This is a genomic window from Cysteiniphilum marinum (assembly GCF_014857925.1).
In the GTDB taxonomy this organism is placed as follows: Bacteria; Pseudomonadota; Gammaproteobacteria; order Francisellales; family Francisellaceae; genus Caedibacter; species Caedibacter marinus.
On the sequence record NZ_JACYVZ010000003.1, the window covers coordinates 115,343 to 173,013 of the forward strand.

The 57,671-nt window shown below is 38.6% G+C and carries 45 protein-coding genes and 1 riboswitch (1 of these 46 cut by a window edge); of the genes, 37 read left to right on the top strand and 8 right to left on the bottom strand.

What is annotated here, in order from left to right:
• From hypE to IE867_RS03100, 8 genes are all read left to right on the top strand, one after another.
• A protein-coding gene (gene hypE / locus IE867_RS03065; protein ID WP_192483309.1) for a hydrogenase expression/formation protein HypE crosses the window boundary here: on the top strand, positions 1–1,022 show its 3' portion. 4 nt of this gene lie to the left of the window's left edge; 1,022 of the gene's 1,026 nt are visible here — the last part of the coding sequence; the start codon falls outside the window, past its left edge; the stop codon is at positions 1,020–1,022.
• Between the two features lie 15 nt (positions 1,023–1,037).
• On the top strand, positions 1,038–2,171 hold the full coding sequence (locus IE867_RS03070) for a 4Fe-4S dicluster domain-containing protein (protein ID WP_192483310.1): 1,134 nt from the start codon (positions 1,038–1,040) through the stop codon (positions 2,169–2,171).
• On the top strand, positions 2,168–3,019 hold the full coding sequence (locus IE867_RS03075; protein WP_192483311.1) for an FAD/NAD(P)-binding protein: 852 nt from the start codon (positions 2,168–2,170) through the stop codon (positions 3,017–3,019). The genes IE867_RS03070 and IE867_RS03075 overlap by 4 nt, the downstream gene beginning before the upstream one ends.
• A 1-nt stretch (position 3,020) precedes the next feature.
• Positions 3,021–3,833: an NADH-quinone oxidoreductase subunit B family protein gene (locus tag IE867_RS03080; protein ID WP_192483312.1), complete on the top strand. Its 813-nt coding sequence runs from the start codon at positions 3,021–3,023 to the stop codon at positions 3,831–3,833.
• Positions 3,830–5,155, top strand: a complete 1,326-nt coding sequence (locus IE867_RS03085; RefSeq protein WP_225629941.1) for a Ni/Fe hydrogenase subunit alpha — start codon at positions 3,830–3,832, stop codon at positions 5,153–5,155. Before IE867_RS03080 ends, IE867_RS03085 begins: the two co-directional genes overlap by 4 nt.
• Before the next feature lie 7 nt (positions 5,156–5,162).
• Entirely contained in the window at positions 5,163–6,077 is a 915-nt protein-coding gene (locus tag IE867_RS03090; protein ID WP_192483313.1) for a HoxN/HupN/NixA family nickel/cobalt transporter, read from the top strand.
• A 281-nt stretch (positions 6,078–6,358) separates the two neighbouring features.
• A complete protein-coding gene (locus IE867_RS03095) occupies positions 6,359–8,359 on the top strand; it encodes an Lcl C-terminal domain-containing protein (protein ID WP_192483314.1) in 2,001 nt (666 codons plus the stop codon).
• Between the two features lie 759 nt (positions 8,360–9,118).
• Positions 9,119–11,413, top strand: a complete 2,295-nt coding sequence (locus IE867_RS03100; protein WP_192483315.1) for a bifunctional diguanylate cyclase/phosphodiesterase — start codon at positions 9,119–9,121, stop codon at positions 11,411–11,413.
• Between the two features lie 17 nt (positions 11,414–11,430).
• On the opposite strand, the gene IE867_RS03105 is transcribed toward IE867_RS03100, so the two are convergent.
• Both IE867_RS03105 and IE867_RS03110 read right to left on the bottom strand, forming a co-directional pair.
• On the bottom strand, positions 11,431–12,681 hold the full coding sequence (locus IE867_RS03105; RefSeq protein WP_192483316.1) for a sensor histidine kinase: 1,251 nt from the start codon (positions 12,679–12,681) through the stop codon (positions 11,431–11,433).
• 134 nt (positions 12,682–12,815) lie between these two features.
• Positions 12,816–13,553 (bottom strand): response regulator, encoded by a 738-nt coding sequence (locus tag IE867_RS03110; protein WP_192483317.1) that lies wholly within the window; start codon positions 13,551–13,553, stop codon positions 12,816–12,818.
• 196 nt (positions 13,554–13,749) lie between these two features.
• Between IE867_RS03110 and IE867_RS03115 the strand changes: the two genes are divergently transcribed.
• The 7 genes from IE867_RS03115 to IE867_RS03145 all read left to right on the top strand — a co-directional run bounded on the left by IE867_RS03115 (position 13,750) and on the right by IE867_RS03145 (position 20,561).
• Entirely contained in the window at positions 13,750–15,324 is a 1,575-nt protein-coding gene (locus IE867_RS03115) for an SMP-30/gluconolactonase/LRE family protein (protein ID WP_192483318.1), read from the top strand.
• A complete protein-coding gene (locus tag IE867_RS03120; protein WP_192483319.1) occupies positions 15,315–15,497 on the top strand; it encodes a hypothetical protein in 183 nt (60 codons plus the stop codon). Before IE867_RS03115 ends, IE867_RS03120 begins: the two co-directional genes overlap by 10 nt.
• Before the next feature lie 109 nt (positions 15,498–15,606).
• Positions 15,607–16,983, top strand: coding sequence for a leucyl aminopeptidase family protein (locus IE867_RS03125; RefSeq protein ID WP_192483320.1), 1,377 nt, complete (start codon positions 15,607–15,609; stop codon positions 16,981–16,983).
• A gap of 199 nt (positions 16,984–17,182) precedes the next feature.
• A complete protein-coding gene (locus IE867_RS03130) occupies positions 17,183–17,671 on the top strand; it encodes a hypothetical protein (RefSeq protein WP_192483321.1) in 489 nt (162 codons plus the stop codon).
• 63 nt (positions 17,672–17,734) lie between these two features.
• Positions 17,735–18,490 (top strand): sulfite exporter TauE/SafE family protein, encoded by a 756-nt coding sequence (locus IE867_RS03135; protein ID WP_192483322.1) that lies wholly within the window; start codon positions 17,735–17,737, stop codon positions 18,488–18,490.
• 224 nt (positions 18,491–18,714) lie between these two features.
• The gene (locus IE867_RS03140) at positions 18,715–19,359 is read left to right on the top strand and encodes a DotU family type IV/VI secretion system protein (protein ID WP_192483323.1); all 645 of its coding nucleotides are present in this window, start codon (positions 18,715–18,717) and stop codon (positions 19,357–19,359) included.
• A 23-nt stretch (positions 19,360–19,382) separates the two neighbouring features.
• Positions 19,383–20,561 (top strand): type VI secretion system protein IglI family protein, encoded by a 1,179-nt coding sequence (locus IE867_RS03145; RefSeq protein WP_192483324.1) that lies wholly within the window; start codon positions 19,383–19,385, stop codon positions 20,559–20,561.
• A 10-nt stretch (positions 20,562–20,571) separates the two neighbouring features.
• Here IE867_RS03145 and IE867_RS03150 read toward each other — a convergent pair whose 3' ends face one another.
• From IE867_RS03150 to IE867_RS03165, 4 genes are all read right to left on the bottom strand, one after another.
• Positions 20,572–21,657, bottom strand: a complete 1,086-nt coding sequence (locus tag IE867_RS03150) for a carbohydrate kinase family protein (RefSeq protein WP_192483325.1) — start codon at positions 21,655–21,657, stop codon at positions 20,572–20,574.
• A gap of 99 nt (positions 21,658–21,756) precedes the next feature.
• Positions 21,757–24,390 carry a phosphoenolpyruvate carboxylase gene (gene ppc, locus IE867_RS03155; protein WP_192483326.1) on the bottom strand — a complete coding sequence of 878 codons (2,634 nt, stop codon included), beginning with the start codon at positions 24,388–24,390 and terminating at the stop codon, positions 21,757–21,759.
• Between the two features lie 354 nt (positions 24,391–24,744).
• Positions 24,745–25,254: a helix-turn-helix domain-containing protein gene (locus IE867_RS03160; RefSeq protein WP_192483327.1), complete on the bottom strand. Its 510-nt coding sequence runs from the start codon at positions 25,252–25,254 to the stop codon at positions 24,745–24,747.
• 101 nt (positions 25,255–25,355) lie between these two features.
• Positions 25,356–29,342 (bottom strand): hypothetical protein, encoded by a 3,987-nt coding sequence (locus tag IE867_RS03165; RefSeq protein ID WP_192483328.1) that lies wholly within the window; start codon positions 29,340–29,342, stop codon positions 25,356–25,358.
• Between the two features lie 226 nt (positions 29,343–29,568).
• Between IE867_RS03165 and IE867_RS03170 the strand changes: the two genes are divergently transcribed.
• From IE867_RS03170 to odhB, 18 genes are all read left to right on the top strand, one after another.
• Positions 29,569–30,507: a hypothetical protein gene (locus IE867_RS03170; protein ID WP_192483329.1), complete on the top strand. Its 939-nt coding sequence runs from the start codon at positions 29,569–29,571 to the stop codon at positions 30,505–30,507.
• A gap of 11 nt (positions 30,508–30,518) precedes the next feature.
• The gene (locus IE867_RS03175; protein ID WP_192483330.1) at positions 30,519–34,154 is read left to right on the top strand and encodes a hypothetical protein; all 3,636 of its coding nucleotides are present in this window, start codon (positions 30,519–30,521) and stop codon (positions 34,152–34,154) included.
• A gap of 11 nt (positions 34,155–34,165) precedes the next feature.
• Positions 34,166–37,993 carry a hypothetical protein gene (locus IE867_RS03180; protein WP_192483331.1) on the top strand — a complete coding sequence of 1,276 codons (3,828 nt, stop codon included), beginning with the start codon at positions 34,166–34,168 and terminating at the stop codon, positions 37,991–37,993.
• Between the two features lie 83 nt (positions 37,994–38,076).
• Positions 38,077–39,357 (top strand): 3-phosphoshikimate 1-carboxyvinyltransferase, encoded by a 1,281-nt coding sequence (gene aroA, locus IE867_RS03185; RefSeq protein ID WP_192483332.1) that lies wholly within the window; start codon positions 38,077–38,079, stop codon positions 39,355–39,357.
• Positions 39,358–39,410: 53 nt separating this feature from the next.
• Positions 39,411–40,013: a class I SAM-dependent methyltransferase gene (locus IE867_RS03190; RefSeq protein WP_192483333.1), complete on the top strand. Its 603-nt coding sequence runs from the start codon at positions 39,411–39,413 to the stop codon at positions 40,011–40,013.
• Between the two features lie 209 nt (positions 40,014–40,222).
• Positions 40,223–40,690 carry a ribonuclease HI gene (rnhA, locus tag IE867_RS03195; RefSeq protein ID WP_203249627.1) on the top strand — a complete coding sequence of 156 codons (468 nt, stop codon included), beginning with the start codon at positions 40,223–40,225 and terminating at the stop codon, positions 40,688–40,690.
• Positions 40,691–40,745: 55 nt separating this feature from the next.
• On the top strand, positions 40,746–41,720 hold the full coding sequence (gene ansA / locus IE867_RS03200) for an asparaginase (protein ID WP_404826249.1): 975 nt from the start codon (positions 40,746–40,748) through the stop codon (positions 41,718–41,720).
• Complete coding sequence (gene can / locus IE867_RS03205; protein ID WP_192483334.1) at positions 41,717–42,421, top strand: carbonate dehydratase; 705 nt, start codon at positions 41,717–41,719, stop codon at positions 42,419–42,421. The genes ansA and can overlap by 4 nt, the downstream gene beginning before the upstream one ends.
• A complete protein-coding gene (locus tag IE867_RS03210; protein ID WP_192483335.1) occupies positions 42,421–43,131 on the top strand; it encodes an SIMPL domain-containing protein in 711 nt (236 codons plus the stop codon). Before can ends, IE867_RS03210 begins: the two co-directional genes overlap by 1 nt.
• A gap of 131 nt (positions 43,132–43,262) precedes the next feature.
• Positions 43,263–43,703 (top strand): DUF29 domain-containing protein, encoded by a 441-nt coding sequence (locus tag IE867_RS03215; protein ID WP_192483336.1) that lies wholly within the window; start codon positions 43,263–43,265, stop codon positions 43,701–43,703.
• A gap of 153 nt (positions 43,704–43,856) precedes the next feature.
• A complete protein-coding gene (locus tag IE867_RS03220; protein ID WP_192483337.1) occupies positions 43,857–44,288 on the top strand; it encodes a DNA polymerase III subunit chi in 432 nt (143 codons plus the stop codon).
• 92 nt (positions 44,289–44,380) lie between these two features.
• Positions 44,381–44,548 carry a hypothetical protein gene (locus tag IE867_RS03225; RefSeq protein WP_192483338.1) on the top strand — a complete coding sequence of 56 codons (168 nt, stop codon included), beginning with the start codon at positions 44,381–44,383 and terminating at the stop codon, positions 44,546–44,548.
• Positions 44,549–44,720: 172 nt separating this feature from the next.
• Positions 44,721–45,110, top strand: coding sequence for a succinate dehydrogenase, cytochrome b556 subunit (gene sdhC, locus IE867_RS03230; protein ID WP_192483339.1), 390 nt, complete (start codon positions 44,721–44,723; stop codon positions 45,108–45,110).
• A complete protein-coding gene (sdhD, locus tag IE867_RS03235; RefSeq protein WP_192483340.1) occupies positions 45,098–45,439 on the top strand; it encodes a succinate dehydrogenase, hydrophobic membrane anchor protein in 342 nt (113 codons plus the stop codon). The genes sdhC and sdhD overlap by 13 nt, the downstream gene beginning before the upstream one ends.
• 12 nt (positions 45,440–45,451) lie before the next feature.
• A complete protein-coding gene (sdhA, locus tag IE867_RS03240) occupies positions 45,452–47,239 on the top strand; it encodes a succinate dehydrogenase flavoprotein subunit (RefSeq protein ID WP_192483341.1) in 1,788 nt (595 codons plus the stop codon).
• Between the two features lie 10 nt (positions 47,240–47,249).
• Positions 47,250–47,954, top strand: coding sequence for a succinate dehydrogenase iron-sulfur subunit (locus tag IE867_RS03245; RefSeq protein ID WP_192483342.1), 705 nt, complete (start codon positions 47,250–47,252; stop codon positions 47,952–47,954).
• A gap of 90 nt (positions 47,955–48,044) precedes the next feature.
• Positions 48,045–50,900, top strand: a complete 2,856-nt coding sequence (locus IE867_RS03250; RefSeq protein ID WP_192483343.1) for a 2-oxoglutarate dehydrogenase E1 component — start codon at positions 48,045–48,047, stop codon at positions 50,898–50,900.
• Positions 50,901–50,972: 72 nt separating this feature from the next.
• A complete protein-coding gene (gene odhB / locus IE867_RS03255; protein ID WP_192483344.1) occupies positions 50,973–52,469 on the top strand; it encodes a 2-oxoglutarate dehydrogenase complex dihydrolipoyllysine-residue succinyltransferase in 1,497 nt (498 codons plus the stop codon).
• Here the strand turns inward: odhB and rsgA are convergent.
• Positions 52,466–53,446 (bottom strand): ribosome small subunit-dependent GTPase A, encoded by a 981-nt coding sequence (gene rsgA / locus IE867_RS03260; protein WP_192483345.1) that lies wholly within the window; start codon positions 53,444–53,446, stop codon positions 52,466–52,468. The two genes, odhB and rsgA, sit on opposite strands and share 4 nt — an antisense overlap.
• A gap of 161 nt (positions 53,447–53,607) precedes the next feature.
• Positions 53,608–53,759: riboswitch (FMN riboswitch) on the top strand.
• A gap of 159 nt (positions 53,760–53,918) precedes the next feature.
• Between rsgA and ribD the strand changes: the two genes are divergently transcribed.
• Genes ribD through ribH form a run of 4 tightly spaced genes read left to right on the top strand, consistent with a single transcriptional unit; the run spans position 53,919 to position 57,245 of the window.
• On the top strand, positions 53,919–55,004 hold the full coding sequence (gene ribD, locus IE867_RS03265) for a bifunctional diaminohydroxyphosphoribosylaminopyrimidine deaminase/5-amino-6-(5-phosphoribosylamino)uracil reductase RibD (RefSeq protein WP_318779307.1): 1,086 nt from the start codon (positions 53,919–53,921) through the stop codon (positions 55,002–55,004).
• 9 nt (positions 55,005–55,013) lie between these two features.
• Positions 55,014–55,622, top strand: a complete 609-nt coding sequence (locus tag IE867_RS03270; RefSeq protein WP_192483347.1) for a riboflavin synthase — start codon at positions 55,014–55,016, stop codon at positions 55,620–55,622.
• Complete coding sequence (gene ribB / locus IE867_RS03275) at positions 55,606–56,814, top strand: 3,4-dihydroxy-2-butanone-4-phosphate synthase (protein WP_192483348.1); 1,209 nt, start codon at positions 55,606–55,608, stop codon at positions 56,812–56,814. Before IE867_RS03270 ends, ribB begins: the two co-directional genes overlap by 17 nt.
• A 2-nt stretch (positions 56,815–56,816) precedes the next feature.
• Positions 56,817–57,245, top strand: a complete 429-nt coding sequence (ribH, locus tag IE867_RS03280; RefSeq protein WP_192483349.1) for a 6,7-dimethyl-8-ribityllumazine synthase — start codon at positions 56,817–56,819, stop codon at positions 57,243–57,245.
• Between the two features lie 4 nt (positions 57,246–57,249).
• On the opposite strand, the gene IE867_RS03285 is transcribed toward ribH, so the two are convergent.
• Positions 57,250–57,435, bottom strand: coding sequence for a hypothetical protein (locus IE867_RS03285; RefSeq protein WP_192483350.1), 186 nt, complete (start codon positions 57,433–57,435; stop codon positions 57,250–57,252).
• Positions 57,436–57,671: the final 236 nt, after the last annotated feature.

Consider the following 57,671-nt stretch of genomic DNA (forward strand, 5'->3'; position numbering starts at 1 on the left):
GTGTTAAATTAAACTTCAAATCAGGTGTGGTGGATCTCGCGATGGGTGCCGGTGGCAAAGCGATGAATCGCTTGATTGATCAGTTGATGAAGAAAGCTTTTGACAATGAGTATTTATCTCAAGGTGAGGATCAAGCAACGTTGCCAAATCTCAATGGTAAAATTGCGATGACAACCGATAGTTATGTAATTACGCCATATTTTTTCCCAGGTGGCAATATCGGCAGTTTAGCTGTTTATGGTACGGTGAATGATCTGGCAGTAGGAGGTGTGAAGCCGCGTTTTCTTTCGGTAGGCTTTATTCTAGAAGAAGGCTTGCCACTGAGTGATTTAAAAGTGATTGTTGAGTCAATGGCAGAAGCGGCAAAAGCCTCCCATGTTCAATTAGTAACAGGTGACACCAAAGTGGTTGAGAAAGGCAAAGGCGATGGTATTTTTATTAATACCACAGGGATAGGCGTTGTTATGAATGACTTTGTGACACATGAGCCATTAGTGAAAGGTGATTGCATCATTATCAATGGGGCGATTGCTGAGCATGGTGTTGCTGTGATGTCAAAGCGCGAGGGCTTAAGCTTTGATTGCGATGTCCAAAGTGATGCTATTAATCTAAATCATTTGCTTGAAAAGCTACATCAATCAGGTTGTCACATCAAGACGATGCGTGATCCAACACGAGGCGGTGTTGCTGCCACCTTAAATGAATGGGCGAGCCAATATGAAGTAGGTATTAGCATTGATGAGTCTGCACTTGTCGTTAGTGAAGAAGTGCGTTCTGCTTGTGAGTTATTGGGCTTGGATCCGCTTTTTATTGCAAATGAAGGCAAGGTTTTAATTGTTTGTAATCAAAGCGAAGTTCAGAAGGTATTAGCATGTTTACAGCAAGACGAGTTAGGTAAAAATGCCAGTGTGATTGCTAAGGTTGATAAAGTAGGCAATGCATCGGTCAATATGCAAACAAGCTTTGGCGGGCTTAGACGCGTTGATTGGCTAAGCGGCGAACAACTACCAAGAATTTGCTAAGTATAAGGAGGAAGAATGAGTCAGTTTTATTTTTTAGCGCATCAGCGTTTAGATGATTTAATTATTACCTTAAAGACACAGGGATTTGAGGTAAAAGCACCGATCGTTGATGATCATGCGATTGTTTATGATGATATTGAAAAAGCAGCGGAGTTACCATGGGGCTACGTTGATGAGCAGAAACCAGCACACTATCACGTCAAAAAAACCGATCAAAACAAAGCTTTTGCGTGGAGTCTGCCAGTGCAATCGGTAAAGCCGATGTTGTTTAAAGAGAAAGAAGCATTATGGCAAGTCAAGCATGATGACACTGGCAAGTTGACATTTGAGCAGGCGCTCAATAAACAAAAATATGCTGTTTTAGGTGTTAGACCTTGTGATTTGCGCGCGATTGAAATTCAAGATCGTGTGTTTATCGAAAATGCCTATCAAGATGTGCGTTATAAGGCGCGACGTGAAGCGATGTTTATCATTGCGGCTAATTGTACCAGTTGTCATAGTAATTGCTTTTGCATTAGCTTAGGTGATAGCCCATATGCTGATAAAGGCTTTGAATGGGCAATGACGGAAATCAATGGTGGTTTTGTCATTGAATCAGGTAGTAACAAGGGCAGAGCGCTTATTGAGCAGCTGCAATTAAACCCAGCTACTGGTGCGCAAACCTATGAAGCAGAACAAAGAGTCAAAGCGGTATATGCAATGCAAGAGAAAAGCATCCCACCCTTAGCAACGGTTGAAAAGGCGCTATTTGCTAACTTAGATCATCCGCAATGGGATGATGTTGCTAAACGGTGTTTATCGTGTGGTAGTTGCACACAATCTTGTCCGACGTGCTTTTGCCATACCGAGAAAGAAGTACCTGATTTGGAAGGACAAGTAAGTACGCATTTGCGCGAATGGGATTCATGCTTTGGTTTAGATCATAGTTACACGCATGGTGAGTTATATCGTGAGGAGCCTAAACATCGATATCGTCAGTGGCTAACACATAAATTCTCCACTTGGCGCGAGCAGTTTAGAACAAAGGGCTGTGTTGGTTGCGGGCGCTGTATTACGTGGTGTCCGGTGAGCATTGATGTTACGGATGAAATAAACATTCTCTGTCAGGAGACGCAGAATAAGCAGAAAAAGCAGGAGAAAAAAGCATGATTTACCCACAAGATGCTTATTTGCCACATGAGGCTGAGATTATTGACTTTATTGAAGATGCAGCAGATATTTTTACCCTGCGTTTACGTTTGTGTGATGCGGATTTACGCCAGAAATACAGCTTCAAACCTGGTCAATTTAATATGATTTATCTTTATGGTGTGGGTGAAGTGGCCATCTCGATTGTTAATGATCGTGAGTTTAACCATGATGTTTTTGAACATACCATTCAAGTCGTTGGACGCATAACACAAGGCATGCATCAATTAAAGAAAGGTCAAAAGGTCGGTATTCGTGGACCTTTTGGCAGCAGTTGGCCAGTGGATGAAGCACAAGGCAAAGATGTTGTAATTATGACCGGTGGGTTGGGTAACGCGCCATTGGTAGCGGCAACTGAAATGATGCTAAAAAACCGCGAAGCATATGGGCGGATTTATGTGGTGCAAGGTGTGCGTCACAGTGAAGGACTTATTTATCAGGATAAATATACGCGTTGGAATGCCATCCCAAATACACAGGTGATTGTAACGGCAACTGAGGGCGAGTCATTTGGTCCATGGCAATGGTATAAAGGCTTTGTCACCGAAGCGGTTAAAGATCTTAAGCTAGATTATCAAAATACTTATGTGATGAGTGTTGGCCCTGAGATTATGATGAAAAATGTTGCGCGTAGTTTTATTGATATTGGGGTGCCAGAGCATCAAGTATTTGTCTCATTAGAGCGCAGTATGAAATGTGCGATTGGGCATTGTGGGCATTGCCAGATGGGCAAAGAGTTTATCTGCAAAGATGGTGCCGTTTATGCCTATCCGCAAGTTGAAAAACTGTTGTCAATCAAGGGGGTGTAAGATGTCGCATGAGAGTAAATTAAGAAATCTAAACAACAAACCAACACTGGCTGTACATAAGTTTAGCTCATGTGATGGTTGTCAATTGGCATTTATTAATGATGGGTTGCGCCTGTTGAAATTATCACAATTGGTTGAGATCAAACACTTTGCTGAAGCAGGTCCTGTTGACGAAGATGCCAAAGTGGATATTGCGATTATTGAGGGCAGTATTAATACCAAGCATGATGTACATCGCATTCAAAAGATTCGTGAAAATAGCAAATATCTTATTACGATGGGCGCATGTGCAACAACAGGTGGTATTCAAGCTTTAAGAAATAATGTTACCCGTCAACAGTTTGAAGGTTGGATGAAAGATATCTACCCGCAACACACTGATGTGATTGATAAAATGGAATTAGATACCGCAAAACCGATTGAGGATTATGTTGCCGTTGATTTTGAAATCAGAGGATGTCCGGTAAGTTCCGAGCAGATGTATCACGCGGTGCGTCAACTATTATTTAAAGTTGAGCCAGAAAAGGTGGTAGAACCTGTCTGCACATCGTGTAAACATCGTGGAATCACCTGTGTGATGGTTGCACGTAATGAACCGTGCTTGGGACCTGTGACGGCTAATGGTTGTGATGCACTTTGTCCACATATTAATCGCGGATGTTATGGCTGTTATGGTGCTTCCAAATATGCCAATTTTGATGCAATGACGGCAAAGCTAAAATCAATGGGGCTAACTGATGAAGAGATTGCGCATAAATATCATTTTATCAATAATCAGCAACAAGGTTTCAAGCAGGCTGGAGATAACGCATGAGTAATCAAATGAATACGGCAAATAATGCCAAAACAACGAAAATAGAAGTGCCTATTCTAGCGCGCGTCGAAGGTGAAGGTGCGCTTGATTTAGAGATTAACAATAATGAAATTACCAAATGTCATGTGCGTATTTATGAGCCACCACGCTATTTTGAGAAGTTTTTAGAAGGACGTGAACCGAATGAGATCATTGATGCGGTAGCACGCATTTGTGGTATTTGCCCGATGGCGTACCAAATGAGTGTCGTGACATTGATGGAAAAAGCTTTTGAGGTAGAAGTGACCCCTTGGGTGCATGCAATGCGACGAGTGATGTATCTCGGTGAATGGATTGAGTCACATTATTTGCATACACATATTTTAGCTGCTCCTGATTTTTTGAAATATCATTCAGCGATTGAAATGGCAAAAGACTTTCCTAATGAAGTCAAGCGTGGAGTTAGATTGCAGCATTTAGGTAATGATATTTTGTCATTATTTGGTGGCAGATCGGTGCACCCTGGGGCGATTAAAGTCGGTGGATTCTATCGAGCACCTAAGCCTAAAGAAATCAAAGCACTTATCCCACGACTACAAGAAGCGCTAAAAGATGCCAAAGATGTCGTGATGTGGTTTGCCCAATTACCTTATCCTGATGTCTGCTTTGATGAAGTATTACAAGTAGCATTAACGGATGTCAGTGGACAGTATCCGGTGATTGCTGAACATGTCGTAACCAACAGAGGTGAGTGTTTTCCAATCGAAGAATGGGATGAGCATTTCTATGAGTTTCATGCGCCACAATCAACAGCACTTCACTCAACACGCGATGGACAACCCTATTTAACAACACCATTAACACGTCTGAATTTGAATTTTGATAAATTACCCAAAGAGGTTCAAGCGCTTGCTAATAGTACGGGTATTTCGTTTCCAAGTAATAATATCTTTCATAGTATTTTGGCGCGATCAATCGAATGCTATTACGCGATTGGTGAGATACTGCGACTATTTGAAGCGTATGAATATCCAGATAAACCTTATGTTGATGTGAGCTTTAAGGCAGGCAAGGCGTGGGGTGCGACAGAGGCACCTCGTGGAATTCAGATTGATTACTTTGAGTTTGATGACAAAGGGTGTGCGACAAAAATCCGTATTACACCGCCAACTGCGCAAAACTTAGCTTGTATGGAGGCCGATCTTAAGCAGTCATTAACCAAGTTTGGGTTGGATAAATCAGACGATGAATTAAGGCAGCATGCAGAAATGGTGATTCGTAATTACGACCCATGTATTTCGTGTTCGGCTCACTTTCTGACATTGAATATCAAACGCGCATGAGGTTGTTATGCATAGAAGATTTTTTCGTGGATTTATTCTTATCAGTTTATTACTGTGGGTAATGTTTGCTGTTGCCTTTTACCAACATTTAAGCTTGTTGAGCATGGTTTTTATTGCTTTTATGTTAGGACTTAGGCATGGCTTTGATGTTGATCATATCGTCGCCATTGATAATGTGACGCGTCAATTAGCACAAAAAGGCAAACCCAGTGTTACAACTGGCTTGTTCTTTGCGCTAGGGCATTCTAGTGTTGTGTTTTTGCTGACTTTGCTGGTTATTTTAGGGGGCAGTCTAAGCAAAGCAGAGAGCCTTGGTATCATTGGTATTGGCGCTGTGATTGGATCGATTGTATCAATTGCCTTTTTATGGCTTACAGGAGGGATGAATGTATTATCACTGTATAAGCTTATTAAACATCAACAAAACACACATACACATTCGCCCTTAACACGTTGGTTAAAGCCTTTGTTTAAAATGATTGATAAGCCTTATAAAATGTATCCAGTTGGCTTTTTATTTGGGCTTGGTTTTGACACAGCCACTGAAATTGCTCTTTTAGGATTAGCAGCAACGGCATCATTAAGTGGTGAATCAATCTGGCTTATTTTGGCATTGCCAGTTGCCTTTGCACTTGGTATGACATGGGTTGATTCATTAGATGCATTATTAATGACCAAGCTTATCAATACTCAAAAACTAAATGATCAGATCTTTCGTCGCTACAATATTGCGATACTATTGATCGTGATCAGTGCGTCATTTATTGTCGGGTTTATTCAGTTATTTGGATTATTTGACCTTGATGTCTATGGCGCTATTGCTTTTGTCAGTGATCACTCGCCGTGGTTTGGTGGCGGTTTAGTGTTGTTGCTATTTGGTATATTTGTAGCATTGATATTTAAAAAGCAAGAAACGCTGTGAAATGATCCATGGGCTTGTTTTTAATAGAAGCTACTTGGCTATTGGTTAAAGTCATTGGCTGCAGTCCTTACATCTTTTTATTGCTTCATAAGCATAATTAAAAGCTTTTTAGATTGTTTTGCAAGAGAATTTAATGATCAATATTTATAAATAGCAAAATGCATATTTTCTACATATATAAACATATGTATGTGTTTTTGTTGAGCTATGCTGTCTAAACACGCTAAGGGGTGCGTAAGAAATTAGAATGTTATTTAAGTGTTAAACGGGGAATTTGAATTATGAAAAAGCTAAGCTTAATGATTGTGACTTTGCAGACTTCTTTGCTTCTTGGATGTGGTGGTTCTAGTCAAACTGGTGGTGAAACTAGCGGTTCATCAACAGCGTACAAGGCGACATATACTAGCGAGCTAAGTGTTTCTGAATCTGCGAGTGAGAAATTTGATATACTTGTTGAGACACTAAATGGTGAGAGTTCTTTAACTTCAGCTTCTAATGGTAATGGGGTAACTTATTCTATTGAGACTGTGCCTAATGCAAATATTATGGTTGAGAATGATTGCCAAAACATTGCTGTTGGGAAGCCCTGCACATTAATGACATCATTAAAAAAAGAAGCAGCAGACACTGAAGAATTTAATTTTGTGATCAAGTTATCTAATGGAGTGAGTAAGACTGAAAGTGCGACACTTAAAAAGCATCTATTAAGTGTTAACCTTAACTCGCAAGAGGTTTTGCCTACTGGCTATAACAATTATGTATCAGTGACTAACACGAGCAATGTAACAGCATATTTTGATAAGCCATATTTTGTTGACCAAGATAACATGCAGATTGGCGCAGTTTTAATTACAGATAACACGTGTACTAATAAGCTTGATCCTGAGCAGAGCTGCCATTTTCTAATAAAAGGAGAAAATGGTGTGGTGGGTCAATTGAAATTAGCTTTACAGAGAGAACCGCTTGCTGATGTGAGTTTTTCAAATGTTGTTATTACAGGCACTAAGACACAAGATATTCCAACAAATGCTGCCAAAGGGGGAAGTTATACATTTACTTATACCTTTACTAATACCAATAGGACATTGGCTGCGACGGGGGTAAGCTTTACAAATGATTTTGCAGCGCCAGATTTTACAATAGATACAGCGAAGAGTAGTTGTAATGGGGTCACATCAATTGCGGCAAATAGTAGCTGTACTTGGCAAGGAACATTCACACCAGGAAGCGAAGGTAATAAGAGTATGAGTTCGACATTGCATTACGCGAAGGGTAGTAATGTGACTTTAACCAGTTCCTCTTTAGTAGTGGGGTTATTAGCTACCACACCAATCAATACAGCTCCTAATGTTGCCGAAAAAGGCTGGGCTTGGCCTACCCAAAGATTTGAGCCTGCTAAGAAGGTAGACAACACGCCTTGTAATGATGCTGAATATGATAAATTAACGGGTTTAATGTGGGTTAAAGACGGTAATTTTGCTGGCCAGGAATACTGGAATCAAGCAACAAATTATGCCGATAATTTAACGTTATGTGGATATAACGACTGGCGCTTGCCAACAATTAATGAGTTGAAATCCCTTGTGAATTATTCAGATACAGTTTCACCAGCAAATTGGTTAAATGCAAATGGTTTTAGTAATATTCAAATGCATCCATATTGGAGTAGCACAGTTTATTCTATCTTAGGCGGCAGTGCGTGGCTCGTTAATATGGATAATGGTGCCGTGTTCAACTTCTATCAAGCGACTACCTTTTACTATGTGTTGCCTGTTCGCGGACCCAATAGTTTTGCTAGCGGAGAGGCTGTTATTCAAAATACAAATCCTACAGACAGGGGGCCTGGTCAATGGCCTACCCAAAGATTTGAGCCTGCTAAGAAGGCAGACAACACGCCTTGTAATGATACTGAATATGATAAATTAACGGGTTTAATGTGGGTTAAAGATGGTAATGCTACTGGCCAGAAAAACTGGAACCAAGCAACAAGTTATGCTAAAAATTTAACGTTATGTGGATATAACGACTGGCGCTTGCCAACAATTAATGAGTTGAAATCCCTTGTGAATTATTCAGATACAGTTTCACCAGCAAATTGGTTAAATGCAAATGGTTTTAGTAATATTCAAACAAATGGATATTGGAACAATGGATATTGGAGTAGCACAGTTTATTCTACCTCAGGCGGTCTCGCGTGGTTCGTTAATATGAATAATGGTAGCGTTTACAACTACTATCAGACGTCCAATAACTATGTGTTGCCTGTTCGCGGACCCAATTGATTATTAGGTGATTTGATTATTTAGAGGATGAAAGAAATAGATGGCATATTATGAAGCATTTTCCTCACTGTAAAACATTGATGAGGCAGAGAGTCTATTGTCATGGAATATTAATAACTAAGGTTACATTATGTCCTTGTGAGATATTCGCCATGATAAAACAGTGATTTCTTAAGTAAACTCTAGAGATTTCCTCTATCTTACAGGCTAAGCATTTGAGAGAATAACTTTCGTGGCAGGACGCTACGACTCAATAACACTCCCTCCCCTTTGTTGCTAAGAGTTGATCACAAGGATGTAAACCCCTTTTGCTGTCTCCAAGTCATGGTGAGTCTAAGTTCAAGGGTATGATCATTTTCAAAAATAATTGTACCACCGGCTCCCACGCAATTTTATGATGCAGTTCTGCGTGAATATTTTCATTGATCTGGCGATATGCACTTATAAAAAGGTAGCTAATGCAAATAAAGCTTAAGCAAAAAAAAAGCAATAATGCACAGTAGATTGAAATGTTTTTTCATGTTGACCCATACGTGATATTAATAACTATAAAATGTCGTTGATTCAAATCCGCCTGGAGTTGTTATGCAGAGAAGGTTTTTTCGTCGATTTATTTTTGTTAGCTTGCTGATATGGCTGGTTTCCACTTCGATTTGACATAAATACACCTTATGGCTACGCTAATCTAAAGTATAGTAAGGCAGTTGTTTTTTGATTGCTATAAGCTAGATTTATAAATAAAGCGGGTTGGAAATATTTATGAAAAGGAAGTTATTGTATTTTTTAACACATTTAGCTGTCATATTACCCCTGACAATACTGAGTCTTTCACTATGGCTTTATGTCAATAACAAAGCAAATTCTACTCTATCTATTAAATATGAGCAACAGGCAAAAGAAACTGTAATGAGCATCCAAAATCGTCTACAAAGATACATTGACACATTAGAAGCTGGTAGAGCATATATTATTGCATCTGATTATGACATTCCATATAACGCTTGGCGAAAATTTGCCAATCAAGTTAAAGTCCATATAAAGTATCCTGGTATTAATGGTATTGGCGTGATCTTTCCTTTAGAGCGTTCATTAAAGGAAGACTTTGAATCCAAATATCGTCAGCAAGGATATAACGTTACTGTTTACCCTGAGCACTCACGTGAAAAACTATACCCTATTACTTACATAGAGCCAATAGAAAGGAATAGAAAAGCCGTTGGCTTAGACATGGCACATGAAGAAAATCGCTACTCTGCGCTTATTTCATCAATACATAGCAACAAACCCACTATTACAGCACCAATAGAACTAGTACAAGACAAGGTGAAAACACCAGGATTTTTGCTTTATATTCCTGTATATAAAAATGAAGACTTTTATGCAGCAGTCTATGCCCCATTTACGGTATATCAACTAGTTCAAGGTGCTATAGGCAATAAATTAGATTATTTTAATTTACAAATACGAGATGCAAATCAAGTTATATATCAAAGTAAAGAATATCTATCATCTAAATTTCTTAATACGTCATGGGATAAAACTTTTGACCTTAAAGTTTATGGAAGAATATGGAAAATTAATATTACGCCTAAAATGTTTTATTTCAAAGAGCTCCAAACAAATGACTCATTTTACATTCTTCTAATAAGCATCACGGTTAGCTTGTTTTTATACATAGGGTTTATATTCTTTCTTAAAAGCAGGCATAGAGCATTTATGCATGCCAATGAACTTCAATCACAAGCAAGGACAGATCATTTACTCAATCTTCCCAATCGACTCTACTTTCTGGAAACACTCTCTGATTTAATAAAGAAAGCAGAAAAAAGACAAAAGACCGTTGTTTTATTATATCTTGATTTAGATGATTTTAAGGCTGTAAATGATACATTAGGGCATGAAATTGGGGATGCCTTTTTGAAAGCTTTTACACAAACACTTAAAAAATGCATGAGAAATCAAGACTTCATTGCTCGTATGGGCGGGGATGAATTTGCTATTCTATTAATTGGAGATATTGATCGAGATATTATTCGCGCTTTAATCAAAAGAATTCGTGACTTTTTTCAAAAGCCATTAAAAGTGTTTGAACACAGATTAAAAGTCAATATGAGTATCGGCATATCAATTTTTCCACAAGATGCTACGAAAGCAGAAACACTTTTAAAAATTGCAGATTTATCAATGTACCAAGCAAAACGACTTGGAAAAAATCAGTATCAGTTTTTTTCTGCACAAATGAACGAAGCTTATCAACGTGAATTATTAATAAATAAATTATTATTGGATGCGGTTTCTAACTATGAATTTTCTTTAGTTTATCAGCCAATCATTCATGCGAGCACTCAAAAAGTATCAGGATTTGAAGTTTTACTTCGCTGGACAAATAAAGATTTAGGGGTTATTCCACCAAGTGAGTTTATACCTATCATAGAATCAACAGGGCTAATGTATGATGTTGGTCGATGGATACTAGAAAATAGTTTTATGCAGCTGCATCAGTGGAAAAAAGAATACCCAGAAATTTTTGATCAAAAAATTTTTATGTCAATTAACTTTTCTGCCGTACAAATCATGCAAGATAACATTAACATAATTGTTGAATCATTGCTTAAAAAATATCATTTAAAAAGCTGTGACATTATACTGGAAGTCACTGAAACAACACTCTTAAAGAGTATTAAAAAATCGATAGAAATACTTAATCGATTCAAAGAAATGGGTGTTCGACTGTCTATTGATGATTTTGGCACTGGATACTCATCGCTTAGCTATTTAAAAAGTCTGCCCGTTAGTGAGTTAAAAATTGATAAGAGCTTTATCGATGATATTCTTAAGGATTCAAATGATCTTGAAGTAGTTAAGGCAATTATTGAAATAGGTAAAGCACTTCGTCTTAATATTGTTGCCGAAGGCGTCGAGACTTTTGAACAATATAATTTACTTAAAAACCTTAAGGTTGATTATATCCAAGGATATTACTTCTCAAAACCACTGACAGCAAAAGATTTTATTCAGTTTCTGATTGGCGATTTACCCTATGTGTCAGGATAGTTTTTTCCATAATGGAATTAACCTCTCCAGGTCATTGTGACTCTAAGTCCAAGAGTATGGTCATTTTCAAAGATAATCGTGCCACCGGTGAGGCTCACTAGCTCATGAACAATGGCTAGACCCAGGCCATAGTGCTTTTTAGCATCTGTGTTATTCTCAGAGAATCCTAATTGCGTTATTTTGTTTAACTTGTCATGAGCAACCCCTTGTCCATGATCAATAATGATCAGTTCAATAAGCTCTTTGGTTTGTGTTAAGCTAATGTCAACTCTATCGGCAAAACGAAAGGCATTATCAAGGATATTGGTCAAAATGCGGTTATATACTTGTGCCGAACCATAAACAATAGTGTTAGGTGTTTCCGTATAATCAATGCGATGCCCCATGTCAGCGTAGTTGTCTTGCAGTGTCAGTAACATGAGGTTTAGGTCAATTTTCTTACGCTGTTGTAAATGAAGGTTAGACAGTGATAAGAAGCCTTGTACCACCTCATTGATGTGATCAATATCTGATATGCTTTTTATCGCATCCGTGTCACCTTTTAACTCTAGCTGCTCCAAGCGAAAGCGCATGCGTGTTAACGGTGTTTTGATATCATGCGAAATCGATGACATCAATTGTGCGCGTGTGCGTGTTAGGTTGTGAATACGCAACTTCATTTGCTCAAATAAGGCTTTGGGACCAGAGATAAGTCCAAGGTAAATGGAGCTGTTCTGCGGAAGTCCTAGTTCGATCAACATCTGCTGACTTAGTTCAGTTAAACGATATAATCTCAGCAATAACCAACAAGCAAATAGAAACAAGATAACAATCAGTAAGATGATCGCAAATTCAGCGGTAAATAAAGAAAAAAAGTAATGATAATTTTTAACAGCATGAATGTTAAGCCATAGGTTTTTATGAATAAAAACTGAGAATTTATGCGTGTTATCTTGATGCTGAAGTATTTTATTCTCAAGATCTTGCGCATTTTTGATGGTGTAATCTGGGTGAAACTGTGGATCAGTGGATAAAGCCATTTCAAGCTCGATACGCTGAATTTTTATATCTGAGAAATGCTGACTATCAAAGGTTTGAATGAAGCTCTTAAGATCGTCATCTTCACCATATTTGACTATTTTGGCAATTTCCCATGCAATTTTATGATGCAGTTCTGCGTGAATATCTTCATTGATCTGGCGATATGCACTTATAAAAAGGTAGCTAATGCAAATAAAGCTTAAGCAAAAAAAAGCAATAATGCACAGTAGATTGAAATGTTTTTTCATGTTGATCCATACGTGATATTAATAATTATAAAATGTCGTTGATTCGACTCTAAAAAGCAAGATGATTAATCAAAGATTCTTTCGCTAAAATGAAATTTTCGTGTTTGAGCAATTAATGTAATGCAGGGATAAATTTAGGTCGCTTTTTTAATAACATTTGAATTAAATACATAACCACGCCCATGATGCGTTTGGATAAGCCTAGGGTGTTTGGTGTCTTCTTCAATTTTCTTACGTAACAATCCAACGCGGACATCAATTGCACGATCATAAATATCACGTTTACTGGTGTTGGTCTGATTCAGTAGAAATTCACGTTCCAAAATGCGCCGTGGATGCTCAAGAAAAACCATCAGTAAATTAGCATCTGCCGTTGACAATTGAACTTCTTCGCTTGTAGTTGTTAGCAATGACGTGCGCGTATCAAACTGCCAACGATCAAACTGATAAATCTTATCTTTAAGCTCAGGTGAAGCCTGTGCCATGCGTCGATAGATGGCATTAATGCGCGCCATAAGCTCAAGTGTGCTAAAGGGTTTCACTAAGAAATCGTCAACACCGGCATCAAACGCTAAGATGCGCTCAGAAACCTCTTGTGACGCGGTGATCATCACAATTGGCGTATTGGTGATCGCACGAATTTGGCGACATACTTCAATGCCATCGATTTCAGGTAACATTAAATCAAGTAAAATAGCATCAAATTTTTTCTGAGTTAGTGTTGCGCTGACTTCTTTGGGGTGATGAATGGCAAGTGCATCAATATTAAAGCGACCTTTAAGTGTTTGCATCAAGCTTTTGGTGATCTCTTTATCATCATCAATGATAAGAATGTTTTTAATCGAATCTACTTGGCTATTGGTTAAAGTCATTGACTTGCAGTCCTTACATCTTTTTATTGCTTCTAAACATAATTAAAAGCTTTTTTGATTATTTTTCAAGGAAAACTAAGTCTCTCATATGTGTTGCAGTTAAAATATATATTTTTTACATATATAAACATATTTTAGTTATGTTTTTGTTTTAAGCTTGTTCCGAAATTTTATTTTATTAAATTCTGGGGTAACTATGCAATTTCTCACATCTAGATTTAAAGGTTTATCACTAATAATCGCCAGTATATTATTGGTAGTAGGCTGTGGCTCAGGAAATGGTAGCTCATCACAGAATGAAAATGAGAACTTTACTGTCGTACTTTCGGGGAATCCTAATACTCTTATTGCAGGGCATCATTATCAATTAGATGTTGCATTAAAATCGAAGCAAGATAAAGGTGTTGGTGTAACAGATTCCAAGACACATCAGGTGAAGTTAATTGATGAATCTAATTGCTCAACTCAACTTATAATAACTCCACAGGTACAGCAAGTTATGGTAGATGCAACGCCTCTAACCTTTACTATAGAGGTTGCTCAGGATGATGTGTGTGCGTCACATAGACTTGGAGTTGTAGTTGATCATGATAACGTTGTTGATAGTATAACCATCAAAACAAGCCAAGGAATAAGTTTTTCTAAGCTAGGGAATGACTTGGTTAATGCTAATGCTGCTCAGGATGTTGAAAGTGCCTTGATAAGTATTAACCAAGCAACACAACTACCAGAAATTTTGATCAATAGCTATGGCAGTCCATACAATCGTACTGATTGGTATGCTCTTAACTTAGACGATGCAAGTTGGCAACCTTTTATGAAATTACTTAAATTTGAACAAACGAACGCACCAAACTTTGATGCAGCAATTTCTGATAGCGAAGGTAATCGTTATTTCGCTATTTCAAATTTTGAAATGGGTGATGATGGCTATGCTAAAATTTTGCAGTATACGGTAAATGGAAATGGAAAGACCAAAGTTGTTGCAAATACGCAACATCTTACGTCATCTGGTGTGATTACTTTAAAAGCTAATCCAGATAAAGATCGAATATATGCAGCATTTAGCAATGCTCAGGCTTATGATGGTACTGTTTATGTTGATGTATATAACTCAAAGACAGGGACTAATGAACTAATCACCACACCATTTAAGGCGATTAATGGTACAAAAATTGGTTTAGCAGTAGATAGTGATGGTAATATCTATGTCGCATATGTTTATTCTGGAGTGCAGGTTCAGAAATATAATATCAATACAAAAACTTGGCAGTCATTAACTCATAATGCCATATTGCCGATGGCAAATATTGATGATATTCATTTAAGCTATGACAAAAATGAAGGCCTATATCTCGCATTTGGTGTGCTGCCAGCATCTGCAGGAAACTATGCAGCTTTTTATCATTATACTGGAGGTGCATTTAATCAAGTTTCTACCCTAAAATTATCAACCTTCTATGGTGATAATTCTGGTAATAATCATGATAATTCAATTCGATTTAAGGTAATAAAAGGAGGCTTATATTTTGCTTACATCGCGCCAGAGTCAGAAATGTCCCGAGAAAATAGTGTGTACTTTGATCGCTATGATTTAACAACACATATTTGGCATGATTATAGCGCTGAATTAGCTACATTATTAACACATTCTGTTTCGTATTTTGATATGCAAGTAGATGATTTAGCTAATCTGTATTTTGTCAGCCAAAGCATAATTAAGAACAATCATGGTGATGTGATTGTTGTTAAAGGTAAAAATTGGATTTAGATAGAGAACCACTTGCTGATATAGGTTTTTCAAATGTTACAGTAACAACTACCAAGACACAAAATACCCCAACAAATGCTGCCAAAGGTGTGACGTATCCATTTACCTATACCTTTACTAATACCTACATCATTGCCTGTTTGCGGCCCCAATTGATTAATCAAGCCACCTAGTTCAAGAGCATCAAAATGATTTACAATGGGTATATTTTGCAGGTGACACTTTCAAATCCTTGGTAATCCTTTAATATACTTCCATCAATTAAGTTGTTGTGAGGTTATTATGGCATTTTCATGTTTTTACAAAACAATCAAAAAAGAAGCAGTTGAGTTAATTGTTGTTCCTGTTGATCAATACCAAAGTTGGTTAGAGCAGCAAGAACAATCAAAGCAAAATATGCTTAAAGCACAAAGCTTTAAAGCCATCTCTGGTAAGAGCGCTTTACTTTTTAATGGTGATGGTGAGTTATCTGCGGCATTGGTTGTTGTCGATATTAAAGACATGTGGTCAATGGCGGGCTTATGTCAGTCATTGCCGCATGGTGATTATCAGATTACGGATCCTTTTGATGTCGTTGATTCTGAGCTTTTCTATTTGGCATTTGGCTTAGGTTGTTATCAATTTCTAACGTATAAGTCAGACAAAAAGACGAATAGCATTAAATTATATTTACCCAAGAAGTTTGCTGAGGTTGAGAAAACCTTACGTGCAATTTATTTAGTGCGCGATATGATCAATACACCCGCTCAAGATATGGGTCCTGAAGAGATTGCGCGACAAACTCAGAAGTTAGCGCAAACTTTTTCGGCTACTTTTTCAGAAATCGTGGGCGATGATCTATTAGCAAAAGGCTATCGTGGTATTCATGCGGTGGGGCGTGCCAGTGCCAGAGCACCAAGACGTATTCGCCTAGATTGGGGTAATGAAGCACATCCACATATTGTACTTGTGGGTAAGGGTGTTGTTTTTGATACCGGTGGTTTGGATATTAAACCTGCTAGTGGTATGCTCTTGATGCATAAGGATATGGGTGGATCAGCACAAGTCTTGGGATTAGCACGTTTGATTATGGATACACAATTGCCAGTGCGTTTAACCGTCCTTATTTCAGCGGTTGAAAATGCGATTTCAGGCAATGCCTATCGCCCAAGCGATGTGATTAAAATGTATAATGGCACAACCGTTGAAGTGACCAATACCGATGCTGAAGGGCGGATTGTATTAGCGGATATTTTAACTGAAGCAACGCGTGAGAAACCAAGTCTTGTAATGGATTTTGCGACATTAACGGGAGCAGCACGCATTGCTGTTGGTACTGAGATGTCAGCATTTTTTGCCAACGATGAGGACTGGGCACATAAGTTAAGCCTAGCAGCAGAAAAAGTACAAGACCCTGTGTGGCGTATGCCGTTATATGCTTCTTATCGCAAGCTCCTAGAGAGTCAGGTAGCAGATATTAAAAACTGTGCATCTGTACCATACGCTGGCAGTATTAGTGCTGCATTGTTTTTACAAAGCTTTATTGAGCATAATACACCATGGCTTCATTTTGATTTAATGGCATGGAATATCTCGAATATGCCAGGGCGAATGATTGGTGGTGAGGCCATGGGTATTCGCGCAGCATATGAGATGCTTAAAACACACTTAGATGTATGACGATCATTGAATACCCTTGATAAAATACCATCGTAATAATGAAGCAATACATTACGCTATTTCTTGCCTCTCCCTCTGCAATATTGCTCGCGCAGCGTAAGCTGCGTGTGTGAGGGGAAATTAAACTTATTCTTTATTTTTTATCTTAGCCTAAAAAGTCAACTATACTTGCTATAGGATGATGCAATGAGGAAAGCTTATGGTGGTAATTGCAAACACAATGATTGAATCATTTTATGATCTGATCGGTGAGGCACAAAAAGTCGTTGGCATTGAGCTTGATGTCGAGATTGAGGCGTTTGTGGTTTATGCTTTATTAAGAAATGTCAAATATGCTGAGCTTAAAGATATGATCTTTGCACAAAGTCTATTAACTGGTATCTCGCATAAAAATACCGATGAGCTTGAAAAAGTGCTTGATTGCTCTTTAATCTATGCTGGTTGGTACCCAAAGCGTGCGCAAAAGTTAGGTCTGTCACCATCTTATTTTAGTGATATTGGTAAAACAGCCAGTCTAGAGCTTGCTTATTATTATCGAATACTGAAATCCTCTTATCAGAAAACCTATGCTAAAATCTCTGAGGAATTTGACAAGCTTGTGATGTTATTACAATCATTTTTAAGCGCGCAAGAAGTTCAAAAAATTTATACACAAGGATTTTTCCCAGTTAACCACAAAAATAGTTAGTAACTCTTTCAAATAACCAGTACATTATAGTTTCTAACGGTTGGTTGGTATGAAGTGATTAGTATGGAGCACATCTCATTTTTATCTGGTGCTTTTGTTTTTGCAATGATTTTTTTTGCAGGTTTTGTTGATTGTATTGCCGGAGGTGGTGGGATGATTACCATCCCAACGTATTTAAGTGTTGGCGTGCCACCGCATTTAGTGTTGGGTACCAATAAGATGGTGATGTCGGTGGGCACACTTTCGGCCGTTATCCGTTTGTTGTGTTCGGTAAAGGTTTATTGGCGTACGATTATCCTAGGTATTATATTGGCATTTATCGGTTCTTTATTGGGTGCCAAACTGATTAGTTATCTGGTGAGTTATCAACTGATGACAACCTTGTTACTTATCATTATTCCGACGATTTTAATCATTGGTGCATTTAAAAACTACCGATCGGAAAGTAACTACACATTGACACCAAAATTTTATCTGTATTTGGGTTTGATATGTTTTATTGTTGGCGCCTATGATGGTTTTTTTGGTCCGGGTACTGGAACCTTTTTGTTCTTAGGCTTTATGTATATTTTGTCGATGTCCGCCAAAGAATCAGTGACTAATGCCAAAATTGTTAATTTATCGGCGAACTTTGGTGCTTTGATTTACTTTTTATGGACTGGAAATATTGACTGGTACATCGTGATGATCGCTTTGCCTGCGGCGATGATGGGCTATTTGTTGGGTGCGCAATTTGTGCTTAAGGCGAATATTAAGTGGCTTAAGAAGATTGTTATGCTGGTGCTTTTGGGACTGATGATTAAGTTGTTATTCTTTTAATCAATATAAATCTAAATCTAAATCTAAATGTTTTGCTTCTTAGTGGCTAGACATATTTGTTTGCTATGGTAGTATCTTGCTGTATAGATAGCGATAACTGATCGAATGATTTTATTACAAATCAGCGAAGGCTAAGCTGTGAAAAGGAATCAGTACGATAGGTCTTATCTGATTTAATCGATGAGGTAAACGTGCTAATAAAAAGGTAAAGGAAGGTTGAAACAATGCAAAGTGAACTTCAATTATTATCGCAGTTAAGCGATTTAGTCTATTCAGCAAGTAATTTTAAAAAAACGCTCATGTTTAATAATGCGGGTAAAACGAGTGATCAAGAGGTTCTTAAGTTTCGTGAGAAAACTCGGGCGCAATTATTAGCGATGCAAAATCAGCTTAACACCGACTATAGTAGTAAAATTGCTGAATTTATCCTTTTTCCAATTATTGCTAATGTCGATGAGAAATTTATGTTATTGATTACCGAGCGTGAGTTGCTCTGTCATTGGGATACCTTACAGGCTGAGTTTTATGGGCGCACAGATGGTGGTGAGTTTGTTTTTGATGTGCTAGATGAGGTGCTATCAAATAAAATATATCCTAAAATCAGCTATGAAGTCCTTCTTATGGTATTGCAAGATGACTTTTTAGGGAAGTATTATCACAACCCAAATCATGCTGAGCGCCACCAGTATATTTCACGTGTCAAATCGATATTAAAGGACTTTAATCAAAATACCAATATAAACGAAGAGGTTGTTGCCACAACAACGTCACGTCAACAGATGCCCAATAGTCGTAAAGCGCAAAATCTCGTCTGGGGTGTTGTTGCGATATGTATTTTGGTGCCGCTTGGTATTTACTTTTTTGCGTAATAAGCATAACAAGGAGGAGTGACATGCAGTTAGCATTCTTAAGCAGCGTTGAAGATATTGTGCAACTTAAACGCTTAAATCCAATGTTGATGAGTGGCATTGTGCATCAATATCAAGAAGGAAAGTACGAAGCGGTTATCGAGGCAATCAGCCAATATGTTGAAGAAACCAAAAGCATAGATGTCTATATTCTTTTTATGGGGTATGCTGCGGATTTGTTTTTGAGCGCAAAATCTTTGGCAGATATTAACACAAATATTAAGGCTTATGATGAGCAATTAAATATACTATCGGGACGTTTATCTCCCTTAGAGCGTTTTGATACCACTTTACTTAGTGGTATTGATATCTTTGTGCAAATGCTGGATATGAAAATAACCGCTGAAATCAAGCAGGTTGAGGTCTTTGATGTTGATGCGTTGGTTGAGTCTTATGAATTATTATTAGATACTGTGCAAAGCCTAACTTCAATACAATTGAAATTAGATTCACGTAAGTCGATATTAACAACCAATAAAACGATCAAAGAGCTTAAGCTTGCCATTAAGCGTCTACTTGATAAAGAGCAGCAAAATGAATCTTTAACGACTGGTGTTGATGAGGCAAGTGAAACTGTGATAAAACAAGCGTCACAAAAGGAAGCTAAAAAACGCTATATTGATGAGTTTGCTTCAGTCAAATGGTATAAATTCGTCAAAAAAGTATTGATTTTACAAAGCATGATCAAGGCTAAACGTTTTTTTGAGGCAGCAATCGTTTATGAAGATATGCAAAAAGAGCTGACACATTTTGATCCAAAAGATTATTTTCCAGGGCTCTTTTTTCCGCTATATAAAAATCTAGCACCCAATGCACGAACGATTTATAAGCATATTGAGCAGAACTCTAATTCATTGGAATGGCATATTGCCAAGAAACTCTATCAGAGTGATCCAATGCGTTTTTTACGTGATTTACCTAATATGGCAGAGAATAACTATCATGATGAGCAGTTTCACCAAGGCGACTATGTCGAGCCTATGCAAAATGAAGAGCGTAAGTTGATGGAAGATGTCAGTGTGTTATCAGAAAGTGAAGATATTCGCTTTAAAGAAGACATTGTCGATGATAAAGAAGAATCACTCATTGACGATAATGAAATTGATCATTTATTAGAGGAGATTGAAGGCGTTTGGGATCAGGTAGGTCTATCGAAAGAATAGACAAGAAAGCTTACCACTCAACAATGCTTAAGGTATCAGGGACATCGGCAATTTTAGTTGCAATGGTTTCTTTATCTAAAAGTCCTGTTTTGGCATCGTGGTATTGAATCACCGAAGCGCTATTAATCAGACCATAGCAAATGGCAGTACGCACATTCTCACCAGCATATATCGCACCACAAAAGCTTGAGCCAAAAGCGTCTCCTGCCCCTAGTGTATTAACAACATTATCAATCTTAAGTGCCGGATGAAAGTACATTTTCTTCTCGGTCGCGACATAAACCCCTTCGCTGCCATCGGTAACGACAACGATGCGTGGTCCTAGGTTCAAGGCTTTTTGAAAGAAGGCTTTTAATGAGAAAAAACTATCTTGATAAACAGGCTGTGCTTGCAATAGATTCTGATTATGATCCACTGCTGCTTCATCTGTTGGGTTATCTTCGCAGCTTAATAAAGAGCTCATGAGCTTTTGCGCTTCTTGATAATTCATGATCAAGATATCAATGCCGCTTAATGCTTCTAAAATAAAGCTACTACCGACTTCAAGTTGGCTATAACCAGGATTAATGGCAACTTTGGTATTGCACACTTTAGCCAATTTGACAATTTGTGGCAGCTGTGCGGCTGAAGCTTTACTAAGGGATGTGACATAAACAAAATCAGCTTCTTCAATTGACGCAACCGGTAAGTCTTCGGTTAATAAATCGCGATTAGCTCCGCGATAAGCAAAGATCGTACGATCACCTTTAAGCGATGGTACAACATAAGAAGTCGCCGTACCATAGTGATTAGAGTAGCGCACAATCGAGGTATCAACGCCTTGCGATTTCAGCTCTTCCAAGAGTGATTTACCAATATTATCTTTACCTACTTTACCAAAAAAACGCACGTTAAATCCAAGTTTTTGCAAGGAAACAGCGGCATTGGTCGCACCACCTCCACTAAAGCATTTCTGATCAGTGACCTCGATTTTGGCACCTTCCTCAAGTAACAAATAGGACTGCTTAGTGTGCGGCTTTTGGATTTCCATGGTTTCCATTTGTTCGTATTCGATAATTGTATCTAGTGTTGCACCACCGATGGTCAAAGCTTTCATATGTGGGCTTACTCCAGTAAAACATTAATGATGGATATTGTGCCTTAATTTTTAGCAGGTGTCATGAATGCAATGGCGTTGAAATAGGTATAATTCAGATTAGCCCGTGTTTTTCATGCCAGCAGCAATGCCGGAAATCGATAGCATCAGCACATCTTCATAGATAGTTTCTTCTTCAGTGCTTAGATTACCTTTTGCTAGTTTGTGTAAAGTCGATGCCTGTAATAAATTCAATGGATCAATATACGGTGTACGATAGTGAATGGCTGAGTATTTGGATGCGGCATGACCATCATCGGTTAGTGTATGTAGCATGCTATTAACCTTGATCATGCTCTTAAGTCGCAAACGCAGATCTTGACCATAATTCTGTAAATTTAAAGAGAGCTCATCATCATAAAACTGAGCAATTTCGGGTGAAGTTTTTAATAGTGTCATATCTAAAAGATCAATCAGGTTTTTGAAAAATGGCCAGTGCTTTAACATCTCTTTGATCAATGCTTTATCTGTAGCTAATGCTGATTGTAAGGCTGACTCCATCCCAAGCCAGCTAGGTAAAATCAATCGAGTTTGTGTCCAAGCAAAGATATAAGGAATTGCTCTTAAGCTTTCTAAACGTGCTGATGGTTTGCGCTTAGCAGGGCGGCTACCAATACATAGTTTACCAAGCGCGCTAGCAGGTGTTGCCTGTGTGAAATACGCCATAAATGCCTCATCATGCACGACGTGGCGATAGTCTGAGGCTGAGTGGTTGCTCATTTGATCCATTACTGTTTGCCAGTTGTCATTTGCTTCTATCGGAGGTGTCAACGTGGCAGCTAAAACAGAGTTGGTATATAGAATGAAGTTCTCTAAGGCATTTTCTTTGGAGCCAAATTTTTTATGAATGACCTCGCCTTGCTCTGTGACCTTGATCCAGCCATTGACCGTATGAGGTGGTAGTGATAATAGCGCAGATTGAATAGGTCCGCCACCGCGACCAACCGAGCCACCGCGGCCATGGAAAAAGCACATTTTGATATCATGCGCTTTACCCACTTCAAGCATTTGTTGTTGGGCCTTATAAAGCTGCCAGCTTGCGGCAAGTTTACCGGCGTCTTTGGCAGAATCTGAATAGCCAATCATCACTTTTTGATTGCCTTTGGTGTGTTCTTTGTACCAGTTAAGTTGAAATAACTGTGATAGGGTTTCAGTACTTCCCTTTAAGTCGTCTAATGTCTCAAATAATGGCACAACTGGTAAGTATCCTTTAATGTGGCAGGATTTTTGCAACAAAAGAACACTTAAAACATCAGAAGGTTGCGATGCCATTGAGATAACATAGGAACCAAATTGATCACGTGGCAATTTGGCAATGGTTTGGAAAGTGTCAATTAATTCTTGTTCATCGTCATTAAAGGGACAATCATCATCAAACAATGAGCGCTTACTTTGCAGCTCTTTGATTAACCATGTGATTTTTTGTGACTCATTTAATTGCCAATAATCTCCTAACTCAAGGTATTGATAAATGCGTGCGATCACCTCACTGTGACGTGAGGATTCCTGACGGATATCCAGTTTCACAAGATGTAAGCCAAAGGTGTGAATCTTGCGTATTAAATCTTGAAGGGTGTCTTGTGCAATTGCCGTGGCATTGTTTTGAATTAAGCTGTTATAGATAAGATAAAGTGGGTCTAGCACTTCTTCAACACTTTGAATACACACACTTTCTAAACGAAAGCGCTTTTTGATAATACGTTGTTGATACCAGTCAATAGTATAGCTAAGACGATCTCGTAATTGCCTTAATAGTACGCGATAGGGTTCATGTCCATTGTTTGTCAATGTGCTAATTTCATGATTACAGGCATTGATCGACAGCTCTTGAATCAGTTCGGTAACGTCATTTAAAATCAAGGTCATTGCTCGCCAGCGATAGAGCATAACAACCTGTTCGGTGATATTGGCAGTGACGTACGGATTGCCATCGCGATCACCACCCATCCAGCTGCCAAACTTAAGCGGTGTTTGATTAAGGGTAAGAGGTGTGAGACCACTATCCAAAAGTGCACAATTAATCCGGCGAAAATACTGAGGAACACTATGCCAAAAAGCCTCCTCCACCACCGCACAGCCCCATTTGGCTTCCTCAATCGGTGTTGGCCGCTTGCGACGAATCTCATCCGTAAGCCATAGATTGCTGATAATAACATGTAATTTACGATCAATATCGACTTTGTCATACGTCGTTTTGGCTTCTTTACGCCATTTGATCAACTCACTGATTTGGTTATATTTTTGCACATTAGTGCGGCGTTTGACCTCCGTTGGATGTGCTGTTAACACTAAAGTGATTGATAGCTGTTGGATAATGTCTTCAATTTTAGTGGAATTTACGCCAGCGTGGGTGGCGTTAGTGATGATTTCATTTAAGCTGTTTGTCGGTGTTTCAATATCGATGCTATGGACGTTTTCGACAATATTAACCAGATTAAGAAAGTGACCAAAGGCACGTGCAACAATAATGCTTTGTTTGGCATCAAGACTTTGAATATAGTGGTATAGATACTTAAAAGAGCTATCTTGACCAGTTTGAATATGAATCGCACTTTGGCGGATCTTCTCAACAATCGCCAAGCCAGCTTCGCCAGTTTGGCATTCGATGACTTTTCCTAAAATATTGCCTAATAGTTCAATATCATTTTTGACCGTTTTCGCATAGGGTGCTTCTTTTATGCTTGTTGTTGGCATATATCCTCCTTGTGTTGCACAACTTGTATTTACACTATCCGATATGCATAAATTTCAAAAAAATTGGCATCAAAATTCCGATAATAATCAGGCTACACGTCCATTTGATGCTCCGCTATGGTTTTGTTGTTTGGATTATAAGCTAAAAAGTGAATGACAACAATTTAAATGTCGAGTTATCTGAGGAGGATATGATTTTAAAAATAAAAAACTAATGATATAGTCTTTAGTCATGTCTTTAGATTATTATTTTGGTGTGGAGTTGACTGGGCACAGATTGGATCGAGCGTGTGAGGCGGGGTGTTGAAATAGCAAAAGTTCGTAACTCTTGGATAGGTAAGCCACTGTTTTACCTTATGGGGCTTTATATCTGCCTGATTTTAAAAAAACATGTAATTGGGAAGTTGAAATGCTGTCCACTATTTGCCGTTTAACTAGCTCTGAAGCCAAACTTGGTAAACTCCAATGACTTAAAGGAAGCCCTGATTTTTCTGGTGCTTCGCAAGCAACGCTTATAATTTTACAAATCTGCTCTGCGCTAAACTTTGCGGGTGTTCCTTCTCTAGGTAGATCATCAAGTATTTCGCATATAGCTCGTTCATACTCAATACCTTTTATTTCTTCTCGTTCAAGGCATGCAAGTCTTTCTGATGCATTATTCCAACGATCACGCCATTTGCATACCGTGCTAGCTACTATATTCAACTCAGCAAGTGTATCTTTTGTCCGTCTATGATCTGCGCTGTCAAGAATAATCTTGGCTCTTAGTTTATAGCGATATTGTCCCGTATTTGATGTATGCAGTTTTGACAGAATACGTCTTTGTTTTTCGGTCAGAAGAATTGCTTGTTTAGCCTTTGCCATTGTTGTTTTAATAGTCAGTTATTTATAAGAATATATTATACTACATTTTGTCTTTGTTTATTTAGTGTATGCAGCACTACTTAGATTGGTGCTGATAGATATTATTTAATGTCAGTGATAATTTCTTCGATACTCGTGAAACTTTGGAGAAGTTCATCAGCATCTGATAATGATTGTAATGAGCTTTTGCGTGATGATAGGACGCTATCGTTTTTGAGTTCATTGACAGCTTGTGCATAAATATCAGCCTTTTCATAGAAATCAGATTCAGATAGTGCGGTGAGTATGATGGTATTTTTGCGATCTGGAAGTTGTGTGAATTTTTCATTGTTATAGACCATGCTTTCCAAGCGAGAAAGCTCAGGTGGAATTTGTTTCTCACTAAAGTTTTGCTGTTGCAAAAGATTGAGATTGAATTTTGCTTTATTGATCTGCCGCAATAGCATTTCTTCGGCTTCTGTTATCAGTGGTTTGTTGATGATTTCTCCGGTGTTACCTTTTAATAGGTCATACTGCTTTTCAGCGGCAGTAATTTTTTGCTGTAGCATTTGCGCTTTAAAGTTAATGTAATCGTATTGTACTTTTGCAAAATCAACAGTTTTTGGCGCGTATACGACTCTTTTAGGGGCATTATCAAGTGTTAGCTGCATGTACTTGGTATGCTCGGAAAGGGTCCTAAAGAGCTGGTCTAGAAACTCATAATTATTTGGCATTTTAGTCGCAGTCATAATGCGATAGCTATTGTCTAGTGATTCAATAAATGTTTGAGATAACAACATTTCATCGAGTGTTGCTATACTGAAATCTTTAGGTGGAAAGTTTGCAGAGAGTGAGCTATCAAATTTAAATAATTGCTGCTGTATTTTTCTAAGTGCATTATCATATTCATTATTGATGATAGTTGCCCATACTTTTGCCTCTTTGACATTCATTTTGGTAGATTGTTGGAGCAATTGTTGCTTGCGTAGGGCAAGCACTTCAAACTCAGCACTTGCTGTATTTTGTGTCTGAATGTATTTGTTGATAAGAAACTTTTCATGGGCGCCGGCAATAGACTTGCTTTCCAATGTATTTAGCTCTTTGAGGATTTCATCATAATTCATATTGTTAATCACAAACATACTTGAATCAGTAATACTCTCTTGTGGATTAATGGCATAGGCTTTGTTTTGCAAGCTTAAATCGTTAATGATTTGATTATTAACAGATGCTAGGTCTTGGCTTGAGGCATTGCCTGATGCAGATTGATTGACGTTTGTCTGATAGGTTGTCAACTCGCCTAAAAGTTGAGCGCTACTGGCTTGCCAATTATTAACAAGTCGTGCTAAGGTTTCTTCGTCACTTGCTAGGTTGTTAGGCATTTGTGCATCATTTAAAATTTGTTGTAATTTGGCACGATAACCATCAATTTTTAGCGGGGCACTTTGGGCAATATTTGCTTGCGATAATTCAGCGATTTTATTTGTTAGGCGATTATTTACTTCTTGATAAATTTTCAGATTATCTAGGCTCTTATATTCATCTATTAAACGTAACTTTGCCTGCATTAATTGCTTTTGTTGTTTTTGAAGCTGGCTTATATTTTTACGAATGCTAGGGTTATTTATATCACCTAACTTGCTAGATTTTTCTAGCTGTGAGAGCTGATCATTTAAAGCAGCAGCTACCTGTTTTGTGGAGGCATTTTGAAGTTTTGCATCACTTAGTACGGTATTGCTTTCCTGTAAGAACAGCAGATAGTTGTTGATATATGCAGTTGAGGCATCTTGAAAATTGCTTTCGTTGGTGCTGCTAAGGAGTTTAAGTGTATCATTTTGGTATAGGTTGTTCGTTGTTGTGTTGACTTCGTCTAACAAGTTTGACTGCCATTTAGTTTCGTCTTCAAAGCTTTTTAGTAAGCGATATTTTTTGACTACACGTAAGCTTAAGCCAACAATGCCGCCAAGTTGACCGACTTGTTCGGCGACCTTTTCATCTTTTAATGTGGTGATGTCGGCAGCAGATACAGGGTTGCTGTTAATGGTGTTATTGGTAATGTTTGTTGCGAGTTGTTGTAGTTGGTTATCTACCTGACTGTTATAAAAAAATGTACTCATTTTGTTAGTTAATGACTGTGATAATGGCAGTGTGCTTAGGTTTGGATAATAGATTTGGGTTAGTAATATATTTTGATAAGTTTGGCTGGCATCACTAAATGGTAATACGAATTGATTGTTGTTTTTAGGGGTAATGCTAGGATCAATAGATGTCGTTTGTAAAGTTGTATTAACGATCGCATTAATCGGGTCTAATAATGAGTTGTTAACGGCTTCTTTAGCGGCGTAAATATATAGTTGGTTATTATAGTAGCGTGCAAATAATGGAATGCCGCGAGAGAAATACTGACTGTAAATATCCTTAGCGGTTAAGCTATTAATCTCTAGAGTTTTGGTGTTTTGTGTATTGTTAACTATCGCAGTCACTTTAGCTTGTGCGATATCAGTCTGGGTAATGGCAATAACGATTTTCTGACTTATCATATAATCAAGAAGGTTTTGTGATGTGAGATTAAAGTTTGGGGTTGTGGTGGTAGCTTGTTTAGTATAATCATATTGACCACCACAATTTATCGTATCGATATAAAGATCTAGGGTGCTACTGCCAAGATAGTTCTTGACACCATCATTGCTAAGCACAAGTTGGTCGTTGCCAATGCATAGTGAATCTTTGGCATCACTTGGCGTATCTAAGAATGCGGTGCTCCCTTTGTTATCAAATGGGTATGGATATAGACCAATTTGGCGAACACCTTGAGTTAGATAGTTGATGTAGGTGGCTGCTACATCTAGACCTTGTCCTGCGAGTATAAAAAGGACCATGATTGGCGCGTTATCAAAGTCAATCGCAGCGGTTAAAATAAGTGCTATTTTTAACCAACGTTCATTGGCGGATGCGTTAGTGCTCAAGTTAGGGTCAGCAACGGGGATATCAGCAATAAAAAGTGGTTTTTGTTGTGGTTTGTTCACAAAGCTTAAGTCACTGGAGAATGTACTGCGTTTACTTAAATCATAGCTTTTAAAATTACTTTGAGCATCACGAATACTTTTTTTGACTTCATTTGATAAATTCTCTAAATCCTGCATAGCATCATAACCGCATTGGGTCATTTGGCGTAGTGTATCACCGCCTTGACCACCTAGGACGCTTAAGGAACCACATAAAGTGACAATGCCAGCTGCGGCGAATTTTCCTTTGATTTTTGCCCAAGTGGATGAAACCGGTGCGCCAGTAAAGAGCGATAAAATAGCACCATTGGCATTTTGTTTAGGATTCAGTGGATTAAACCAGCTGATGGTAATCAGGTTGTTTTGAAAGGCACTATTATAGCCAGTTAAGGTATCCATTTGTGGGACAGATAAAGAGAAGCCTTGCAGTTGCATGTGGTTTGGTGTGATGGGGAAATAAGGCTGTGGATGTAATGAAGCAGTGACTGAATTACTGTTTGCAATGACATCAATAAGTTGTTGTGATTGATTGTGAAGTGTCAATGAAAAGGCATCTTGGGCGTAGGGTGCCGCAGCATTTTTGCTAAAAGCCGTCTCCTCAATTTTGGGTAGAATCATTGGAGCGTCTTGCATTTGATCAAGCGAGAAGTTCATGTTTCTATAGCGTCCGGCAACATAATATCCAACGCACTCAGCGGTTACCTGAGTAAGGTCTTCTGGATTCTGTATCACCAAATAAGTTGGGTAAATATAATTAACACCAGCTACACTTTCAACCGCGCCTGTAACATCACCAAAAAAAAGTTTTGGTGTGTCTTTTACTGCTTCCCAAGCAACATTTAGACTGGACTTAAGGGTGACTTTATCTGCTTGGTTTGGATTGTAGGTTTGTTGAAATCCTTTAATAATGTCAGGGTATGCTTTGAATTTTTTATAGTTTTTCTGCCATTCGCTTTCACAGTAGTCATATAGTGTATTGCTATAATCATCTTTTTCATCATAACTATAGGCATCTAGGGTTATTGCAAATGCAGCATGTGAAAGCACAAGGCTTAGTATTAGTACTTTAAATAATTGAGTTGTTTGCTTTATAATATGATGCATTTTGTTATTCCTTCAGATATCTAGCCATCATTACTTGGCGCATTCAAGTTACAAATTCAAAAATTACAAACCTTGATTTTTTGCATATAAAAAGAGTATAGCCCATAGCAATTTCTTTGCTAAAGATTGTTAAAAATGATTGATATGTGGACAATTTAAGATTGGTGAACTTTACTTGATGCATTGAATGTTTTTGTTTTGGTTAAAGCATTAAGGATGAACTGCTATGTATAAACATATAACCACCTACTTATTAATGTTTCCATTAATGACATTAGCGAGTATGACTCAAGAGCAAATTGAAGATAGTAATGCCGGTAAAGAAGTGCATACGTCAGGAAGCTCATTAATAGCAACAGATGCTGCAAATACGTCAAGTGTAACAGCAGCGACAAACACTCAACCAAAAGTTGATACGAGTGCTAATGTAACCGCACCATCCGGCGTTGATGTTGATAATGCCAATTTTATTAAAGAGCGTATTAGACAAGTGATTGCGAGTGCTAATAAACCCTACGTTGCTGATAGTTATGTGACGGATTATTCAAAAATATATGGCGTGAAAGGTAAGGCGGTAACCTATGGTACCAAGAAAGAAGCAGGAAACTCACCTTCAGCTTATGTACCATGGGCAACACGAAATACATCAACGGGAGCTTGGACAACCAAGCTTACACAGAATCCGCAGTTGATTCACGATAGCATTACTGTTGTCACTGCTTTGACGCTGCTAGATAGTGTATTAGCCAAGTTAAACAAAAAGTATCAAATCAGTGCTAAGAAGATTTTACCATCGACTATGGAGAGTGCGGCAAGACAATTATCAGGGTTGCTTAAATTAAGCTATTGGCAGCAAAATAGTGAACGCTTGCTACAGGCTTATGCAGATAGTTATAAATCGAATTTTCTGTCAGCCATTTTAAAGAATTGTCGAGTCGATTTATCAGTGGGACTTAACTCAAATGATGATGTGCAGGCGTATCAGAATTGTTTAACTAAACAAGTAAACCTTGTAGAAGCTGAGCTAAAAAAAAGCACACCTCAACAGATACAGCAATTTTTACAACAACAAAAAGTGCCTAGAGAATATTACCAAACCCAAACAAAGACACAAGGCTATCAACAGCCTAATAATCAGCGCTTTAGAGGTGGTATGGGAATGTAAAGGAGACTCAAATGAAATTACTAAGAGTAAGTTACTGTTTAGGCGCGTTGTTGTTTGTAATGCAGCAAGGACACGCTCTTGATATTGATGCCTATAGTTATGATAAAAATAATGACTACACCAATGCATTATATGCTTTTTGTGAACAGCAATGGCAGGATAAGTCTCCCCAATTTGAATCCCTTAAAAGCATCAAGCAGAGTTTTTTCAAGCAGTATTATACAACCGATCTAAGTGTGCTAGGAATTCTAGGAGATGTAGGGCAATCTTTGCAAGATCATATGACTTTGGGGCTATCAGCGGCGGTAGGTCTTGACTACATCTATCCAACATATTTGGTGTTGAACAGCAAAAAAGATATGCAGAAGATTACGCCTGAGTGTATTTATTACTATATTGCTGGCAGACGCACTACGTCAACGTATACATTAACCTCATTGAAAGAAGACCCTACTTTGCGTGATTATGAGAAAGTATTCCCTATCAATGAGGCAAAGTTTTATGAAAATGCGGCAGCTAAGTATTCACAAGATCAATTTTATGTGCGCCTGCACAATCAAAGTGAGCGTTTTATCAAAGTAGATATCAATAGTAATAATGCTTCTGCTGGGGTGAATAGACCGCAATTTTTTCCAGAGCAATCAACGGCTGTTCAAGCATCAAGTTTAGCCATTGGCACACCAACTTCAGATACAATGATTGGTTATAACAATAACTTTTCATCTAACTTGATTGCATTGAATTGGTATAACGTGCTAGATCCTAAAAGCTATAATCAAGGTGCATTATTGTCACTGTTTAATGTGAACCCAAGTAAAGATAGCTTGACGGATGTGAAGTATATATCTTCAATGATTGTTGCCATTCCTTTGTGTATAGCAACAAACTATGATGTAACTTCAGGCAAAACAGTGAAACCTAAGGACTGTGGTAAAAATCTTGGCAATGCACTCATGGGCAAGAGTAATATTGCCCAGCAGAATATCAAAGATCGTTTTGCCAAGATACGCTCATTGGATCTTAAAAACAAAGAAAAATACACGCAAGATTTAACGGGGATTAAAGTAGATGAGGCGGGTAATTATGTCTCTTTGATCAAAACACCCGTGGTTGACCCTAAGCTGTTTGAAAATGCAACGGCAAATACCATTTGGATTAATACTATTGCTATTGGTGCAGGCTTTACTGAGATGCCTGTGTTGGTTCTTGAAGTATTAAATGAGATTGCGAATGTCGCGCTAGATGTTGGCTCTAACTATATTAATATGCTTAATCGCGGAAACAGACAAGTTTCACTTTACCAAATGCCTTATGATAATGCAGGGAAAACTGATTTTTTAGATAACCCAGAAGCGGGGAAAGATAAACTTTGCGTCGCTAAGGATTATCTGGTTTTGGGCACACAAGCCAGTTATCAAAACAATGCATTAGCTAAGCAAATAGCAAAGCAAGTTAATGATTTATCAGCATCTGGTGGTAAATATATGGGCAGTAGTGTGATTGATCTATATATTGATGATCAGCGCTGTGGTGGGCAGTATGATTATAGTAAAGCACTAGATGAATTTGCCTTACCACAATATAAAACGATCTCAGCTGCGTTTTTAGACTATCTTATTGCTAACAAAATGGTGTCGCCGTTATTTCCTAACGGTGATATAAGTAACAGCATTAGTGTTAAAGTCAATGGCTCAAACAAGATCGTTAGGGTGACCTTACCAGAAAATATACTTAAAAATATCATTACTAATTATACCTTGAGAGGTATCCCATTATTTGCCAGATATTATAGTGGGGAGCTTATCATTTATGCGGCAACTGAGGCAGTGCAAGCAGCATTTCAAGATCCATTAAACAGTACATTGCCTTCGATTTTATCGACTACAGCGAGTAATATTAGTTATGACCCTAATAATATCAATGGCTTTGTTCAGCCAGTAGATAATAGTAGTAACAGTTTGCAAATGGCAAGTCATAACCTGATGTATTATCGCAATATTAATGCGCAATTACCGAATAAAGCATTAGATACTTTGATTGGTGGGTATTTTGATAAAGGTCAGACAAATGTAAATATGACATTATCGACGAACGCAACTGATTCGGATAGCGATTCAAACGCCACAAAAAATCTGGCATTAAAAATTATACTTGGCACAGGAGTAACTGCGCTTACTGGTACGGTAACTTATTTGGCGATTAAAGTGGTTAAATATCGAATGTTGCAGAGGGGATTTAGAGTTTATGACCAAATGTACTCAAAAGAGCTCAAACTTATGGAAGAGGGTCTTGATGGTCTGTATCCAAATGAAGCAGAACTACAAAAACTGGGTGATATTGTTAATAAGATGATTAACACAAACTCATTAGATGAAGCAGCGAATGCTGCTAGTGATGGCGAGAAAATAATAGAGAGGTACGCTGGCAAATCAAGTCCAGTAGATGTCAGCAAGACGTTGGATAAATACGAAAAAATATTAAATAAATATCAAGCTGATTTAGGACAGATAGGGCAAAAATATGGTGAATTGCCAGCTTATCAAGCATTGAGCGATAAACTTGGCAGTGCTCAGAAGAAAGTTGCGGATTTTTGGAATCAAAGAAAGGTGGCTTACACTGATCTTCAGCAAATAAGTGATCAATTTAACTCAGCAATTATTGCCCAGAAGCAACAAGATTTAGTTAAATTACAGGCAAGTCTAAAAGCAAATAAGGGACCTTTTAGCAAAGTTTATCAACAGTCTATAGAGAGCGCCTTGAATAACTTTAAAACCAACATGAAAACTAAAATTCGTGATATGGCAGGGTTTTCACTCACACAGCAAAAGCAATTAGTTAGTGATTTTTCTTCCTACTTGAGAAATCGAGATTATGGTTCGTTTGGTCAAGAGTTGCTAGCCAAACAACGAAAATTTAAAATAGCAAAAAATAAAATTGATCAATATTATAAAGAAATCCAAAAAAGTTCGATTTATAAAAATAATCGCACAGAGTTTGATGCTGCTTATGAAAATGCCGTAATGGATTTTAATAAAGCAGTCAACGATTTCAATATTAATATAGTGTTAAATTCCACACAAAAGACCCATTTAGATGAAGTGGCTCGTACCAGCTTGCTACAGGAGAGGAAAGTTGTGGAGTATGTTGGTGGTTATAGCAAAAAGTTTAATCTTGCTATGGCCAATACATTAACCTCTAACATTAGCCTGAGGAATACATTCTCTAATGTAAATGTAGACAACCCAATTAAAATACTGGCTGAAGAAGCTGGTTATAATGCACTCGATATCTCATCAATACAATCAAAATATGATATGGTGTTGTCTCAAAGTATGAATGATATTGTATTTGCTCTTGTTGAGCAATCATCGCCAACAGAGTTTAAAAAACTTCGTAAAGCCTCACAATCATCAGAAGAAATAGGAAAAATAGGAGAAATTATAGAAAAACCATCGATAGGATCAAAAGCGCCATTGAAGACACTGTTTGACAATAAGGCATCGATTCAAGATCTTGAAAAAATGCTGATAGAAATATCGTCGCAGAAGCAACAACCAATGGTAACTAAGGCAATGAACTTGGAAAAGGTTTCAGAATCATTAGAATCATTGGGCTCACTAAATGATCTGAAAAAGTTGAACTATTAAGAGAGTATAAAATGAAGCGTTTATTAATTGCTTTTTTTGGTTTGGGATACATGTCATTATGTATGGCGCTCAGTGTCAATAGTGGTGACTATGACAAGAACAACCGTTATACGAATGCGTTATATGAATACTGTGAAAATGAGTGGCAAGCGATCTATGCTAATTTGGATAGTTTGCCGGCAATAAAAGCCAGTTTCCAGCAAACTTATATACCACAAGCGACGGAATCAGTATCACTCTCAAGTATTTGGGGAATGGTTAAGGATTCACTATCTAATGTGATATCTCAGCAATTTGGCGGAGGACTTGATGGGATTACGCAAACTATCGTTGGGGTATATTACACCTATCCTACTGTATTGGTTACTCAAAGTAGAAATGATCTAAAGAAAATCACGCCTGAGTGCCTATTATATTATATGGCTGGTCGGACACTGAAAAAGAACGTATCACTAGAGCAGGCAAAGTCAACGCCACTTATTGTGCCAAAAATTGAAGAGACAACTTTTGTAGCACAAGCCGCAGCGAGCTATTCGCAAGATCAGACTTATGTTAATTTACATAATATGAGTAACAAAGACGTTAAACTCAATATCAGTAGTAACTCAGCCACGACATTTATTAATACGGTGCAGTTTTTTCCAGAGCAAAGTATGCATAGTTTAGCAAGTGCAATATCGTTATCTATCCCTGCAGTGAATACCTTAACTGGCTATAACAATAATTTTCAGAACAATGTGGTGAGTTTGTCATGGTATGATAACAAGGCGCCAGCAAAGACAGTAAATGGCGCGTTATTATCGCTTTATACTGAGAACTCAAGCAATGATACGTGGACGAATGTCAAATACTACTCAGAGCTGTTTGCAACGAGTGTGATTTGTTTTGCGATTCCTTATACCACAAGCACCCCGCAAAATGGTGTGGAAATTCCAGTGCCGTGTAGTGATGATGTGTATCAACAGTGGGTTAATAGTAATGCTGAAGTCCCAGCTGATATTTTGAAAAAACAAAGTGAACTACAAGCATTACCATTAGCAGATAAGAAAAGTTATAGCCAAAACTTAACGATGATTCGCTCTAGCGCAAAACCTATCAAATATACGCCATTAACTTCAGTGCCTGTATATGACAATAAGTTATTCCAAAATCAAAAAGCCAATATGGTTTGGATCAGTGGCTTGGCATTATTAGCCGGTGCGGTGGATTTTGAGAATAGTTACGTGCTTGTTCTTGGAATGTTATTAAGTTCAGGTCTTGATGTGTTTTCAAGTTATATTAATGTTTTCTCCCAAGGCACGCGTAGCCTTTATTTATATCCTTATCCTTATGAAAAAGGAGGAAGTAATGCTTTTTTAAATGCACCTGATAAAGGTAAAGATGAATTGTGTGTTGCCAAAGATAGATTGGCTTTAAGTAATCGAAACGATGCAAAATATATGGGTGAGAGTCAAATAGACTTGTATATCAGCGATAAGGTATGTGGTGGTCAATACGACTATGCAAAAAAGGCTAGTTCAAAAGGGGGGCTACAACCTCACTATGAAATTATTTCAGCGCAACTGTTGGATTATCTGATTGATAAAAAAGTCGTTAGCCCAATATTTAATACAACGGGAATAGCTGCAGAAATAATCGCGCAAAATGATGATAGTGGTGCTGCCCAAAAAATAAAAATTGCAGCAAGTGATCTAAAGAAAATCTATACAAACTATACCCTTCAAGGGATTCCTTTGTTTGCGCGCATTTATCAAGGGCGCTTGCTACTATATGCCAGTGACAAAGCGGTTCAAGCGGCACTGAATGATCCTATTAACATCATGCTAAATAACTATTTAGTAGGGCAAGCAAAAAAAGTAGGGTTAAGCATAACTAAAGAGCAAACATTTGTTCAACCTGTTGCCTCATCCTCACAACAGGTGCAAGGAGTGGTACTTGATAAATCATTGAAGCATATATCAAGTGCATTGCAGAGTAATCCTGCAGCAACTACTCAGTTAATGCAAAGCTTTAGGCTAAATGATGCAAGTAATACTTTGGTAAATACGGGTAAAAGCGATAGTAAACAAAATGTTGATATGAATAGGCTGCCAGGTAATATTGAAAACTTTGCCAAGATAGTTGGCTTCGTCGTTGCCACAGGTGGTGCCGTTGCTGTTGTAGGCGGTATTATAGTGGATCAAATTGAAGAAACACGATTGTTTAATCGAGAGGTTATACCAGCTGAGCTTGAAAGAATTAAATTAATGAAACGCAAGGTGGAGGAGTTGTGGACAAGCTTTGATGTGACTAACAAATTAACAAGCAGTGATGTAAACACTTTAATAGAGAATTATCAGCAAACCATGGGCGTATTAAATGAGGCGAGCAATCTTCCTGAGGCAACAGAAAAAAACTTAAAAAGCGCAATCAATGATTATGAGCAAAGCATAGAGCGTTCACAAGAAACGCTAGGCTTAGTGTTAAAAGCAGCAGAAAAATTTGATCAAAAATTAAAAAGTTTGCAAGAGGAACTATTACAACAGAGTTGGTATTTTGTACTAGAAAACAGAAACATGGTATTAACAAGAGGCTTTAAGGTGATTTCTGATCAACATGATGCGTTAGATGCCCGAGTAGCACAAATGGCAAGTGTCAGTGAGGAGATTATAGGGCTTGCCAACGGAGGTAAACGTGCAATGATTGCATTGTCACAATTACAAAGTGCGACTGATGCCTCTGTTCAAGAAAAAATGGTGCAATTGAGTAATATGTATCAAAATTTTGCGATGGAGAATGGGTGGGGATTGGCAGGCGTGTATACAGAAACTAATCAAGCAAATGTGCTCAATACCGCGCTTAATTATCCCGAGGGAATCAAGACAAAACTGTCGGAATTAGCAAAGCAGCCCAAAGGGAGCTTGGGGGCGAAAAATAGCATTACTGAAGTGACTGATTTTGCGGTTAACGATTTTGAGCAACGTATTATTCAGTTTGACGAGGTGTTAAATAATGCCATTGAGCTTGAGAGGGTGTATTTATTTACAATACCTTATATGGAGCTCAAAAAAACGGTTGCTATATATGAGCAGACGATTAATAAGCAATCTGAATTGTTAAAAGGAATGCTTAAATCAAGAGCAAATGCAGAAGAGCTCTACCCGCAAATTAATTCAGCTAAGCTTGAGGCGCAAAATAAGCTGGATAAGATTAACCTGAAAGCCGATGACAAGTTTATACAAGTTCTACAAAACCAGAATTTGTCAGAGGCTATGGTTGATGAGCTATTCTATCAAGAAGATTTCATTACAGAGATCAATAAACTTTCAAAGCAGAACAAGGTAAGAATGGAAGTGCAAAAGCTACTGGATAATTATATCCAAACATTACCTAAAGACGTGATGATAGAGAATTTTGATGCTTTGGTTGCGGAAGCTGAGCAAAACGTTGATTTGGTGCAAAAATCACAAAAGTATATTGAATTTAGGCTTAAGCAAAGACAGCAACATTTGACTGTTGTCGATGAGATTTTTAAAACAAATCCTGAGTTTGCGGATGCTAGCATGTATGAGGAGCCAATGTTTGAAAGTGAGCTTTTGATGCAAAAAGTAGCATTATTGTATGAGGATAATCAGCAATTGCACACGGCTAAATATGATTTAAATATCCAGCTAGAAACAATAAAAACCAAGCTAACTGAACAAGGTGTGATTCAGTCTCAATATGTATTACCAAGATCACGCGTGATCACATCAGAGAACTTGATTACCCAAGCCAGACGACAGATTGGTGAAGAAAGTGAGATTGTTGAGAAATCTGCGTTTTTGAATGAGCTTGAGAATATTGTCAAAGAAAAATAGCTTGAATGCCAAATTTATAATGACAACTCAATGCGAGGATATAAACTTGTTTAATCGTTATATTCTTTTGATAGTTACATCGTATGACTCAACAATCGCTACCATTGGCAACAAAACAAATATCAGCAGAGGTATCATTACCGGGTTCAAAAAGTTTATCCAATCGCGTATTACTTATTGCGGCAATGGCAAAGGGTGAGTCGGTGATTGATAACTTGCCGTTAAGTAACGATGTATTAGCAGGTGTGGGCGCATTAAAAGCTTTGGGTGTTTCACATCAATTTGATGAGGCATCAGGGTGCATTATTATTCAGGGTGCTAATGGTTCTTTCCCTAACAAAGACGCACGCGTTTTTTGTAATGAAGCAGGGACGTTAACACGTTTTATTATTCCATTGTGTGCGGCACAAAAATCAGGTGAGTATTATATCTATGCTGCTGACAGAATGATGGCGCGTCCCATCGCTGAACAGCTATCTGTATTAAGCTCTTTGGGTATGCGCGCAGCTTATGAGCAAAATCAATCATCATTGCCCATGACTATTTTGGCAGAGGGTTTAAAACAAACAACTAATGTAAGCATTGATGGTGCTAAGAGTAGTCAGTTTTTGTCAGGTTTGTTAATTGCATCTCCTTTAATCGATGGTGGCTTAAGCATTCATTCAGATACAGATCATCCGCAACCTTATGTGCAAATGACCGTTGATATGATGCGTGACTTTGGTGTGGTAGTTGATGTGGAACATAATCTTTATAAGATACAAGGCAATCAAAGTTATCAAGCGCGACATTACGCAATTGAGCCAGATATTTCCACCGCATCGTACTTTTGGGCGTTGGCAGCAATCACACAAGGCGATGTTAAAGTTAAGCACGTAACTCGCGATGCCAAGCAAGGGGATATTCGTTTTTTAGAAGTGCTTGAGAAAATGGGCTGTCAAGTGATCACCGAAGAAGATGGTGTTCGCGTGATCGGTGGCGATGTATTGCATGGTGTGACAGTAGATATGCGCAATTTCTCTGATACATTCATGACTGTTGCCGCAATTGCGTGCTTTGCTAGGGGGCAGACACATATCACAGGGCTTGCACACACGCGTTTACAGGAATCAGATCGTGTTAGTGCCATGGCTGAGGGCTTAACACGTTTAGGTGTTAACGTGACAACAACTAAGGATAGTATCCATATTTATCCTGCAGAATCATCGCTTAGAGCTGCTATTGTCGAAGGGCATAATGATCATCGCATTGCAATGTCATTGGCACTGATTGGTTTAAAGCAAGAAGGTGTCATTATCAATGGTGCTGAGTGTGTTAGCAAGACATGCCCTGATTACTTTGAACGGATGGCGAAAATTATTTAGTTCATGCGCAAATCACGGTAAACTACAGCTATTTTTGATAGAAAGGACGATTGATGCAAGATAGGCAGCTATTGGATTTAGAGGTGATTTTATCGCGCTTTAGCGTCAGACGTGCTTTTTATCTAGGAAAAGTTAAGAAAGCTTATTTTGAGCGAGTTTCCGCAGTGCATCATTATGCAGCAAGCGGTTTTATTTACGATGCACAATTATTTGGTGCAAGCTTTAATGCTGGCAATTGGCCATTTGCAAACAAAAGCTTTGATCTGATTGTGCTTGATAATGTGTTATTAAATTCTAATGATGTACATAAAATTTTAATGGAAGCCATTCGAGTACTCAGTGATGATGGTTGCTTGATTGTGGTGCAATACAAAAAAAATCAGGATATAACGATTCCTTTTCGCTTTGTTAATAAAGAAATAAAATCCCAAGGTTTACATAAAATTGAAAGTCATTATTATGATGTGTTTAATGTCAGAGACTTCAATAAATGGTTGCCGTGTTTGTTGCCTGAGAGCTTTTCTTGTGAGTATATTGCAAGCTTCAGCAAACAGGTTATTCCGCTAAGCCCATTGTTCTCAGGGGCAACGGAAATGGTTAAGCTGCCCGGAAAATATGCCATTGGCATGAATAAAGCGTTTAAAGTGAAGAAATAAGCAACTAGAGTTGAAAATTTTAGAAAAAATATGATTTAAAAACACCCCGTCAGCCTGCGGCTGCCACCCCTCTTACAAAGAGGGGAATTAGGCAAAGGTTTTACATTCCCCTCTTTGTAAGAGGGGTGCTTAAGCTTGCGAGGCAGGGTGTTGAACTGGTAACAATACAGTGCTTTAGGTAACTGAAAAATAAAAAATAGATAAAATAGATGAACACTCAAAAAAACAACGACGTAAATAAATTGAAAAAGATTGTCATTTATACCGATGGCGCGTGCAAGGGCAATCCTGGACGCGGCGGTTGGGGGGCAATTTTGCAATACAAAGCCAAAACTAAAGAGATTTATGGTGGGGAAGATAATACCACCAATAACCGCATGGAGTTATTGGCAGCAATTAAGGCGTTGCAGTTATTGAAAGAAACTTGTGATGTTGAACTTTACACTGATTCCAAATATGTGCAGCAAGGTGTCAATGAATGGCTTGATGGTTGGATACAACGTGGTTGGAAAACAGCAAATAAGCAACCAGTAAAAAATCAAGACTTATGGCAAATGCTTGATCAATTGCGCTATAAACATCAGGTGAAATGGTGTTGGGTTAAAGGGCATAATGGTCACCCATTAAATGAGCGTGCTGATGAATTGGCTAATAAAGGGGTCGTGCATAGTGAATAGTAAATCTATTAAAAATAAGAAGATCTATGTAATCTATACCGGTGGCACAATTGGGATGGTCAAGACTGACAAAGGTTATGCACCAAAGCAAGGCTATTTGTTGGATAAAATTAAAACGATCAAAGATTTTTATCATAATGATGTGCCTGATTTTAAGATCAATGAATATCCTGAGTTGATTGATTCAGCAAATATCAAACCAGAGGATTGGATCACCATCGCATTGGATATTGTCAATCATTATGAGCAATATGATGGCTTTGTGGTGTTGCATGGCACGGATACTCTGGCGTATACCGCATCGAGCCTGTCATTTATGTTGAAGAATTTAAACAAACCAGTGATTTGCACAGGCTCACAGATCCCGATTTCTGAGCTAAGATCAGATGCCTCAGATAATATATTGCATAGTTTGATCTTAGCGGCGGATGAGCGTATTGCTGAGGTTTGTGTGTATTTTAATAAGCAGCTATTACGAGGTAATCGCTCAGTTAAGGTTAATGCTTCAGGAATGGATGCATTTAACTCACCTAATTATCCGCCATTAGGGCAAGTGGGTATTGATATCGAGTTAAATGAAGCTTATCTGTATCCGTGTGATCATAATGAGCCCGCTGAGATTGAATTTAAAACATTAGGCGTGCCTAAGATTGCAGTGCTATCAATTTTCCCAGGCATGGATGCAAATATCTTAAAAAAAGTATTACAGCCACCGTTACAAGGATTGATTCTTAAAACCTATGGTGCAGGCAATATCATGAACTCGCCTGAGATTCTATATGAGCTTATCGAAGCGTGTCAGCGAGGTGTGATTATCATTAATTGCACCCAGTGTTTAAAGGGTAGTGTCAAAATGGGGGCGTATGAAGCAGGTGTAGGGCTTGTCAATGCGGGTGTTATTTCAGGGCATGATATGACCGATGAAGCAGCGTTGACCAAGCTCTTTTATCTTTTGAGTATTCCGGGGTTAACACAAGAAGAAGTGAAATTAGCACTACATAAAAACTTGCGAGGAGAAATAACGTTATGAAATATTTAACGAAGTTGATGGAGCAAAATCGTCAATGGGTTGAAGATACTAATAAAAACAAGCCAGGTTTCTTTGAGAGTTTATCAAAGCAGCAAAATCCGGAGTATTTATGGATTGGTTGCTCGGATAGTCGTGTGCCCGCAAATCAAATACTAGGGTTGTTACCAGGTGACATTTTTGTGCATCGCAATGTAGCTAATGTTGTTGTTCATTCTGATTTGAATTTTTTATCTGTGTTGCAATACGCTGTTGATGTATTGAAAGTAAAGCATATCCTTGTTTGTGGGCACTATTGTTGCGGTGGTATTAAAGCCGCTACTATGAATGAGTCGCATGGACTTATCGATAACTGGTTAAGGCATGTCCAAGATGTACATCATAAGCATAAAGAATTATTAAAACCTTTCGACCATGGTGAGTGTGAGGCCTTAGCGCCAGAAATTGATTGCAAAGAGCAAAAGCATGCAGTGATGTGTGAGCTTAACGTCGTTGAGCAGGTAATTAATGTCGCCAAAACCACGGTACTCCAAGATGCTTGGCAACGTGGGCAAGAAGTGATGATTCATGGTTGTGTCTATGCTGTATCTAATGGATTCTTACAGCAGATTGCTTTTGGCGTTGCAAGTAATGATGAAATTGAAGATTTTTATGATAAAGCATTAACTAGCATACAGCGTGATTTATATAAGGCGAAAACATAATGGCTGAGCAAAAGAGTGTTGATAAGACAAAGTTTTTTGGTTATCTAAGTATAGGCGTTGGTATGGCGCTAGCTGGTGGCTTTGTATCGTATGGGATTTTGAATTTTCATGCGTTTAATCGCTATGTTGCCGTTAAAGGTTTGGCAGAGCAAACGGTTAAAGCGGATAAAGCCATTTGGAGTATCAGTTATAGCGTTAATGCCAATAGTTTAAAAGAAGTCTATCAGAAGGTTGATCAAGATCAATTAGCAGTGAAAAACTTTATAAGTCAAGCGGGTGTGGATACCAAAGCGTTGCAGTATGGTAGTATTTCGCTAAATCAAAACTCGCATAGCAAAGATCAGGTTAACACCTCAAATTACAGTGCTTATGGCAGTATGACGATCACGACAGATAAGGTTGATTTAGTGCAAGGTTTAGCGCAAAAAACCAGTGATTTGGTCGCCAAAGGTGTTGTCGTTAGTAGTAGTAATGTCGCCTATAAATATACAAGGCTTAATAGCATCAAACCAAAGATGCTCGAAGATGCCACACAAAATGCCAAAACAGCAGCATTGCAATTTGCTAAAAATGCGCAAACCGCTTTAGGCAGCATTCGCCAAGCATCGCAAGGTGCTTTTACGATTAGTAATCAAGATGCCTCTTATGGGGATGGTGATCCCTATAAGCTGGTTCGTGTTGTGGTGAGTTCAGAGTATTTTTTGAAATAAAATAATAGAGCATTCACTTGGTTACTCTATTTATAAACTGACATGTGGATAATAATTGGCTATTAACCATTGTTTCTGCTAGCATTTTTATGCTGCGTATTAATATTTAACCTAAGTTTGGAGTTATCAATATGGCAAAGCCACTTTATGAAAGAGATTTTTATGCTTGGACGATTCAGACTGTTCAAGCGTTAAGAGCTAAAGCATTTAATAAAGTTGATATTGAACACTTAACAGAGGAGTTAGAAAGTATGGGTGCAAGTCAAAAGCACGCATTAAAAAGTAGGCTGCGTGTTCTTTTAATGCATCTGCTTAAGTGGCAATATCAACCTTCTTATAGAAGTAGGAGTTGGGAAAATACGATTATTGCGCAAAGAGATGATTTGAAGGATCTCATCCAAGATAATCCTAGTTTGAAAAGTAAAATTGATGAAACACTTCCTAAGTCTTATAAGTTAGCATTATTGGACTTTGAAAATGAGACAGGCATTGATCCTAAAAAAGCTGAAGTGCCGGAGGTTTGTCGTTATAGTTTTGATCAGGTATTAGATGATGGGTTTTATCCTGAATAATTTTTTCTGTACCAAGCACCGTAAAATGATTTGTGGGCGGTATATTATATAAGCGTTGGCTGAGCGTAAGTCGAAGCCATTATAAGCAATATATTTTTAAATGCATCCTTCGACTTATGATCAGGGTGCGATAAATGCTAAGGGTTGATTTTTTTGAATATTGATTTTTTTATATTGCCTACTCAAGATGATGAGCAATTTTATCAGTTTGTGAGCATGCAGGTTAAATCCTATTATGCAGCAGGGAAAACGGTTGTGATCTATGCAGAGGATCTATTGTGTAAGGAGCTGGATGCTAGGTTATGGTTTAATGGTGAGGATGATTTTTTGCCGCACGCTTATATGGCTGAGGTGTCACCAGATTATGCAAAGCTACCGGTGGTGCTTGTGAGTGAGGCAGCTTCTCTTAAAAGTGTTAACAAAGACATATTGATTGATCTAACGCTGAGTAACATGCCAGCTCATAGTGAGGTAAAACATTTAGTGAAAATTGTTGATCAAGAGCCTTCAAGACTACAGGCTTCAAGGCGTTATTATAAGGCGTTACAGCAACAAGGCTTTAGTATTAATGTGCATAAAATATAACGATTAGATACCATGAGGAGGTGACATGAGATATCGTTTGTTGGCAATTGGTTTATTGAGTTGTTTGTTTAGCTATTCATGGGCGGATATTAATGTTGATATCAAACTATAGCCAACTCTTGTTTAATGAAAATGGCATTGTTCAGACAAAAATAGAGTCAATTATCTTTAACGAGAAATCTGCAAAAGGATCTAGTGTTTTCTTGGTAAGTGATAATGATGGTAAACCTTCTGAATTTTGCCAAGTTGAAATATATTAAATAATTTGATCTCAAAAGACACTTCAATGCTTACATTTAAACCTTGTTTTTGTCAGGCTTAGATTAATTCTGATTGCTTGCTTCTTCACGGTAGCACTTCAATTTATTTGTGCTAGAATACGCAAGATTTTGTGTTTAACACGTTAATTTTCTTGATAAGCAGGAGAAAGCAATGAAACATCAAGGACCACGAAATATAGGGCTTGGCTCAATAAAGTCCTATTCGTTCCCTATTACGGCAATAAGCTCGATTATTCACCGAATCACTGGTGTGTTAATGGTTGTGTTATTGCCGTTTTTATTATGGGGTTTTAGTTTATCAATGCGCTGTGGTGGCGGTTTTTATTATGTGCAGGATTTATTAATCCATTCACCATGGAGCATTGTCGCTTGGATCTTTATATCGGCGGTATCGTATCATGTGATCGCAGGCATTCGCCACTTGATTATGGATTTAGGGTTTGGTGAAGAAATGTGTGTGGCTCGAGCTTCTTCAATCGCTGTTTTAGTGCTAGGTGTATTAGTAACAATTTTCTGGGGGCTTTGGTTATGGGTAATGTAACTTCATGCACACGTTCAGGTTTGAAAGACTGGTTTTTGCAACGTGTTACCGCAATCATTATTATGTTATATGCAATCTTTGTGATGGTTGTTGTCTTAACACTATCCGGTGATGGTTCATATCATACATGGCTTGCGATTTTCCAAAACACGTGGGTAAAAATATTTACGATTTTAGCATTTTTGTCATTAATGGCGCATGCGTGGATTGGTATGTGGACGATTTTCACTGATTATGTGAAGTGCGCATGTATTCGCGGATTCTTGCAAGTAGCTGCAATTGTTGGTTATCTTGCGTGTTTTATTTGGCTTATTTGTATTTTATTTTAAGGGGTATTGATAATGAAAATTGCAGTACAACAATTTGATGCAATCGTTGTTGGTGCCGGTGGGGCTGGAATGCAGGCAGCATTTCAATTAGCTCAATCTGGGTTTAAAACCGCAGCGATTTCAAAAGTATTTCCAACGCGCTCGCATACGGTATCAGCGCAAGGCGGTATCGCTGCGGCATTAGGGAATGTTGAATATGATGATGGTCTTCCATCAGATGATTGGAAATGGCATACCTATGATACGGTTAAAGGTTCTGATTATATCGGTGATCAAGAAGCGATTGAGTTTATGTGTGAGAATGCACCACAAGCAATTATTGAGCTTGAGCATATGGGTATGCCATTCTCACGTTTGGAAAATGGCAAGATTTATCAACGTGCTTTTGGTGGTATGTCACGCAATTATGATGTGGGTAATATTGCCAAAAGAACATGTGCAGCATCTGATAGAACAGGGCATGCGTTATTGCATACGCTTTATCAAGGTAATTTAAAGCATGAAACTAAATTCTTTAACGAGTGGTATGCGCTTGATTTAGTGAAGTCTTCAGAGCACGCAATTGCCGGTGTTTTGGCAATGAATATGGAAACTGGTGAAATCGTGTTCTTCCAATCAAAAGTAACGATCTTAGCCACAGGTGGCGCAGGACGCATTTACGAATCAAGCACCAATGCACATATCAATACGGGCGATGGTGTGGGTATGGCGTTAAGAGCTGGTATTCCATTACAGGATATGGAATTCTGGCAATTCCACCCAACAGGTATCGCAGGCGCTGGCGTATTAGTAACCGAGGGTTGCCGTGGTGAAGGTGGAATTCTACGTAATAAAGATGGCGAGCGCTTTATGGAGCGTTATGCGCCAAATGCCAAAGATTTGGCATCGCGTGATGTGGTATCACGTGCATCACAACAAGAGATCAATGAAGGCAGAGGACTTAAGTTTGCTGGCGTTGATTGTGTCCACTTAGATTTAACGCATTTAGATGAAAGTGTGATTAAAGAGCGTCTACCAGGTATTCGTGAGTTGGCAATGACCTTTGCAGGTGTTGATCCATTAAAAGCGCCGATTCCTGTAGTGCCAACTTGCCACTATATGATGGGTGGTGTTCCTACTAATAAACACGGTCAAGCATTAACACAAAACGCCAATGGTGAAGATGTTGTTATCGATGGCTTATATGCCGTTGGTGAGTGTGCCAGCGTTTCTGTGCATGGCGCGAATCGTTTAGGTTCTAACTCATTACTGGATTTGGTGGTATTTGGTCGTGCGGCAGGTATGCATGCTGAGGATGCATTGCGTGCTGGTATGCAGCAACGCGATGTAACCGATGAGGCATTAGATCAAGCAATGCTACGTTATAACCGCTGGGAAAATAACAAAGGTGGTGAGGGTGTTGCTGAATTACGTGCGGAATTGCAAAAGGCAATGCAGGTTGATTTCTCAGTGTTTAGAACAGAGCAACAAATGCAAGATGGTTTAGAGCGTTTGAAATCACTGCGTGAGCGCGTGCAAAAAGCATCTCTTGCGGATCACTCACATGTATTTAATACCGCAAGAATCGAAGCGCTTGAGCTTGACAATCTGATGGAAACTGCAATGGCAACGGCTGTTCTTGCATTGACGCGTAAAGAGTCACGCGGTGCGCATTCACGTGAAGACTACCCTGAACGTGATGATGAGAATTGGTTGAAGCACACGCTTTATTTTCTAGAGGGAGATCGTCCGTCAACGCGTGATGTGAATATGAAACCATTAAAATTAGAACCATTCCAACCAAAAGTAAGAAGCTACTAAGGAGATAACGGTGGAAGTTAAATTTAAAGTTTATCGCTATAATCCTGAAGTCGATAAGAAGCCTTACTACAAAGATTATACCGTGACGGTTGAAAATGAGGGCACAAAAGTCTTAACAGCGATTGAGCTCATTAAACAACAAGACCCAACACTGGCTGTGCGTCGCTCATGTCGTGAGGGTGTTTGTGGTTCGGATGGCATGAATATCAATGGCAAAAACCGTTTAGCATGTATTACCTCTATTGGTGAGGTATCACAACCTATTAAGTTGCAGCCTTTGCCAGGCTTGCCAGTGATTCGTGATCTGGTGGTTGACATGGATCAGTTTTACAAAAACTACGAGAAAGTGAAGCCGTATTTGATCCCTGCTGAGGGTGATATGCCAGTCAAAGAGCGTCTACAATCGCCAGAAGATCGTGCGAAGCTCGATGGTTTGTACGAATGTATCTTATGTGCATGCTGTACAACCTCATGTCCATCATTCTGGTGGAACCCAGATAAATTTATTGGTCCATCTGGTTTATTACAAGCTTATCGTTTTGTGATTGATTCACGCGATGGTGCAACACAAGAGCGTTTGGATGCACTGCAAGACCCATTTAGCGTCTTTAGATGCCGCACCATTATGAATTGTGTGAGTGTTTGTCCAAAAGGACTCAACCCAACCAAAGCGATCGGTAAACTCAGATCGATGATGTTAAAAAATAACGTGTAGTTAAGAAGAATCAAGCGCTGGAGATCCAGTGCTTTTTTGTTTGAACTAGTGAAAAAGTAAAAAACTAAAAAAAGTAAAAGAGTAGGAACTATGAGTGAAACCCAAGAATCAATGTCTTCATGGTGGCAGTCTTCGCAACTATCCGGTAGTAGTAGCGCATACTTGGATGCTATTTATGAGGATTATTTACAAGACCCTAATTCGGTAGATAGTAGTTGGCGCCAGTATTTTGACGCGATTCGTGATAATAAACACGAAGTCTCGCACGCACAAGTTCGTGAAGACTTTGTCGCTTTAAGCAAAAACCCATTTCGCTTTGCACTGAAAACGCCTCAAGGGATGGTTGTTGACTCAGGGAATTATCCTGATGGTGGTGATAAAGTCTCAGCAGTGATGGATCTTGTTTATATGTATCGCAGCATTGGTCACAAGGTTTCGCATTTAGATCCACTGAATATCAAAAAACCTGAAGAAACACCCGAGCTTGAGCTTGATTTTCATGGACTTAATAACGCTAACTTAAATGAAAAATTTAATGTTGGTGTGTTTTCTGACTATCAAGCGTTACCACTCAAAGAAATCATTGCTAAATTGCAGCATGTTTATACCGGTAGCATCGGCTATGAATTTATGCATTTAAACAATATGGCTGAAAAGCTATGGTTTAGACAGCGTATTGAAAAACAGATTCCTAATTTGTCGGTTGAGCGCAAAACATGGTTGCTAGATCGTCTAACAGCTGCTGAAGGTTTAGAAAAATATCTTGGCATGAAATACGTTGGTCAAAAACGTTTCTCATTAGAAGGTGGCGAATCAATGATTCCAGCTCTTAATGAGATGATTAATAAAGCAGGCGAGGTTGCTGTTGAGGAGATTGGTCTTGGTATGGCGCATCGCGGACGTTTAAATGTCCTTGTTAATATTATGGGTAAATCACCTGAGAATTTATTTAAAGAATTTGAAGGTGCACAGGATAAGAAATTTTTATCAGGAGATGTGAAATATCACTTAGGTTTTGCCTCTTGGCATAAGACACCAAAAGATGAGGTGCGTCTAGCATTAGCATTTAATCCCTCACACTTAGAGACTGTTGATCCAGTGGTAGAAGGGGCAGTAAGAGCCAAGCAAGAATGTTTTGCGGATGATAATCCGCACGGTAAGGTTGTACCGATTTTAATTCATGGCGATTCTGCATTTTGCGGTCAAGGTGTGGTGATGGAGACATTTGCTTTATCACAAACCAGATACTATGGCACTGGTGGTACAATTCATATTGTGATTAATAACCAAGTCGGTTTTACAACGGATAAAAAACAAGATAATAGAAGTAGCTTGTATTGTACTGATATTGCCAAAGTTGTTGAGGCACCTGTTTTACATGTCAATGGTGATGATCCTGAAGCAGTACTGCGTGTTGCCGGCCTTGCGATGGATTACCGCATGATGTTTGGCAAGGATATTGTTATTGATTTGGTGTGCTATCGTCGTCATGGACATAACGAAGCAGATGAGCCATCAGGTACACAGCCATTGATGTATAGCATTATTAAGAAATTACCAACAACACGTACTATTTATGCTAAAAGACTTGAAAGTGAAGGTGTTGTTTCAAAAGCGCAAGCTGATCAAATGGCCAAAGCGTATCGTGATCGCTTACAAAAAGGCGAAGTAGTTGCAGATATTATTACTGGTGACCATCATGAGCGCCATACTAAATGTGTTGCTGATTGGCGTCCGTATGTTAACCAAAAATGGGATCAAGCAGTTGATACGCGCATTGATAAAGCGCAACTGGTGAAATTGGCTCAAAGCTTAAATGATTTGCCCGCTGATCTAACATTACAACCCCAAGTTAAAAAGGCAATTGATGATCGTATTAAAATGGCTGCTGGAGAAATTCCAGGCAACTGGGGCTTTGCTGAAAATTTAGCGTATGCTACGTTGTTAGCTGAAGGTTATGATATTCGTTTATCAGGTGAAGATTCTGGACGTGGCACGTTTTCTCATCGTCATGCAGTGTTACATAACTATGATTACAGCAAAACAGAGTTGCCAGATTATACGCCATTACAGCACATTAATGACAAGGCACAATGTCATATTATTGACTCTGTATTATCAGAGTATGCGGTACTTGGTTTTGATTATGGTTATAGCTGCTCAGCGCCTGAGACGTTAACCATATGGGAAGCGCAGTTTGGTGATTTTGCTAATACTGCTCAGGTGGTTATCGATCAGTTTATTGCAGCTGCAGAAGAGAAATGGGGTATTTTATCAGGTCTTGTAATGCTTTTGCCGCATGGTCAAGAAGGGCAAGGGGCTGAGCATTCATCCGCAAGACTAGAGCGTTTCTTACAATTATGTGCGCATGATAATATGCAAGTCTGTGTGCCAACGACACCTGCGCAAATGTTTCATATGTTGCGCCGTCAGATGTTGCGCCTTTATCGCAAACCATTGATTGTGATGTCGCCTAAGAGTTTGTTACGTCACCCGATGGTGCATTCAACACTGGATGAATTGGCCGATGGACAATTTTATAACGTCATTGCTGAAGTTGAAGATATTAAGCCGCAATCAGTATCACGCGTGATTCTATGTTCAGGTAAGGTTTATTATGATCTGTTGGCAGAGCGTATTGATAAAGAAGTCAAAGATATTGCGATTGTGCGTATTGAGCAGCTTTATCCATTCCCGCAAGCGGATCTTGATAAAGTGTTAGCACCTTATGAAGCGGTTAATGATATCGTGTGGGTACAAGAAGAGCCTGAAAACCAAGGGGCTTGGTGGATGATTCAGCATGAATTGCGTAAACTATTGCGTAAAGACCAGAGTTTATCTTATGTTGGTAGAAAAGCAGCGGCGGCACCTGCGGTAGGTTATCCGTCATTATTCCATGCACAACAGAGTGAGCTGGTTGCTAAAGCATTGAAGTTAGATAAATAGATCCGCTTCTAAAAGATAGTAAATTAAATAATGTTGATAAAATAAGTAAAATAAAAAAGTTAAGGGTGAACCATGACAGAGGTAAAAGTTCCTGTTTTTCCGGAATCAATTGCAGAAGGTACAATTGCAACATGGCATAAAAAGCCAGGTGATCGCGTTGAAGAAGGTGATGTGTTGGCAGAGATTGAAACAGATAAAGTGGTAATGGAAGTTCCAGCAATGACAGCTGGTACGATGGGTGAGATTACTAAGCACGAAGGTGATACGGTTCTTTCTCAAGAAACGATTGGCTCAATTACTGCCGGTGTGGCAAGTGATAGCTCCACTGCTGAGGAGCAAACTGAAGCAGCGCAAGTAGTAACTCCTGCAGCTCCATCAACTGGCGAAGCTGTTACGGTTAATGCGCCAACTTTCCCTGAGTCAATTGCTGAAGGTACGGTAGCAACGTGGCATAAAAATGTTGGTGATCAGGTTGAAGAAGGTGAAACATTAGTTGAGATTGAAACCGATAAAGTGATGATGGAAGTGCCAGCAGCGCAAAGTGGTGTATTGGCTGAAAAACTTAAAAATGAAGGTGATACGGTACTAAGCGCTGAAGCAGTTGCTAAGATTGTTGCCGGTAGCGTGAGTGCTACAACAGCAGTTGCTCCAGTAGCGGCAGATGTCAAAGAAGCGCAATCACAAGATCATTTATCACCTGCGGTGCGTCGTGCCGTTAAAGCCAATGACGTTGATGTAAATAACGTACAAGGCACAGGTAAAAATGGTCGCATTACTAAGCAAGATGTGGTCAGTGCGCCTGTATCTACACAAGCTGCAAAACAAGTGCCAACAACTCAAGCGGCTGATGCAATGAGCTTTGAAGGTGATCGCCCTGAGAAGCGTGTGCGTATGACTCGCTTGCGTCAAACGATTGCAAAACGTTTGGTTGAAGTACAGCATAGCAACGCGATTTTGACGACGTTTAACGAAGTTGATATGAAGCCTGTGATGGATCTAAGAAAGCAATATAAAGATCTTTTCCAAAAGACACATGATGCGAAGCTTGGCTTTATGTCATTCTTCTTAAAAGCAGCTACAGAGGCATTAAAGCGTTTCCCTGAAGTTAATGCATCAATTGATGGCACAGATGTTGTTTATCATGGCTTCTTTGATATCGGTGTAGCCGTTGGCTCAGATCGCGGTTTAGTTGTTCCTGTGATTCGCAATGCAGATCAAAAGTCTTTTGCCCAAATCGAGAATGACATCATCGAGAAGGCAATTAAAGCACGTGATGGCAAATTATCATTAGAAGAGATGCAAGGCGGGACATTTACGATCACCAATGGTGGCACCTATGGCTCAATGCTATCAACGCCAATTATTAACGCACCACAAAGCGCGATCTTAGGTATGCACAATATCGTTGAGCGCCCAGTAGTCGTTAATGGTGAAATTGTGATTCGTCCGATTATGTATTTGGCATTGTCGTATGATCACAGAATTATTGACGGTAGTGTCTCAGTTAAATTCTTAAAGACCATTAAAGAATTGATTGAAGATCCAGCTAGAATGTTGTTGGAAATCTAATTTTTATACTCTAAATATTCATGAATTAAGCGATGATAGTTGATAAAGCGTTGCTTGCTGATTTTATCAGCGGCAACGGCTTCATTAATCGCACAACCTTTTGTGTTTTCAATATGTTCACAGTTTCTAAATTTGCACTCATTTTCTAATTGTGCAAACTCTTTAAATCCTGCAAAAATATCTGCTTTATCCAAATGCCAAATACCAAATTCACGAATGCCTGGTGAGTCAATGATATTGGTATCTTGATCTAGATGAAATAATCGCGCACTGGTTGTGGTGTGTTTGCCACGACTGTTTTGCTCAGAAATCTCACCTGTAAGTGTTATATTTGTACCAAATAAGGCATTAAGCATCTCAGATTTGCCAACACCTGATTGACCAACAATAATCGAAGTTTTATGTTGTAAAAGCGTTTTCAATGCTTGTAAATTTTTGTGACACAAGGCAGAGCAAGTAATCAGTTCATAATCTAATCCGCGATAAAGATGAATAATTGCCTCAAGCTGTGCTTTATTGTTAGCGTCATCAAATAAATCCATTTTGTTGAGCACAATAATTGGTTTGACATTCATATGATGTGCAGCGACGAGATAACGATCGATATAATGCTCAATTGGAGGTGGGTTAACAGCAAGCATAATAATCAGCTGATCAATATTTGCTGCCATCGTTTTGTGGTTGTGTGCGAGTTTACTAGGACGAATGAGCGCATTACTTCGAGGTAAGATTTGACAGATAACACCATACTCACTATTGTCTTGTGGTAGATAAAGTACGTTGTCTCCTGCCACAATGGCGCCTAAGTTTTGACGGTATTGGCAAAAAATAATCTCACCTGTGTGGCTTTCAAGCTCAATGAGTTTGCCGCGATGTGATATCACAAGCGCTGACAAAGCATGTGATAAGTCTTCATGAGATGCTTTATGTTCTTTGATATTGCGAAGCTGTTGTTTACTTAAATTACGTTTTGCCAATGGTATTCTTAATCTTCAAAGAGTGTTGCAGTGGATTATAGCTATTGATATAAAATAATACAGTATAGATTATGGATTAAACGTCTTAAATTCAATTCGTATTTTGTGTGCAGTGCTTATCACTTCTGGATTTTTCATTTAAAACAACGTAGAATTCAACCCTAGTTCTTCAGGGCGGGGTGAAACTCCCCACCGGTGGTAATCTATGAACATTTAGAAAAGCCCACGAGCGCTTTGGCTTGAAGGTCAAAGGTCAGCAGATCTGGTGAGACTCCAGAGCCGACGGTTATAGTCCGGATGAAAGAAGAAGTAATATGATTAACATATGTGTAAAGTACAAATGCATTATATTTTAAAATGTTGAATGTTGAACTTATTATCAATGTGTTGTGCTTTTATCCATTTTGCTTATGTTTATTTCTTTTGCTCGTCCCTGAAGTTAAGTAAATTAATAAAAGGGTGATTATTGCAAGTGTTTCAAGCGGATTATTTTTATATGTCTCAGGCACTGATGTTGGCAAAGCGTGGTGCTTTGAGCGTGTCACCTAACCCAATGGTTGGCTGCGTGATTGTTAAAAATGGTCAAATTGTTGGTGAAGGTTGGCATCGTTTTGCTGGAGATAAACATGCCGAGATTCATGCCTTAGATCAAGCAGGGGATAGCGCGCAAGGCGCAACTGTTTATATCACCCTTGAGCCATGTTGTCATATTGGCAGAACAGGGGCTTGTACCGAGCGCTTGATCAGCGCACAAGTTGCTAAAGTCGTTGTTGCAAGTGTTGACCCTAACCCTCAAGTGGCAGGTAAAGGGATTAAGCGTTTACAACAAGCGGGTATTGTCGTTGAAACAGGGCTTATGTGTCATGAAGCGATTGCCATGAATAAAATATTTTTTCATTATCATACCCATAAGCGTCCATATGTCATTGCCAAATGGGGTATGTCATTAGACGGTCAGATGGTGACGCATCCCCAAGATAGTAAACAAATTACCAATCAAACATCTCAACAGCAAGTGCACAATCTACGCAATAGCGTTGATGCGATTATGATTGGTCGCCAGACGTTGATTGAAGATAACCCAAGTCTTACCGTGAGAGTTTCAGATGCTGAGTTTATTAAGCATCCATTACGTGTTGTGTTATCAAAAACTGGTCAATTACCATATGATGCAACGCTTTTTAATGATGGTATTGAGAGTGTTGTGATTACCAGTGATTTAGCGGGTAAAGATACGCTTGATGCATTAGCGCATAAAGGTATTGAGTGCATTAAGGTATCACTGAATCAAGGTGAGATTGATCTTACAAAAGTATTAGAAGTATTGGCGCAAAGAGGTATTACCAGTGTCTTAGTTGAGGGTGGCAGAACGTTGCTTAATGCTTTCTTTGCGGCGCAGCTTGTTGATGAAGTGCAAAGTTATGTAGCACCTATGATCATTGCTGATTTTAAGCACAAGAAGCGCATTAATATCAAAGACAATGGTTTTTTGAATAATGATTATTATTGTATGGGTCGCATAGAAAAATCAGAGAAAACAGAAAATAAGAGGTTGTAAGAGGTAATTATGTTTAGTGGTATTGTACAGGAAGTGGCAACAGTCGAGACTGTGTCAGGATCTGATCTGATCACATTGGTGATTCATTCAGAGCAATTAGCAAGTTGCAAAATAGGTGATAGCATTGCTATTAATGGTGTGTGCTTAACGGTCGTTACGTTGGATAAAGTAAAGGGGTTAGTGAGCTTTGAGGCGGTACCTGAAACACTGCGTAAAACTACCTTGGGGCAGCTTATTGCCGGATCGTACGTTAATCTTGAGCTGTCATTACGCTTAAATGATTTTATTGGTGGGCACATGGTGCAAGGTCATGTTGATGGTGTTGGTGAAGTGAAATCAATTACCCATGAGGCAGAGGCTTGGCTTGTGGCTATTTCTGCTCCTTCAGAGATATTAAGATATTTAGTTAATAAAGGATTTATCACCATTGATGGTATGAGCATTACTGTGATTGAAGTTAGAGACGACTATTTTACGGTCACTTTTATTCCGCATACGGTTGATGCCACTATTGTTAAGAATTATCAAGTGGGCACCAAGGTCAACCTTGAAGCGGATCCTATTGGTAAACACATTCATCATTATATGGAGAAAATACAACATGTTTCAAAGAATTAAAACACGCGTTGAAGCGGCGGTTAATGCCCTAAAGCAAGGCAAAAGTATTATTGTAACCGATGATGAAGATCGCGAGAATGAGGGTGATTTAATCTTCCCTGGGCAGCTTGCGAATATTGAGAATGTCAACTTAATGTTACAACATGCCAGTGGTATTGTCTGTTTGGCAATGTCAAAAGCGCATGCCAAACGCTTGCAATTAACCCCGATGGTGCCGGCAGATTTAAACACCAGTCAATTTACAACGCCTTTTACTATTACCATTGAGGCGAAAGAAGGAGTGACGACAGGCGTATCTGCTAAAGATCGTACGCATACGATTCAAGTGGCATCAAACCCTGAGGTTGATCCTAGTGATATTAGTCGACCTGGGCATATTTTCCCATTAGTTGCAAATGATTATGGGGTATTAGGGCGTCAAGGGCACACAGAGGCGAGTGTTGACTTGGTGAAAATGGCAGGGTTTCATCCAGCAGCTGTTTTGTGTGAGCTGATGAATAAAGATGGCAGCATGATGAAAGGCGAAGAGATTGAACGTTTTGCTTTGGCACATGATTTGCCGATATTAAGCATTGAGGAGCTTCGTCTATATCGCTTAGCGACGGAAAAACTCATTATAAAAGCGGCAAGTAGCCTTATTCCTTTTCGTGATTATGGCGAGCTTGAAATGAGTGTTTTCATCGATCCAGTGACCCAAAATGAAATCAAAGTCATAAGCAAAGACATTAAAGATAATCCACTTGTTCGTATTCACTCATCGTGTATTACGGGAGACTTGTTTGGTTCATTAAAGTGTGATTGTCAATCACAACTGCATCATGCATTGCATGAGATTGCAGAGCATGGCGGGATCTTGATTTATCTTGAGCAAGAGGGGCGCGATATTGGCTTGGTCAATAAACTTAAAGCTTATGAGCTGCAGCGGACAAAGCATATGGATACGATTGAAGCCAATGAAGCACTTAATTTGCCAGTAGATAATCGTCGCTATGATCATGCGCTGCAAATCTTGAAATATTATGATATAAAGTCATGTCAATTATTATCAAATAACCCAGAAAAGGTGCAGGCTTTACAAAAGGCGGGTATTGCTGTGCAGGTGCTCGTATCAGAGTCAGATGTGCATGAGCATAATAAAGGATATTTACAAACTAAAAAACAACGGCTAAACCATAGCATAAAAGGAGTATGATAATGCCAAAGATTGCGATTGTTGTGAGTGAATTTAATGCGTTAATTACTGATAAGTTATTAGAAGGCGCACTTGAAGAGGCGCAAAGTCAGTCAATAAAAACGCCAGAAGTTTACAAAGTGCCAGGAGCCGTCGAGCTGCCCTATGCGGCAAAGCAGCTAGCTAAAACTAACAAATATGATGCTATTGTCTTGTTGGGTTGTGTGATTCGTGGACAAACTGATCACTATGATTATGTGTGTATGCAAGTATCACAAGGCACACAAGATGTGATGATGAGCTATGACTTGCCGGTGATTTTCGGGGTGTTGACAACGCATAATAAGGATCAGGCATTAGCACGTGTCGGTGGTGAAAAAGGTCACAAAGGCAAGTATGCGCTGAAAGCCGCATTGGATATGATTAAGCTTAAAAAAGACATTAATGCCTAATTCATTAGGCTTTGATTTCTTGCGTAATTTCATATGCTGGGTAAGCAATTTTGCAATCGGCGTTAGTTTCTATCTTTTCTTTATTCTCCGTTTGATACGCAGGATACCCGCAGGTATATAAAGCATAAGCATTTTCTGTTAGCGTAATCATCGCTATTATTTTAGCTGTGACAAGAAGTATTGCTCTCATAGAGGCGACCTTTTTTAATGTGTTTGAAATGAATGCGAATTATATATATTTAATATTCTTTTGTCTGTTTCAAATGAGTAACAATTGATTTTTTAATATCAGTAAATTGTCATTTAAGAAGCAATATCAACAACTCTTTGATGAATTTGCCAAAAAATCAGTCATTTTTAGTCATATGAACTATATTTAATTTGAGTTACTAATGCATATAATTGCAAGGGATTTAAAAGTACCAA

Excerpts from the sequence above, each read along its gene's own strand:
- IE867_RS03070 (WP_192483310.1), top strand. The coding sequence starts at position 1,038 with ATGAGTCAGTTTTATTTTTTAGCGCATCAGCGTTTAGATGATTTAATT.
- IE867_RS03075 (WP_192483311.1), top strand. The coding sequence starts at position 2,168 with ATGATTTACCCACAAGATGCTTATTTGCCACATGAGGCTGAGATTATT.
- IE867_RS03080 (WP_192483312.1), top strand. The coding sequence starts at position 3,021 with ATGTCGCATGAGAGTAAATTAAGAAATCTAAACAACAAACCAACACTG.
- IE867_RS03085 (WP_225629941.1), top strand. The coding sequence starts at position 3,830 with ATGAGTAATCAAATGAATACGGCAAATAATGCCAAAACAACGAAAATA.
- IE867_RS03090 (WP_192483313.1), top strand. The coding sequence starts at position 5,163 with ATGCATAGAAGATTTTTTCGTGGATTTATTCTTATCAGTTTATTACTG.
- IE867_RS03095 (WP_192483314.1), top strand. The coding sequence starts at position 6,359 with ATGAAAAAGCTAAGCTTAATGATTGTGACTTTGCAGACTTCTTTGCTT.
- IE867_RS03100 (WP_192483315.1), top strand. The coding sequence starts at position 9,119 with ATGAAAAGGAAGTTATTGTATTTTTTAACACATTTAGCTGTCATATTA.
- IE867_RS03105 (WP_192483316.1), bottom strand. The coding sequence starts at position 12,681 with ATGAAAAAACATTTCAATCTACTGTGCATTATTGCTTTTTTTTGCTTA.
- IE867_RS03110 (WP_192483317.1), bottom strand. The coding sequence starts at position 13,553 with ATGACTTTAACCAATAGCCAAGTAGATTCGATTAAAAACATTCTTATC.
- IE867_RS03115 (WP_192483318.1), top strand. The coding sequence starts at position 13,750 with ATGCAATTTCTCACATCTAGATTTAAAGGTTTATCACTAATAATCGCC.
- IE867_RS03125 (WP_192483320.1), top strand. The coding sequence starts at position 15,607 with ATGGCATTTTCATGTTTTTACAAAACAATCAAAAAAGAAGCAGTTGAG.
- IE867_RS03130 (WP_192483321.1), top strand. The coding sequence starts at position 17,183 with ATGGTGGTAATTGCAAACACAATGATTGAATCATTTTATGATCTGATC.
- IE867_RS03135 (WP_192483322.1), top strand. The coding sequence starts at position 17,735 with ATGGAGCACATCTCATTTTTATCTGGTGCTTTTGTTTTTGCAATGATT.
- IE867_RS03140 (WP_192483323.1), top strand. The coding sequence starts at position 18,715 with ATGCAAAGTGAACTTCAATTATTATCGCAGTTAAGCGATTTAGTCTAT.
- IE867_RS03145 (WP_192483324.1), top strand. The coding sequence starts at position 19,383 with ATGCAGTTAGCATTCTTAAGCAGCGTTGAAGATATTGTGCAACTTAAA.
- IE867_RS03150 (WP_192483325.1), bottom strand. The coding sequence starts at position 21,657 with ATGAAAGCTTTGACCATCGGTGGTGCAACACTAGATACAATTATCGAA.
- ppc (WP_192483326.1), bottom strand. The coding sequence starts at position 24,390 with ATGCCAACAACAAGCATAAAAGAAGCACCCTATGCGAAAACGGTCAAA.
- IE867_RS03160 (WP_192483327.1), bottom strand. The coding sequence starts at position 25,254 with ATGGCAAAGGCTAAACAAGCAATTCTTCTGACCGAAAAACAAAGACGT.
- IE867_RS03165 (WP_192483328.1), bottom strand. The coding sequence starts at position 29,342 with ATGCATCATATTATAAAGCAAACAACTCAATTATTTAAAGTACTAATA.
- IE867_RS03170 (WP_192483329.1), top strand. The coding sequence starts at position 29,569 with ATGTATAAACATATAACCACCTACTTATTAATGTTTCCATTAATGACA.
- IE867_RS03175 (WP_192483330.1), top strand. The coding sequence starts at position 30,519 with ATGAAATTACTAAGAGTAAGTTACTGTTTAGGCGCGTTGTTGTTTGTA.
- IE867_RS03180 (WP_192483331.1), top strand. The coding sequence starts at position 34,166 with ATGAAGCGTTTATTAATTGCTTTTTTTGGTTTGGGATACATGTCATTA.
- aroA (WP_192483332.1), top strand. The coding sequence starts at position 38,077 with ATGACTCAACAATCGCTACCATTGGCAACAAAACAAATATCAGCAGAG.
- IE867_RS03190 (WP_192483333.1), top strand. The coding sequence starts at position 39,411 with ATGCAAGATAGGCAGCTATTGGATTTAGAGGTGATTTTATCGCGCTTT.
- rnhA (WP_203249627.1), top strand. The coding sequence starts at position 40,223 with ATGAACACTCAAAAAAACAACGACGTAAATAAATTGAAAAAGATTGTC.
- ansA (WP_404826249.1), top strand. The coding sequence starts at position 40,746 with ATGGTCAAGACTGACAAAGGTTATGCACCAAAGCAAGGCTATTTGTTG.
- can (WP_192483334.1), top strand. The coding sequence starts at position 41,717 with ATGAAATATTTAACGAAGTTGATGGAGCAAAATCGTCAATGGGTTGAA.
- IE867_RS03210 (WP_192483335.1), top strand. The coding sequence starts at position 42,421 with ATGGCTGAGCAAAAGAGTGTTGATAAGACAAAGTTTTTTGGTTATCTA.
- IE867_RS03215 (WP_192483336.1), top strand. The coding sequence starts at position 43,263 with ATGGCAAAGCCACTTTATGAAAGAGATTTTTATGCTTGGACGATTCAG.
- IE867_RS03225 (WP_192483338.1), top strand. The coding sequence starts at position 44,381 with ATGTTGATATCAAACTATAGCCAACTCTTGTTTAATGAAAATGGCATT.
- sdhC (WP_192483339.1), top strand. The coding sequence starts at position 44,721 with ATGAAACATCAAGGACCACGAAATATAGGGCTTGGCTCAATAAAGTCC.
- sdhD (WP_192483340.1), top strand. The coding sequence starts at position 45,098 with ATGGGTAATGTAACTTCATGCACACGTTCAGGTTTGAAAGACTGGTTT.
- sdhA (WP_192483341.1), top strand. The coding sequence starts at position 45,452 with ATGAAAATTGCAGTACAACAATTTGATGCAATCGTTGTTGGTGCCGGT.
- IE867_RS03250 (WP_192483343.1), top strand. The coding sequence starts at position 48,045 with ATGAGTGAAACCCAAGAATCAATGTCTTCATGGTGGCAGTCTTCGCAA.
- odhB (WP_192483344.1), top strand. The coding sequence starts at position 50,973 with ATGACAGAGGTAAAAGTTCCTGTTTTTCCGGAATCAATTGCAGAAGGT.
- IE867_RS03270 (WP_192483347.1), top strand. The coding sequence starts at position 55,014 with ATGTTTAGTGGTATTGTACAGGAAGTGGCAACAGTCGAGACTGTGTCA.
- ribB (WP_192483348.1), top strand. The coding sequence starts at position 55,606 with ATGTTTCAAAGAATTAAAACACGCGTTGAAGCGGCGGTTAATGCCCTA.
- ribH (WP_192483349.1), top strand. The coding sequence starts at position 56,817 with ATGCCAAAGATTGCGATTGTTGTGAGTGAATTTAATGCGTTAATTACT.
- IE867_RS03285 (WP_192483350.1), bottom strand. The coding sequence starts at position 57,435 with ATGAGAGCAATACTTCTTGTCACAGCTAAAATAATAGCGATGATTACG.